This window comes from Spirosoma gilvum (assembly GCF_054776815.1).
This window is the reverse complement of sequence record NZ_BAAHBH010000013.1, coordinates 54,566-112,236: the sequence shown is the minus strand read 5'-3', so window position 1 is coordinate 112,236 and position 57,671 is coordinate 54,566. Positions and strand designations below refer to the sequence as shown.

Below are 57,671 nucleotides of genomic sequence, written 5' to 3'. Positions count from 1 at the left end.
TGAACGACTTAGTTTCAACTTAGATAGTGCATAATTTTCTGGATACATCGGCGTATCGGGCGTGACCCTCAGGAAAGCGAAGTTGTGTTCATCCCCCGACAGGAAGGCCAGAAACTTTTTGCTCTTATTGACGCACAGATCCAGCAGCTGATCCCGGCGTTCCAGAATACCCGTTTTAACCGGCGTTCCGGCTACGTTGGGTCGTTCGTCGTTTTTGCCTTCGTACCACATGGCTCCATTGGCATGGTCGCCGTTGGGAAATACCGCACTGTGGACATTGACAAAAATGTGATCGATCGCAGGGTCTTTTTCCAGTTTCTGCATGGTTTCGGTTAACCACTTGAACTGCTGGTCCATGATGTAGCCTTCCGGCGATCCGTCGACACCTGGATAATGCGATTTCCAGTACTCGGTGTTCAGCACGATCATCCCCACATTATCGTAGGTGTAGTAATACACATTTTCCTGATAGGTTGGGAAGTCAACCTGCTTGCTGTCCGGGTCATAACTCGCCCCGTCTTCACTGGCAGGCCCGTTGAACGGATGCACAAAGGCCCGGGCAAACGAAGCCTCTCCGGATTCGGTTTGATATGGGTACCGGTCGATCTTGGGATTTTTCTTCGTCGCTGGATCCGGTGAAAACGTCAGGTAATTCACCTCGTGATCACCCATGCCGGTGTAGACGGGGATTTTGTGCCAGAAGGGTTCCAGCGCCCGTTTCCAGTTCGTGTACTCCATTAGGTGACCCTCTTCACTTGGATTACCGCCGGTCGTCAGATCGCCCGTGGCTTGCATAAAGGCGGCCCCATTCAATACAGCGGCTGCCATGATCGCCCGCGACGACTGGTAATTCGTGCCACCAAAATCACGCTCTCCCCCACCCGATGTCGCCCGGTTAGCGCAGGCAAACGCAAACGTAAAGGGCTTACGACTGCCTGGCGCCGGTGCTGTCTGGAAACGATGCTGCTCGGTTCGGGCTTCTAACGTAATCCTATATACGTATTCCGTTCCAGCTTGAAGACCATTGACAGCAAGCTCGTGGTGAGTGGTCGCCTGTGAGTCGCTAATGAGCTGATTACCGACAGACAGTCTCGTCTTTACTGGCACTTGTGTTTCGTACGAAATGACACAGCCAGTCGAGGTTAAGTTGTTTATAAATGGCCCTTCAATGACTGTCGGTACGACCGAGTAAGGGCCCTTCCCGGTGAATGCAACCCGGCCTTCGTAGATGATTCGTCCTGTATTATCAAGCACCCGGTAACCAAGAATACCCTCCCCTTTATCGCTTAGCTTAAAGAAATCGTTGACGGCTTTAACCGAATTTTTGATGTCCAACAAGGCTTTTCCGTCCTGAATGGGTACCGTACGGGGTAGAAATGCAATCGCGGGATAGTCCGCTTTGTCATTGTAGGGGCCATACGCCACCGTTCCCGAAAAACCTGGTTTATTGAAATCCAGTTGAATGCCGGTTTCATTACCAACTGGATTACCTACCATCTGCGTCAATGTATAGGTATCTTTTTTGTCCAGGTCAGCCAGTTTCTGACCATTTCGGGTCAGCACCAACTGGCCCGTTTCGCTATAGCTGAGTCCCGATAAAACACGAGGAATCGTTGACTTGACCGACTGAGCCTGAATAAGTAATGGGCAAAGCGTGGCCAGACAAGCCCTAAACAAGGCTTTATAGGTAAAAGACAACATGAGACGTTAGGAAATGGATGAGTCGACTACTTACTGCTTCGTACTGGGGCCATAAACATATACGCCGAAGGTACCTGGTGCGGGTGTTTTTCCATCCGCCTGATAATCGGCTCCACTTAGGTATATCCGGTGCGTCGTTCCCCGGTGTACCATTGTCTTAAGGCCGGGTTTTGTTGTTAGCGTCTGTACAACAGAATATTTATCTGGTGAATCCTGATGGATAATCGTTACGTTACCTTCTCCATTTGAGGTCATGATAAGTTTCAAATCCTTCTCGTAAACGACCGCATCCACACCACCACCAATGGGTAAAGACTGAACGATTTTACCGCTCGACGCATCCATCACCACCAGGGACTGCGGCTTACGGCAAACCGAAAACAAGCGGTTTGTACTGGCATCATAGGCAATCCCGGTCGGTACACCACCATTAGGCGCAACAGCGTACTTATTTTTTACTTTGAGCGACTTGGCATCAATTTCAAAAATCTCGTTAGTGTCTTCATTGTTATTAAAAATACTTCCTTTCTCATTGGCCACTGCAAATTCCGGCGCACCTCCCATAGTTACGGTTCCAACCACTTTGTCGGTTAGCGCATCGATGGCAACGGCATCCCCACTGCCATTGTTAAAGACAAAAATCCGTTTGGTACCCTTATCATACATGACGGCATCAGCTTTCTTGCCCGTAACGGTTATGGTTTGCAGGACTTTAAAGGTATTATAATCGAAAACCGTGATGGTATTATCGGTACCGTTCGTGATATAACCTTTCGCCAGGTCTTTCGCCAGGCCGATACCATGAACGCCTTTCAAGCCCGTGATCTCACCAATCTGTTTGTTCGTATTTAAATCGATAACGTGTACCCGGTCGAAGTGGGAAACAAATAGTCGTTCCCGTTCGCCATCCATCTTGAGGTAATCCCATTTGCCATCGCCCGTAGGTAGACTGATTTTCTCAATAAAGGCATACGTAGGCGTAGCTTGTGCATTCACCTGTACCTGAGTAGTGCCTACAAGACAGGCCGCAATCGTAATTATTTTGATTAAAGAAACCATAGGTTGTCGAATGAAAAGGGAACAGTTTTCGATCCTTTTCGCTGGCAAACTTATAGCCTATTTCTAAGATATCGCGACTCAATATTTTAAATTAATTATTTGATAATAAGATCTTTACAAATTATTAATATTAGTTTTTAGTATAACAAAAACCATAACCGGTCGGCTGCTTTTGAGCAAACCTAGCGGTCATGGCTACGATATGATGGGATTGACTAGTTGCTAAAGTCCACGTCGGGACGCTCCATTTTTCGTTGATTCCGTTTAATCGTATCACTACCCAGTGGTAATTGAATAGACAGTTTATAAAACCGGACTTCCCGGCGATTCATTGATACCTGATACGCCCCTGGCTGATCATAGATGTTGACAAAGCGACGCGAATTGAACATATCGTTGATGGTAAAGGTCACACTGGCCCGGTTTTGCCAGAAGCCTTTTCGAAGGGCAAAATCAACTCCCCGGACGGCCTCCCGATAGCCCTGTAAGGACGGTGCTTTCCCATCGTTCGTTCCTGTCAATTGCGCTGAAATAGCCGCCGGGAACCGGTACGTTAAGTTTAGTTTAGCATTATAGGAAACGAGTTGGTTTCGCAAATCGACCGATTGCAGAATCACGTTGAACACATTCAGGTTGGCCACTGCGCTCAGGTTCGGGCCGATGTTGACTTTCAGGGTGTTATCGAACCCATAGCGGATATCGGCTTTCACGTTAATAAAGGTCGTCACCAGCACCGACGAATCAGTGGCTAAAGGCTGGGTGAATGGTTTGATTGTGTGATCTTCGTAGATATAATAGGCAGTAGCCAGCCAGTCAACAGCCCCCCAGGTTTTGGTGTAATTAACCTCAGCGGTATTGACAAACTCGGGCCGCACAGCCGGATTACCAATCGTAATATTCTGACGATCATTGGCCTGAATGCCAATAAACAAATGACGGAAATTAGGCCGGGCTATCTTACGGCTCAGGCTCAGACCAATCTCCGACGTTTCGTTCAGCTTTTTAGAGAGCGCAAAGGATGGGAAGAAGGACTGAAACCAGTTCTGCCCTGTTTTAGATGGGTAATCATAGCCAAAGGTCGTTGTATCGAGCCGGGATTTACCGTGTAGACTGGATTGCTCCAATCGCAAGCCTGCTTGTAGGTTAATATTCCGGCGAAACTGACGGGTATAAAGTACATAGATGGCATTGGTGGCTTCGGCAATTCGGGCGTCCTGTGAATAGCTGGGTATTAACTGATAGAGTTGTGTATCGTTGGCTAGCTTATTGAAGAAATACTGCTGATCTCGGATGTAGCTATAGCTCCGAACACCCATTTCCAGCTTGGCTGAATCGCCCAGCGGGTGGGTATAGTCCAACTGAGCGATGAGTTGATACCCGTTGGTACGCCCTGTGATTTTATCGGTTTCGGGAAAGTCCGTTTGGGAGGTTCCGTTAGCGTTTAAGGACGTAGTATACCAGTCAGCCGCGTTGGACAGGTGATTCCGGCTGTAGGACGTAACCAGACTCAATTCCTGGCCTTTTCGGGCAAACTGATGCTTCCAGTCAAACTCCACCCCTAGATTTCTAAAGCCATTCTGAGGTACAGTCAACCGATTCCCTGAACTGGTAACCTGCTGATTTAGGTCCCGGTAATCATAGGGTTGCGAGCTAACCGTGTTGAAAGCTCCCCCAACGAGTGTTGCAGCTAGTGAGACCGTGTTCTGTTTGTTCGGGGTATAATCGGCAGCAATTCGGCCACTTTGGAACGTATTGTTGAGGCTGATGTTGGTATTCTGATTAAAATAATTGGCTGGACTACCATCCGCTTTTCGATTCGTTCGGTAGACATACCCCGTCACTGGATTCTTGGTTGCGTTGATCGAATAAAAACTGGTCAGATTCCACTTGCCTCGGCGCCAGTCCAGATTCAGCGTACCATCGAATCGTGAGTTATTGCCAATGCCTGCACTAATCAGTCCGTTATAACCCGGCAACCGATTTTTCTTTAGCACCAGATTAACAATACCGCCCGTAGTAGAGGCATCGTAGCGGGCTGAGGGATTCGAAATGACTTCGACCGATTCAATCTGATTGGCCGGAATCTGGGCTAGCGTCAACTGTGTTGGCTTCCCATTGACGTAAATGGTGGTCGCCATGTTCCGCAGGCTAGGATTACCACTCTCGTCGAGCGTAATGGAGGGTACGTTTTTCAGTACGTTTTCAGCCGTTCCACCAATGGTTGTCAGGTTTTTAGCCACGTTAAACGTCCGCTTTTCCATCGTCATGTTCACGGCGCTTTTCTCCCCGGTTACCTTTACCTCGTTAAGCGTACTAGCATCGGGTTTCAAGGCGAGGGTACCCATATCCGTCTGAACCTGCGTAATTCGAATCGCCTGATCCAGCGTCTGATAGCCTACAAACGTAACCCGCGCGCTGAAGGCCCCCATGGGTATGTTGGTAATGGTAAATACGCCTTGTTCGTCGGTTTGGCTCCCCGTCAGTAGGCTGTCTTTTCCATTTAGTTGTTTGAAAATTGCAACCGAAGCAAAGGGTAAAGCCTTATTGGTTGTAGCGTCCAGAACTTTACCTGTCAGACGGTTACTTGGGTTTGGCGTTGCCTGTTGAGCAAGGATTGGCGTAGCCCAGACGAGCAACGTAGAGAAGTAAATAAGGCGGACTACTGGCTTCATAATGACCCTAAAAGTCCTGGTCAATCTTGAAGCAAATCTGAAGTTTTCACAGAATTGAAACCGTTCCTGACTCCGTTCAACTTCTCCTTCTATTAATTACATTAAAATGTTTTAATCTGCGATCATGCCTTTTAAGAAGCTGTTTGCGTAATTCCCTGCCCCGCAAAACGCCCGATCTGCCTCACAAAATCAGGCATTCAGGAGGTTTCATTTTCAGTCGCTGATTTTGCCGAACAATTTTGGCTTGTCGTAAAAATAATCCGCTACGACAGAAAAGGCTATGAAAACTACACTCCTTATACTTCTAGTTCTAATTACCAGTACGACTTTTGCTCAATTTGGTCCGGGTGGACCGGGCGGTAGACCCGGTGGGCCGGGTGGACAGGATGGTTTCGGTCAGAAAAAAGAGACAACGTTTATTCCAGGCACCGATACCGACGATAAGCCTAAAGGGAACGGCAAAATTGCTGGTATCCTCATGGACTCGACAACCAATAAACCGGTCGAATACGCAACTATTGCGCTGATTAACACCCAGACCAACAAGCCCATTGATGGCACCACAGCCGACGATAAAGGTCGTTTCTCGCTCACGAAACTGGCACCCGGCACTTACAAACTTCAGTACTCCTTCATCGGCTACAAAACCCGTACCTCAGCCCCCATCACCATTGTGAAAGGCTCTGATAGTAACGTGGGGGTTATCAATCTACCACCAGACGTCAAAACGCTGGCCGAAGCAACAGTAACCGGTCAGGCGGCTATGTATGAAGAAAAGGTCGATCGTCTGGTCTACAATGCTGAAAAAGATCTGACGACCAAAGGGGGCGATGCCGCCGATGTGATGCGAAAAGTACCGATGCTCACCGTTGACCTGGACGGTAATCTAACTCTACGAGGGAGCAGTAACATTCAGGTGCTGATCAATAACAAACCGAGTACCATTGTGGCGGCCAGCATAGCCGATGCGTTGAAACAGATTCCAGCAGATATGATCAAGAGTGTGGAAGTGATTACCAGTCCCTCAGCCAAATATGATGCCGAAGGGTCGGGCGGAATTATCAACATCGTGACTAAGAAGACGACCTTACAGGGCCTGACGCTTGACGTAAACAGCGGGATCGGTAACCGGGGATCGAACCTCGGCCTGAATGCTAACTACCGTACGGGTAAAATGGGTTTTTCACTCAGTGGTTTTGGCCGGGCCGAATACAACGTGAAGGGTGAATTTGAAAATACTCAGACAACGAAAACAGCTAGTGGCAATCAGGTCACTATTCAGGATGCGCAAACGCTCAGTCAGCGTCTGTTTGGTAATTACCAGTTGGGCTGGGATTACGATATCGATAAAAATACATCGCTAACGGCCAGCGTGCGGTACGGAGCTCGAAATGGAAATGTGACCCAAAATGGACTTTTGACAACCACCTATCTTCCCGGAGTCAGTACTCCACTCCTGAATGCCCGTGATGTGACGACAAAAGATATTAACGGTACGATAGATGCTAACGTAACGTATACCAAAACATACAAACCCCAACAGGAGCTGAGCATTCTTGGGCTGTATAGCCGCAACGACCGGCAAAATAATTTTACGGCTGACCTACTCAGTTCAACGGACTTACAAACCATCCTTTCCCGGCAACGCAACGATAACCCAAGCAATAATCAGGAGTCTACGCTACAGATTGATTATCAGACGCCTATCGGGCAGAAACAACTGCTGGAGTTCGGGGGGAAAGGAATCATCCGTCAGGTAAATAGCGATTACACGTACTACGTCGCCCAAGGCGCAACGGGCGATTACACAGTAGACAATACCCGATTGAACAACTCGCTGTTTTATCAACAGGACATTCTGGGCATGTATGCTTCGTTTACAGCGGCTCTACCCAAAAAATACACGCTCAAAGCAGGAGCCCGCTATGAATATACGATGCTTAACGCCCGGTTCGGGTCGGCGGAGACAGGTACGCCCATTTCGCTCTCCAACTATGGCAATCTGGTGCCCAGTATCAATATCTCGAAAGCGTTGGCAGGCAACAAAATGCTGAAACTGGCCTATAACCGCCGGATTCAACGCCCAGGTATCCAGTTTCTCAACCCCAATCTCAACACGTCCAACCCTACCAACATTAGTCAGGGTAACCCGTATCTATCGCCTGAGTTGACGGATAACGTTGAATTGAGTCTATCGATGCCGATTAAATCGGTTTATCTGACCGCAGCCCTGTTTGCCCGTCGTACGGCCAACGAAATCACCAGCATACGCGATACGGCCACGGTAGTCGTTAACAATGTCGCCCAAACGGCTATTCGTACCACTTTTCAGAATGTAGGCTATGAGGATACCTATGGGCTAAACTTGTTTGGCAACATCAACCTGTCGACTAAATTACAGCTTAACGGAGGCTTCGATCTGATGCATGTGAACTTGACCAACAACAACGCCAACCCCATTTATTCGGCGTCAAATTCCGGCTGGGTGTTGGGCGGTCGACTGTTTGGTACCTACACGATGGGGAATGGCTGGGGGCTTCAGGGTGGCGGTGGCATGATGGGTCGACGCATTCAATTACAGGGCTATCAAGGTTCGTTCGCCTTCTATAATATCGGCTTCAAAAAAGACATCGCTCAGAAAAAAGGTAGCATTGGCCTGGTCGCCGAGAACTTTCTGAATCACCCCTTTGTGGTTCGCTCTGAATCGAATTCGTCCATCCTGAGCCAGTCGAGTGTCAATAGCTTTTACAATGCCGGTGTTCGGTTGACCTTCACCTATAAACTTGGTAAAATGAAGTTTGTCGACTCCAAAAAGAAGAAGTCTATCGAGAACGACGACGTGAAAGGGGGCGAAGGGGGCGGTGGCGACAACCAACAACAGTCAGCTTCAGGTGGTCGGCCTCGGTCATAACTCTAGGTCAATACCCTGACTAATAAGTCGGTGACCGCGCATTAGCCATCGACTTATTAGTTACGACAACTTGCTTACTTTCAGGCATTAGTATGACTTTTTCATCGCATATGGATTCGTCTAATCCCGGATTTCTATCACTCAATCAAAAAATTCGACTGGCCCTCAGTGTCTTTGCTATTTACTGGCCTATCCGCCTATACGTGAGCATTGACTATTTCGATTGGGGTATTATTCAGAAGAGTTGGCTCATCTGGCTAATCGAGCTGGTGATTACCGTCCTTTGTTTTACCTTTTGGCTGAGCGTAACCGAATGGATCGAACAGCGGTTTGTGGGGCAATTGCGAACTGGTTTTTTAGTCGAATTCAAGCTGCCCGCCCAAATCGCAACATTGGTAGTGGCCGGGTTGCTGGCTGTCGTTTTCAACATTGGGTTTGGTGCGCTCTGGCGAACGCTGGATCATGCCCTGAATCGTGACGATGCGGAACTGGTTGGCCCACCTGCTAAGCCCCCGACCCGGGAACATCCAGAGTTTAGACGAGCGGGATTCCGGCGGGGTGGAGACCGACAACGACGGGACAAAGTGAATAATGGCTTGGTGGTGATTACCTTACTGTCGGCGTTTTATCTGGCCGCTAACCGGAGAGGTTATCAGCAACTTCAGGAGTTGCGGGTGAACAGCGAACAACTTAAACGCGAAGCCGCCCAGGCGCAGATGTTAGCGCTCAAAAATCAGGTTAATCCACACTTCCTTTTCAATAGTCTCAATATTTTATCGTCGCTGGTGGAGATTGACCAAAAGTTATCCGTCCAGTTCATCGCCCGGTTATCCAAAGCCTTCCGATACGTATTGGAACACCCCGAAACCGAGAAGGTGCTCCTGAAGACAGAACTGGAGTTTCTGGAAGCGTATACCTTTCTGTTGAATATTCGCTTCGACGAAAAACTCCAGGTGATTCAGTCAGTGACGGCTGACCAGGCCAATGAACACTCGATTGCCCCGTTAACGCTCCAGATTCTGCTGGAAAATGTGGTGAAGCATAATCAGATGTCTTCGGAGCGTCCACTAACAGTTTCGATTTATGTCGACGGAGATTATCTGATTGTCTCGAATCCCATTCAACTGCGTCCCTCTCCCCAAACATCGACAGGGCTAGGGCTACAAAACATTAAAAATCGATACAAGTTGTTGACTGACAAACCCGTTGAAGCTACGGAACAGGATGGTCATTTTGTCGTTAAAATCCCGCTACTCTCATGAACGTTGTCCTAATAGAAGATGAATCGCTCAGCGTTCGGCGGCTGGAAAAAATGCTGGCCGAGTATGATCCGTCCATTCAGGTCATCGCCCGAATTCCGTCGGTGACCAAATCCATTCAGTGGTTTAACGAGCATCAAGGCAATAGTCAGCCTGATTTAGTGTTCATGGATATTCACCTGGAAGATGATAATGCGTTTCGGATTATTGAAGAAACTCAGTTGGCGCTTCCCATTATTTTTACGACCGCCTACGATCAATACACCCTCCAGGCGTTCAAAGCCAACAGCATCGACTATTTGCTCAAGCCCATCGACGCCGATGAATTGGTCGCTGCGTTGACTAAATTTAAACGGATTAACCAAGCGGATCGATCGACCGCTTCGGCCAATGTCGATGCGCTGGTTCAGTTATTGCGAAAGCCGACAACAACATATAAAGACCGATTCATGGTAACGATCGGTACTCGGATTCAGAGTATTACAACCGATCAGATTGCCTATTTTATGTACGATGAAAAGGCGACCTGGTTGCAAACGCACAAAGGCCGGCCCATTTCGATTGAATACAGTCTGGAAAAACTGGCCACACTGGTCGATCCGCAACGCTTTTTTCGGGTCAACAGGGCATTTCTCGTTGCACACGATGCCATTCAGGGCATTCATACCTACTCTGGCAGCAAACTGAAACTGGATTTACAACCCACTTCCCGGCAGGACGTATTCGTTAGTGGTGACCGAATCACTGACTTTAAGGTTTGGCTAGGAAAATAAAAACGATCAAGACGAAAGCTATGAAATATTCATCCTTAATATATGGTTTCGGATTGTGTCTGCTATCGGCCATACTAGTCATTGACCATCAGGTAACTACATCTCTGGTAAGCCATCCAGTCAATTCATTATCCGTTCGCAGAATCACCGACTGTTCCTCCGAAAAAGGGCTGGCTAAATTAATCTGTCTGGCCGATGCCTTTAAGGCTACACTCTCCGCCGAGCAACTCACTGTTCTACAGCGACCTTACTCAAAAGCTGAGGCTGTCAAATGGTCGAATTTTCCCGAATTTGCTGAACGCCCACGACGAGTAGGTATCCGACTCGGTTCGCTCAATGCCAACCAGCTTAAGGCCGCTAAAGCCCTGATGGCTGCGGCTATGGCTCAGGACATCCCCAATGAGGGATTCAACGAACTGGAAGGCAACTTAGCCGCTGACGAGTATTTGGGTAATCTGATTGGCAAGACCAGTACCTTTAACGCAGGTAATTACTACCTGGCCTTTTTGGGCACACCCAGTACTACAGGCTTGTGGGAGTTGCAGTTCGGCGGTCACCACTTTGCGTTTGCCAACACCTATAGCGGAGGTAAGCCAACGGGCTTGACGCCTTCCTTCCGGGGTGTCGAACCCATTGCTCCCGTCACCATCAATGGCCACACCTACCAGCCGATGGAACAGGAGCGTCAGGCTTTTGCTGACTTGTTGAGTGGTCTGAGCAGTTCTCAACAAGCGACGGCTAAGTTGTCAGGTATGTTCCGGGACATCCTGCTAGGCCCTGATCGGGATGGGCAATTTCCCGCAACCAAGCAGGGGCTGAAGGTGAGCGAGTTGAATACTACTCAGAAAAAACGGGTTCTGGCTGCCATTGCCTTATACGTAAACGATCTGGACAGCCAAACAGCCGCTCCGGTACTGGCCAGATACACCGCCGAATTAGATAACACGTACATTGCTTATTCGGGCAGCGGCACCATGAACCAGGCAGGTGATTACGTACGCATCGACGGGCCGGGTGTCTGGATTGAGTATTCGGGACAAGGCAGTCGCGATATTCCCGGTACAGTACATCCGCACTCCGTCTGGCGCGACCATACCTGCGATTACGGCGGTAATTAATAGCCTGACCAATCCGGCTTCAAAGTTTCTTCAGAATGATGTCGTTAGTTTGTCGTCATAGTAGCTCACTCAGCGGCTAATCGATTCTATGACGACTCAACGACTCCAGCATCTCATCCATCAGCGGTTTAGCCGATTAAGCACGCAGTATCCAACCTTGGTTCGCTGGCTAGCCGAACGTTTGTCAACGGATCACTTTCGGGGCTTACCGCTCACGGTACTCATTGGGTTGCTGCTCGTCAACGTTATGGTTCTCTCTGAGATCGCCGAAAATCTGGTCAACTCTGAGCCGATGGTTCAGGTTGATCATGGATTCACGCAGTGGCTCTTTCAGGAGCGGAGTAAGCCAATCAGTCAATTGTTTTATGCATTGACCTGGTTGGGTTCCCCTTACGTAACGATTAGTCTAACACTCCTCGGGTCATTCGTTTTATATCGCCAGAAAAAAAGTCGTAACATTCTCATCCTTTGGGTCTTGATGGTATGCGTTAGCTTGTTTGTACAAGTTGGGAAGCGAACTTTCATTCGGGAGCGCCCCGTTGAAGTTGGCTATTATACTGAAACAGGTTATTCTTTCCCCAGTGGGCATTCTGCCACGGCCATGACGCTCTATGGATTACTAGGCTACTGGCTGGTTCGGGGCCGTAAGCGAATTCGGAACCGTTGGCTGGTGGGATTCAGTGCGGTTAGTCTGATTTTGGTGGTTGGCTTCAGCCGAATTTATCTGGGTGTTCATTATTTGAGCGATGTACTGGGCGGTTATCTGCTGGGCGCCTGCTGGCTCATTGTCGGCATTGTGCTAACCGAATGGCAACGAACTCCTACTACCCACGTAACTAGTCATCCAGAACATTGATCACGAATTAAGTAGTTGTGTTATGGTTTTCTCTGGATTGCTTTTGTTTAGTTGTGCGCTTCTAGCGTTCTCTCTCAGTGCCGTTTGCGGGGGTGGGGCTGGTCTTTTATTACTACCTGTATTGGGTTCTCTATTGCCAAGTGCTCAAGTTCCGGCTGCGCTTTCCATCGGTACTGTTTCCAGTTCGGTTTCCAGAATCATCGCCTTCTGGATGCGTATTCGCTGGGATGTGGTTATCTGGTTTGTCCCTCCTGCCCTACCCGCCGTCTGGATTGGTGCCAAGTTGCTTACCTACATTAATCCCCTCTACTTGGAGTTGTTGATGGGCTTATTTTTGATGGCCAATCTCCCCTTAATTTTTCGGTCGACTAAAGAACTGGAGGAAGTTCACCCCTTACCCAAAGGATACCTTGCCCTGATTGGCTTAGCCGCGGGTTTTGTTTCCGGGCTGACGGGTGCCGTCGGTTTGTTGTTCAATCGGTTTTATTTACGCTATGGCATGGCCAAAGAAGAAATTGTGGCCACTCGAGCGGCTAATGAAGTTATGCTGCACCTGGTTAAACTTGCCTTATACGCTTCATTTGGGTTATTAACGAGGCAGTCCCTCATGCTGGGAGCCATCATTGCCCTGGCTGCCATGCTTTCTTCGTACGGCATGAAATGGCTACTGCCCCGTCTGAGTGAAGGACTCTTCCGCCGGGTTGGCTATGCTGCTATGGTGGTTTCTGGTTTAAGTTTATTTACAGAGGCCGCTGGACAGGTCGTCACAAAAACGCCAATAGCTGTCGATTATTCTCCTTTATCCAGTGGTATGAGCACACAGCTCCAATGGCGGAATAGATTGTTTTCACTCGAGTTTGAGTATGACGAAGGCTTTGAGTTCGAGCACAGTATTCCGTTCGATGAGCTCCCCGTTGAAAAGCAGCATAAAGCCAAAGAACTCAGTCAGGGAGCGGATAAAGTTATTTTGGAAGAAGTATTTGGAATCGACACTCATTCCTACGAAGTCTATGTCTACCGAAAGGGAAAGCTGGAAAAGTTTGACATCTAGCCTTCCTAATCAATAGTTAATCTACGTATCCACTAGCCATTTCTACACCAAACGATTTACAAGCCGGGTTAATTGATCAAGCGTGTGAGGTTTTGTCAGGAAATCATTCGCCCCTAATTGATAAGCTCGCTCTCGATCGGTTTCTGTATCTGACGTGGTTAATAGGACAATCGGTATGTGGCAGAAGGTGGGATGCATTCGAAGCCGTTTAAGTACCCCAAAGCCATCGATTAAAGGCATATTCAGATCGAGTACTAACAAAGCGGGTAAAGTTAACGATTCATCCAGCAGTTGAAAGAGGTCTTCCGCATTCCCAAAGGACTGAAGTAAGTAATTTGCGCTATGTGCCTGGAACGCCCTTTGGAATAAAAATCGGTCATCATCGTCGTCATCAAGGTTAATGACCCACTGCTTTTGATCGTCATTCATAGTACTAAATGAAACTTCCATAGTTGAGGAATTGAATGTAAACAACGTATCAGGGCAGACCGTGTTATTTCTGTCCTGATCCGTTGATCTACTTCTGTAGCACTTCCCTACAATGGTAAAATCATAAAAAACGCGCATAAAGATTAAGCTCTATGCGCATCTAGGTCATAGCGTGAATTTTAATGCCAGATTCACAATCCTCCCTTCCAAGGGTGCCCAAACCGGTCGGAAGGTGGGTTGCACTGTCGGATTGGTGCCTAGTACTACCGTTTCGTAATTGGCCTGTTTTACGTTGAAGATATTCTCTCCATTGAGGACCAGCCGCCAGTGATCATTGTAGTGGTATTCAGCCGCTGCCGCAAAGAACCAGTAATTCGCTACTTTCTGGTTGTCGTATAGGTATTGCGTCCCAACATAACTGCTCTCAATACCAAACCGAAAGTGTTCATTTTCCCAGGCCAGCGTAGTGGAAAACTTGTCCTGTGGAGCCAGCGGCAAGTACGTATTATCGGTTGGGCCATCGCGCCGGGCGAGCGTATGGTTATAGCCGAAATAAAGTTCGTAGTCTTTGTATTCCAGCCGAACGTAGGTATCCGTCCCTAGACTGTACAGGTTGTAAGGCGCATTAATCAGTTGGGTATAGGCGCCCAGGTTACTCGACAAACTGGAAAAAGCTGACACCACGGGTGAATTCACGTAGGTGTAATAAAGGGCTTGATCGACCTGCACCGAAAATCCACTTTCAAAGGTTTTCGAGTAGGCAATGTCGATGTTAGTCCCTACCGATCGTTCTGCTTTGACGGTCGTTACATCAATCGGCAGCAGTCGCGGGAAGATCAAACTGACGTTTAACGCTCCAGGAGTCTGGTTGACGAACAGATTGGGGGTTTTATAGCCGGTTCCCACACTTAGCCGTACCGTCCAGGGATCGGATGGTTTGAGCTTTACCGATAGTCGAGGCAGCAAAAAACTGCCGAACGTATTGTGGTGATCAAAACGAAGCCCAGCCTGCAGGGCGACTTTCTCACCGACCTGCCAGTCGTCCTGCACAAAGCCACCGATTGTATTATAGGTATAGTCGACAAGCCGGGTGCTATCCGGATTTTTTCGAAACGCTTCCACAATTAGGTTAGCTCCTACGATCAGTTGGTGTTTCCCAAAGCGGGCTAAATCATTGGCTTCCAGATAAACCGACGATTGCCGACCATCGGACAGTTTCTGATAATCCGTATTCTGCCGATGGAAGGTACTGACTGCCCCTTTGAACGTGAGTGCATTGGTCTCTGATGTGTTGTGGCTGGCGTTGAAATCGACCGTGTGACGCTGTAGATCGGTTACGTTTTTATAGGCATTGGGCTGAGTACCTTCCAGAGCGGGTAGATAACCACCTGTCCGGTTTTCGGTGGTAAACGCGTATCCAATATCCAGCTTCGTATGGTCGGTAGGATTCCAGAAAAACTTGGGGTGAAAATTAAATTGCTTAATTCCAGGGCTATCCGTAAACCCATCATTCGTCACATCGACAGCTTGTTGATTAGTATAGCCGGTAAAGAGCGTCAAGCCGGTTTTGCCATAGCGTTGGGAATAGTAAGCATTTAGGTTTGTTTCTTTCAGATTGGATCGGTTTAGCAAGGCCGTAAATTCAGGCGTTTCCGAGGTAGGTGATTTTGAGACGATATTAATCATGCCCCCAATCGCACCTCCTCCATAAAGCGTAGACACAGAACCCTTTACGACCTCAATTTGCTTTAAATCCAGCGGTGGAATCTGCAGAACACCCAAGTTGCCCGAAAATCCTTCGTAAAGTGGTAATCCGTCCCGCAAAATCTGGGTGTATTTTGGATCAAGTCCCTGCATGCGAATGGCCTGGTTCCCATTAACGGCCGAGGTGCGCTGCACATGGATAATGGAAATATCGCCTAAAATACTGCTGACATTACCCGGCACGACGGCACTCTCTTCGTCCATATCCTCCTGTCCCAGTACCTCTACCTTAATGGGTAAATCCTCAATACGGGAGTTGGTTCGGGTCGAGGTAACGGTCACTTCCTCCAGTGATTCATCCTGGCTATGAAGGTAAAAAACCAGTGTGTCACTACCTGAGTTGAGCGGGAATGACTCCGTTTCATAGCCAACGGCGCTCACAGTCAGCGCTGTAACACTAGCGGGAGTACTGGGCATGGTGGCTATGCCTTTCGCATCGGTGACGGTACCTACGAGTGGTTTTACATTGGATGGCGTGCGAATGGTTGCGCCAATAATGGGTTCACGAGTGGTACTATCCTGCACCCTTACGATTCGGGCAGATTGGCCAAAGACCGTGGCTGCCGTTACCAGCAACCAGCCTAAAAGAATAAGTTGTTTCATCAGCGACTTGATTTACGGGCAAGTATCGGAATGAATTATGAAGCAAATTTGAAGTTATCGGCTGATGTTTTGGGAAATTCAATCTGGAAGGAATGCTCCTTCTCAGCTAAGTCATACTGATAGGTTAAGGGTAAGTTATATCGATCACAAATCTGCTTGACTAGGGCTAGACCCAGCCCTATTGAATCAGGACGGGCCGGATCTTTCACAAACCGGCTGAACAACTGACTTTCTGCAAACGGAAGCGGATTACCCGAATTACGAATCGAAAGCGAACGGGCTGTTAGCGAAATTGAGACACGCCCCCCCGACTGACTATGACGAGTTGTATTTTTCAGGAGGTTGGTCAGAAGAACACCAATAAGTTGCCGATTCACCCGGATTCGAACATCTGGTTGGATATCTCGCGTTAAGGCCAACTTTTTGTGCTCGAAAAACGGGTCAAAATCATGCGTATACTGCATTAGGAGCTCACTTAAATTAACTACTTCATCGGTCGAAAATTGGTCATTTTCAACCTGGGTAAGGAGCAAAAGAGAGCGATTTAGCTGACTGAGTCGACTAAGGGCATCGGTCGCCCGTTGGAGATGATTATGATCATCTTCGGTCAGGTGTCGCGATTGGAGTAGGAAATCCAGCTCGGCTGACGCGATGGCTAAGGGGGTTTGCAGTTCGTGGGAAGCATTTTCCGTAAACTGCTTTTGCAAAGAAAATTGCTGCCGTAATTTCCGGGTTAACTCCCCCAGCGACCGGCTCAGTAAATCGAACTCCCGAACCTGAGCCTCTGGGAATTGAGGTCTAACCGGCTGGTCCAGTCTAAACTGGCCAAGCTCTGCGATCGTTGCGTAAAAAGGCCGCCATAACCGGCTTGATAAACCAAGCCCAACTAGAACGGATAAGGTCATTAACGCCAAAAAGCCGATGATGACCCAGATCGATAGGTCCCGGGCTAATTCATTGAATTCATCATAGGGTTGACGAACCCTTATTAAATACTGTTGTCCCCGAACGGCAACGGATGTTTGGTACTGCCGTACGGGAATCTGACCTTTTTGGTCTATGGAATCCAGCGTCGTCACATCGCTAAACTGAGACCGGATCGGCTGGTTAATGGCTTCAATGTGCGGATTATCGTCGCCATCGGTAAGCCCTACAGAAGACTGATGCTGAAGTCGGTTTTTGGCCTGTTCAACCTGGCTAAATAAGATCTCATCTACCTCGTGGCGAATTTTTCGGTGAATGAGTGTATAAAACCCCACCGACCCAATCAAGGCGATGACTAGAGCCGTCAGCAAAAGATAACGGGCCGTTTTATTAAATAAGCTCATACCGTTTATACGGAAAACAGGTAGCCGACTCCGTAACGCGTCTGAATGTAATCGGGGCAGCCAGCGGCAACCATCTTCCGGCGAAGGTTTTTTACATGCGTGTAGAGAAACTCATGCGAGTCAGCGGCATCCATGGCATCGCCCCAGACATGTTCAGCAATGGCCGATTTAGACAGTAGTCGATTAGCGTTGGTGACCATAAATAAGAGCAGTTCATACTCTTTCGTCGTCAGTTTAAGGTCTATGTCATGAATGTACGCTCGTTGTTGGGTTAGTTGAAGGTTCAGTTCCCCAATCGTTAGCTGATCGTGCCCCCCAAACAGCCGCCGGCGTAGCACCGAACGGATTCGGGCGTTGAGTTCAGGGAGATGAAAAGGCTTGGTCAGGTAATCATCGGCTCCAATCTCCAGTCCAGTGAGTTTATCCGTTAAGGCATCCTTAGCGGTAACGACAATAATCCCCGCTGCGGATTGACGCCGTTTTAAAGCGCGTACCAGATCAAACCCATGCCCTCCTGGCAACATTAAATCGACGACGACACAATCGTAATCATAATCATGTGCTTTTTGCGCAGCCTCGGGATACGTATCGGCGGTAGTCACTGTAAATCCCTCCCCTTCCAGATAAATGCTCACGGCTTGTAATAAAACGGGCTCATCTTCAACTAATAATATCTTCATAAACTACTGGCTTAAGTTCGATATTCGATTTTCTCCTAAGCCAATGTGAAGATAGGTGATCCTACTAAAGATAGCCCAACAGAACAAACGTTTAACGTACATTCCTTTTGCCTGTCAAATCATAGTAAACGCAATCCTATTTTCTGAATTTCATTATCAAGTAATAAAATGTATTTATTGGTATTACTTTCAATAGCAAAAAGGCGACTGTAAATACGTTTCAGCAACTGGTATAAATCTTTCTCATCGTTTAGTAAAACGTTTACCATAGTCCTAATCCAGCATTACTTACGATCTGATTCTATTTATAATCTTTTGACCTCATATAGAAATCGGAGACTTTAGAATCAAATACCCGCACAACCGACTGATTTCAGAGCTAGTTAATGCAACAATCGTCCAGTAAAAGGTATGGGCACAGTCTAAAGCTTCACATAAAACCTTAATTATAAACAGTTTATAGAGTATGCCGTTCATTTGAAATCGTCCACGAAAACCTCCGATTTCACTCAGGACAATACAATTGTGTATCGTCCGGAAAATAGTTCTCAGCTAAAATAGTATCCATCGCTGCCCTTAAAGTATAACCACGAAATGTTTAATAATCTGGTTACACTTGGATTTAGGAATTTATAGCGCATGATAAAGTACCCGTCCCAGAAATACGGCTGCGGCTTCGTTATCTGAGCGAGACGAGCGGTACGAAGGCTGAGCATTTACCTTCCATGAACCTTCACTTGCACCAGCTATCAGGCTCCGGTTTTCCCAATTGACAGAACCAGGTACCCAGTTCACTTTCAGCGACTTACCAGGTTCAATGAATTTGTAGCCAGGAAATGGCCTGTACTGGTCTTTTTCAGTTAGTGATATTACTTTCAGATCATCGTACCGTTTGCCTGGATCCCAAACAGAATCAACAAACGTACCACCCTCGTACACAAACCGATAACCAGTTACAGGTATCCACATACCCTCAACATCGTCAGACCAGGCCATATAATCGGGATGCAGCAAACTTGCCTGCCACTTGGTTTCCAAACTCGTAGCCTTATCCACGAACGTATAACCAGGCATCAGATTCCAGTGACCTTCCGTTTCACTTGTTTCCACAGCAAATTCGGGGTGTTTTACTCCAGTCTCCCACTTCACACTTATGTTTTGCCAGAAGAATCGGGGGTCGGTGTTGGCAGCATCCTCCCACACATAACCGGGGTCGGATGGTTTTGTTAGAAACAAACCAGCTAATTTGATTCGATGTGTCATACCTACCAGAATGTGCCAGAAAACGGCCAGCGACAGAACGCCAATTATTATTTTTTTAGAAAGTGTCATGATCGATCAGGACCAAGTCCCATGTTTTTGTGCTTAAAACTTAATGGCCAGTCCAACCCGCGAGGAAGAGAGTCCCGCATAACCCAGTTCCACAAATGCGCCAACCTGTTTGCTGAAGTAGTATTTACCACCGATGTAATAGTTCAGCGCTAAACCACTGCTATAGTCATAGTCATAACCGTATCCATAATTGGAGTCTCTCCAACGGAAACTTCGATAACCTAAACCAAGACCAGCATAGAGGTCTACCTTGTCGGTATTAAGCTTCAGGAGTCGATTGACGTGATAAGAGCCGCGTACACCAAAATAGGTGGCCGTATACCGCCATCGGGAGTTATTGTAATAGTAGTTACCATAATTTCCAGCATTATAATCCAGCTGAACCCCTACACTGATGTCTTTATCGACACCCGCTTCATAAGAAGCACCAATCGGGTTACCATAATAGTACGATGATAAGCCAACCCCGATATTCAAAAGGTTATCTCCACGACGATAGGCTCCATAACTTACAGGCCTATTAACTGGCGGTTTGGGGGGGACAGTATGATAAACAGGCTTGTGAGGGGGTTCTGGTGCAGGTTTGATCGGCGCAGGTTTGTTGGGAAGTTTTTCCTGATTTGATCGTCCTATTGTCGATCCACCGCTATTGGTTTGTCCAGCGGTGTTATTCTTAATAGTCGTACTCTGCTTTTTATTGGGGATTCGTGCCGGGGTCGCCTGACCACAAACTTCCATGGATAAACCAGCGACTAATAGCATAAACAGGATTGATGTTTTCATTGATGTTATTCGTTTTGAGTGAGTGATAAAATCTAGTTCTTCTTTAAGTTGGCGTACACTTTCTGCCGAAGTCAGCTCTCAGTAATTATCGTCTCGAATTCGAAGCTGAATAGTATTTCATGGCTTCAGGCATTTCATTTTGCAAATCCCGAATCCGACGTTCATTAGATGGGTGCGTAGATTTAAATTCAGGGGTACTTTGACCGGCGCTCGCTCTGGCCATTCGTTGCCAGAACAGGACAGACTGTTCTGGATTGTAGCCCGCCATCGCCATGAATATCAGACCGAGGTGATCGGCTTCGGATTCATGCACCCGACTATGAGGAAGCGCCATGCCGTACTGGTACGCTATTCCGGCGGCCTGTAAGAACAGTAGATTCGCTTGTCGCTTCTGTGGGGGCGACAAATCGTTAATGAGTATCTGACCACTTTGCAACAGTCCACTAGCAATCAGCCCTTCACTCAATCGCTCGGCGCCATGAGCGGCAATAGCATGGGCAATTTCATGGCCCATTACAGTCGCCACCCCCGATTCATTCTGGGTATAGGGTAGAATTCCTGTATAAAACACGACCTTACCACCGGGCATACACGTCGCGTTTACTACCTCTGCGTTTTTAATCAGGTTAAACTCCCATTGAAAACCCTTGATTCGGTTACCGAAATTGTTGCTATTGAGATAGTTTTCCATTGCCACCCGCAATCGATTGCCCACTCGCTGAATCATCTGGTAATTGGCACCAGTACGAATCACCTGGCTAGCATCTATTACTTTCTTGTATTCGACCGCACTCAAGGAATTTAGCTGATCAGTACCAATCACGATAAACTGCTTGCGGCCTGTCAACGGTACTTTCTGGCAAGCAACTACCAACCCAATCGCCAGCATCAGCAACAGAGATTTTTTCATGGCTATTTATGGAGGTTAATGAGTTTGAGTGTATAGCTCTAAATCTTCTTGAAGTTGCTATATCTCCCGACTACATTGAGCGTATAAGTGCCCGCTTTACCACTGACTCGTCCAGGGTATACCTTAACTAAGTACGTATTTTTAGCCAGATTTTTGCCGAGCAGATAATTACTATTACTCGCGAGTACCGTGTAGGTAAGGGTAGTGCTTGAGGTATTTTGCAGATCAATTTGGCATACCGTTTCTGGCGAAGTCAGCTCTATGTCTAAAGGCGATGTGTTGGGTGTCAGCTCAACCGAATAAACATCAGCAGAGGTTTTGCTATCCCATGTGCCTTTGACTGTAGTTAATTGTGATTCGACTCGCTGGAGATTCTGAGCCTTACCAACAAGACGTAAATTATAGTTACCAACACTTCCCCGTATGACAGTAGCAGCCATCACACTATACGTACCCTTGTTTAACTTGAGTATGACGTACTTAGAACGATCCCCAAAATAAGAGGTGTTTAATGCCTGGCCCAACTGGTCATATACATATAAGGCAACATCCGTATCTGGCGACTCTATCTCAACATCAATGCTAAAATTATCTTCGGTTACCTCAAAAGTGTAAAAGTGGTTTTTGTAGGTTACGTCTTTTCCACCACCACCCAAAGTGCCCCAGTTCTGTGTATTCGATTGGAGTAAATTCGACGGGATAATAGTCCCCCCTGCTTTAGTACCCATCAGGCTAAGCGAAAACTTGCCAACGGCCTGCCGATCAGCCATAACCACAATCCGGTATTTACCGGCGTTGAGCGTATAGTTAGAGGCCCCCACGTTCCGCCCTCTACCTTGTACGTCGATTTGCTGACCCAGTGGATTAAATAAGGCATACTGCACATCTATGACATCGGATGTTAACTGTATAGCCACTGGCTGATTATTGCCTTCTATTTCGAAGTTATACTGAAAGTTCTTAAACGAATCGACGTTTGTAAAACCACCTGCTCCCCCTTTTGCCTGCGTCCATTCGCCAGTGATAGGCGCAGTTGGATCAACTACCTGCGGAACGGTAGGGCCAGGATTAGACGTCGTTTGTGGTTGAACAGATTCCTGTTTTACTGTACATCCGGCTAGAATAGATATCCAGACCATTAAACCTATTTGTATGATTTTCATAACCTTATGTGTTTAGAAGCGATTAATGAGAAAATCCCAATCCAAGCCTAACGCCCACAAATTGCATGGGATCAACGACGTACGACTTTTTCAGGGTTGTTGACGCAATAGCAGCCTGATAAAACAAGCCAGCATCCAGGTTAATAGTACGGCCGATGGGAATCAGGTAGCCCAGTGTACCCCCGTAGTTCGTTTGGGTGCCACTAAAACCGAAACCATTTTCGGGAGCGTCGATGGTAACATTAAGTTGACTAATCCCACCCTGCGGCATGAGGTACGCATGGTTCCCCAACTTAACCCGTACATGGCCCATCAGAAAGGCCTGATTAGCTTTGGTATAGTAGGTATAATACGGTGGATCACCCCGCTTTTCGACCAGATCGACCTGCGTGCTCCACGCCAGATACCCAAGCTCGGCCCCAACACTTATTTTCCTCGACAGCCAATAATCGAATTGCAACGAACCTCCACCGCCTATTGTATGCCCATAGCCTTCCGATAGAGATGTCCAGACCTCAGTTCCCAGCATATACGTGGGGAAGCCGTTCAGTTGAATCGTAAACTTCTTGGCAGATACGGGTGGAGGTGGTACATCTTCTCTTCGACCAAGCAACTCTGTTGAGCCAACAAGCCGACGACTTCCATCTGGGTATTCGATAAATTCGACGCTGTCGACTGAGACTCTAACTAAGGGTGCGTTAGCGTTCTCCCGATAGCTAACAGTCTTGTTATCTACACTCGATACCACAAACGTGACCGGAATACGACGACCATTTTTGAGCTGAATTGTATAAACCTCACTACTCAACCCCAGTAATCTCAACTCAACCCGTCTATTGAGCGCACGGCCCAACTCCGTATTATTCGTAGCGAGGGGTGCAGTCTGCCCATAACCCATCGCCTGTATACGGTTTCCCGCTATTTTCTTTGTACCGACTAAATACGCCCTGACTGCGTTGGCCCGGCTTTGTGAAAGTTGAGAATTTGTAGAAACGCTTCCGGTATTGTCGGTATAACCGCTTATTTCAACCGTCACGGTAGGGATTTTCACTAGAAAAAGCGCGATCGAATCCAGATAAGCAAACGATTGGGGATCTACCTTTTTCGAACCCGTGTCAAACAAAATCGTGTGTAGCCGTACTTTCCGATCTTTAATCGATTTGTCTTTTTCGATGTCCTGAATAATCTCATCCAATTCCGATTCTCGTTTCGGTTTCGGCTCAGGTTTGTTCGTTGGCTCGACGTTTGCTATTGATTCATGCTCGTTATCGATGGGCTTATGTTCTTCTATGGGTGGTTTTATACTAACCACCTTCCCATTGGCGTAAACGATTCGATTCACCAGGGTTTTATTGATACGCAGGATGGTCGTTCCGCTCAGTCTCCTATACCGAATGACAGATTCATCTACAGCGATAATTCGGCACTGAATTCTGACATTGTCGGTTTTGACAATCACGTCGGGCTTTCTGGTTTGTGCGAAGCCGATCGGCGCAGTAATCCATAATAGCAATACAAGTAAACTGACTATTTTCATGGGGTATTGAGTATTTAGTTACTTCAGAGTTTTGTACTTGGTAAATTGCCGGTCAACGACGTGGAGTTAATTACCGGAATAGCCAGGGCTGTCTCACCCTTTTCATCTCCCAACATAAGCGCAGGAAGGAAGTAGAAAACGAATTGATTTTTCATGGTTGAGTGATTGATTACAACCATATATTCCCTGTTAGCAGGAGAAAGTAACAGGCCATAGAGAAATATTTATGACTACTTTCTAGCTATGCTTAAGCACAGGTCTAGAATAGACCTTTGGATTCCCATAGACTCTATTTGATTGACAGTCAAACCAATATAACCTATAAGAATCCAAAGAATTGCACTAATTTGTTGCCATGGCGTATCGGTTATAGACATTTCCTCGGTTCTTCACCCGGATAATGAACGTGCCTGTGTAGCGGGGAGTCCAACTGACAGCGCAGTAGTCAGAACTATCATCGTCCGATGCTATTAGATTGCCATTACTGTCATAGATATACAGGTCCAGATCGGTATCGCCATCCCCCCGAACCACTACAGCGGCAGGCTCCTGGCCATAGAATGCAATTCGAAATACATCCACAGATCCAGCCTCTACCCGTGTACGTGTTACCCTTTGTCCACCAACGGGTCCACGTGTGAGGACGGGCCGTACTTTGTTCGCCAAGGCAAGCAGGTTGGCATCCCCTTTGGCCATTTGCTTGGCATCGGCCAGTAGTCGGGCTGGATCTGTCGGATTAGGCTTTTCAGTTTTGGTAACGGTTGGTGTTCCTGCTGCCGGGTTGGCTTTTGCTTCGGCATTTAAGGGTGTCACACCTAATTTGTAAATCATATCGGCAGCTGTAATCAGACAGAGGGCGCAGTTGTTAGCGTAGCCATAGCGAGCCAGATTAATTGCGCTACCATAATCCGCTACTTTCTGGGTCTTTGGCGTAACCGGAGTCGATTCTTTGGTTTCTTCTTCCCGTTTTGTGTCGGGTTCTTTTTGCGCAAACAAAGGGCTTCCAAGCGCAGTAAACAATAGGGCGAAAATGAGTTGTTTTTTCATGGTACTTGACAAGATGTTTGGTTGTTACAAAAGGATATTCCGGTCGGAGAGCAGAAAGTAACAGCCTGACCAAAAAAAATTTGTAACACCGCCAAGCGAGGGAAAGTAATCAAGTATTGCTATAGAATTGTCAAACGTAGTCAGGCGGCAGCCAGGAATACCAAAAGACTGATAAACAACCTCTTGACCACTCCTAACTACCATCTGACTATACTCGACAATCTACTTACGGCTTCACCAGTCCCTGCGCTTTTGTCAATACCAACTGCACCAGATCGAGCAGTTTGCTCTTTGTACCCGTCACCACAAAATCCCCCACCGGCACCGAGGACCGAAATACTTTGCATAAGACCGACACCTTCTCGCCCTTTAGCGTGTAACGTCCACTGAGCGTGTAAGCACCCGGATAAGCTTTGGCGTCCATTGTTAATACAGGCGCATCGGCCCCACGCGTGGCGATGAGATCATTTAACGCACTTTCAACCTTGTTCTTCAACTCCAGCACATCATCGAGCTGACTATCTTCCTGAAAACTTTTGACCAGCAAAACGGGCTTGGGCTCGGCGATATGAATCTTCGCTTTCACCCCCTCCGTCACCCGGCCCACATCGAAACTGCGCTGATTCTGAGTCCCCCGGTAAAATGGTTGCTGAATACCACCAATGCCTTTCGCCAGCACTGGTACCTGTTCCACGGCGTATCCCAGCCACTTCTCTACATCTACAAACTCGTCGGTTCCTTCCCGACGCAGCGCTGCTCCTCTCATTCCTTGCAAGAGGGCATACGTCAGTAACCCTTGCCCATATACGTTAGCTTCGTAGCTCGATGCATCAGCCGCAGAACCAGCCAGTACGTAAAAGCCGGTACGTCCCTGCAACCGGTCTAATGCCCGGATTTGACTAGCGGGTACGTCACGGGCAGCCAGCAGTAATTTTTCAGCCCCTTTACCCGCCGAGCACACATCCAGAATCAGCACTTTTTTACGGGCCGGAATCAGGTTGAGGTAGCGGGTAAGTTCCTGACTCGATAACGCATACGTCTGTCGAACGGCTGGGTCGTTGAGGTAGCTGGCATCGGTTGAGGTGGCCCCAGCGGTGAGGTAATACAAATCACCGTCCTGTCCACCGTAGTTAATGGCGTGACCCGACAGATGCAGGATGAAAATATCTTCCGGACGAGTCTGTTGAGCCGCTACCAGGGCTTTTATAATCTCGGCTTTAGTGGTTTGAGCAACTCCACCCGGCTTGGAAACAAGCAGTTGAACCGCTACGTTAGCTGGGCTGAATAACTCGATGGCAGCCAATTGCAGACCACTAGCAATCTGTTGGGCATCCGTATGGGCAAAGCGCAGACCAACATTGGATGTGCCTACGACCAAAGCCCGCAATCGGACTGTTTTCCGAACAGCTACTAATGGTGATTTCTCAGGCTCCCCACCCCGTCCCCGTGTACGAACGACAGGGCGATAGTATATTTCGGTGGGTCTGCTACTAAGCCAGCCCTCGCCATTGACCGATACCACCCGAATGGTGTTGAGCGTATCGTATCGGTTGGCAAATCGGGCAAGTGGCAGAGCAAGGGTAAGCGTATTCTGACTAACGTCTCGCTTGGGGTTCGTTCGTAAATCGTTAACCACTTCGGCACCGTTAATGAAGACAGAAACCGGCCCAATGCCACCCTTACGGTTGTTGAGCTTGACTGTGAGTTCATCGCCTTTTAGAGAAAGCTGAATACTAGGAGGCAGATTAACCCCTTCAAAGGTAGGCACCTGGCGGAGTGGTTCGTTTTTGTAACCCATAAGGATGGGAAGCAGACCAGGTTGATAGTAGCGCTGTTTAAGTTGATCCAACTCGATCACTTTCCACGGCTCATCGTTATCAGTAGGGTCATTGACCACATAGTGCATGAGTTTCATAGCGCCGGGCGACGCATCGAACAGGCCAGAGGGCGTAGTCACAGCCCAGTCGGTAGAATCAATGGCCATTAATGTTGCAATCTCTTTGCCAGTACTTGCATTCCAGATTTTTGTCGTGTTGTCTTGTGAACAGGAAAAAAGAAAATCCTTATTAGCCAATAAAACATCATTAACTTTCGCTTTATGTCCCTCGAAGCGTTTTAATTCCTTACCTGTGTTCAAATTCCAAAGAGTAAGTTGCTTACTAGAATCATTAAAATAATCTACATATTCTCCGGCAGAAAATGCAGAACTCTCATCCTTAGAGAATCTAATCGGATAATATCCATGATTACTCATCGTAAATTTTCGCAACACATTTCCAGAATTGATATCCCATTCTATAAATAACTTATCATAACTCCAGGATAATATAGAATTATTGTTAGCAGAAAAGGCAACACGAGGAATAGAATGGGTATGCCCGATAAACTGCCTGATTTGTTTTTTTGTATCAAAGTCCAAGAGAACAAGTTTTTTATTACACCCTGCTACAATAAAACGGCCATTAAGTGATACGGCTATTGAAATTATTCCATTCAAGTCAGTAAATTGATGAATTAATTTACCTGAACTTATCTCCCATATATAGAGCTTGCTTCCTCGCCCCGCTAAAGCAAAACGATTATCAGGCGATAAAGCAATTGCATCTACCCTATTATTAATAGTAAAATGCTTTAGTTGTTTTCCTGTACTTGCCTCCCAGAAAATAATCCGGTTATTCTGATCAGAAGACAGAATAAATCGACCATCAGCAGAAAATTCTATAGCATCGATCCAACCATCATGCCCCTTAAACTTCCTTACTAACCTTCCTTTATTAAGTTGCCATAAATTAACCACACCATCACTTTGCCCTGTCAGGACGTAATTACCATCGGGAGAAAAGGTCATACGGGCAATTATAGTTGTATGACTAATAAATTGCTTAACTGGTTTCCCTGAAGTAATATTCCAAAGAATAAGACTTCGGTGATTAGAACCGGATAAGGCATAGCGGCCATCAGGCGAAAAGGCGACTTCGTTAATACTATTCTTATAATCTTCAAATCCTCTGATATGACCTTCAAAATGTCGTACTATCATTCCAGATCTGATATCCCAAAGAATAAGTGTTCCATTCCAATCGCTCGACAATGCATACCGTCCATCTGGAGAGAATTTTATAGCCTGAATCCAGATATTGTGGCCTATCAATCGTTTTATTATCTTTCCAGATTGAACATCAAAAAGATTTATATCCATACGATTATCTGACTCATATAAAACGTACCGACCATCTGGTGAAAAAGCAGCATCAAGGATTCCTGACCGAGGATGATTACCATCCAAACGATGCAGTATTTTCCATGAATTGGTGTCCCAAATAATAATAGTATCGTCAAGAGAGCTAGACATAGCTAAGCGACCATCTGCAGAAAAAGCTACCGAAGTAACATAATCAGTATGCTCTTTTAATCGGCGAATCAACTTACCAGTTTTAGTCTCCCAAACGACTACTTCACCCATTCCAGTTGCAGATAGTATCAATTGACCATTGGGTGAAAAAGCAACCGAGTACACGCAACCTGAACCACTATCCAATCTTTTAATTATCTTTCCAGTACTAACCTTCCATAAAATAAGAGTGCCATCATAAGAACCTGATATTGCCAAGGCACCATCAGGTGAGAATGCAACAGAAGTAACGACCCAATTATGACCCTCAAAGGTTCGCAATAGCTTTCCACTACTAATTTCCCAAAGTTTCACTGTCTCGTCTTGAGAGCCAGACAATGCGTATTTACCATTGGGGGAAATTGCCACAGATTCTACATAACTAGTATGTCCAATCGGCACCACCAACTCCGGCTTTTGGGCGCTGCTATAAAAGCTTACTAGTAAAAAGTAAAATAGGCCAATTAAGATAAACCGGTTCATATGGATCAGTTCTTAGAGTGTAGATTGAGAGGTTAATTTATTCAAATAGCCAGACGATAGACATGGTATTTATGGCTTCACTAGTCCCTGTGCTTTAGTCAACACTGCCTGCACCAGATCGGGCAGCTTGCTTTTAGTGCCTGTTACGATAAAATCTCCTACTAGCACCGAAGTCCGAAATACGGTACACGAGACCGATAACTCTTCGCCTTGTAGCCTGTAACGACCATTCAAGGTATAGGCTCCCGGATAAGCTTTGACGTCCATTGTCAGTATTGGCGCATCACTTCCCCATGCGGCTATGAGGTCATTTAACGCACTTTCAACCTTGCTTTTTAGATCAAGTACATCTTCGAATTGGGTATCTTCCTGAAAATTTTTGACCAGCAGTATCAGCTTGGGATTGGCGATATGAATCTTGGCTTTTACGGATTCGGTGACTTTCCCAATGGAGAAACTACCTTCCGTGGCTTGACCCGGAACAGAGTCTCCCAAATGGCTGCCCTTTTTATGATAAGGTTTTTGAATGCCACCAACGTCTTTAGCCAGGATAGGAACCCGATTTTCCACATGAGTAAACCATTTTTCTACATCTAAAAATTCATCCTCGCCTTCATGCCGTAGGGCTGCACCCCTCATTCCTTCCAGCAGCGCATACGTAACTAACCCTTGTCCATATACGTTAGCCTCGTAACTAACAGCATCCGCAGCCGAACCGGCCAATACGTATAGGCCCATCCGTTCTTGTAACTCGTTCAACGCCCGTATTTGACTGCCAGGTACGTCGCGGGCAGCCAGAATTTTTTCGGCACCTTTACCCGCCGAACACACATCCAGAATCAACACTTTTTTCTTGGCAGGTATTTTTTTGAGGTACTCAATAAGTTCCTGAGTCGACAGGGCATATTGCTGACGAATGGCGGAGTCGTTGAGGTAGCTCACATCGGCTGAGGTGGCTAAAGCCGTGAGAAAATATAAATCCCCATCCTGTCCACCAAAATTGACGGCATGGCCAGAAATGTGTAATACAAAAATATCTTCAGCCTTTGTCTGCTGGGCGGCTTCCAGTGCCTTCACAATCTCGGCTTTGGTGGTTTGCGCAACCCCACCCGGCTTAGTAACAAGCAGTTGAACTGACACGTTAGCCGGGCTGAATAACGCTGTGGCGGCCAGCTCTAGGCCGTTGGCAATTTGCTCGGCATCGGAATGGGCAAAACGAAGCCCAATGTTAGACGTTCCGACCACCACTGCCCGAAAGCGTACTGTTTTGAGAGTGGTAGAAGACGGGGTTTTCTCAGGCTCACCACCACGAGCAATTATGGATGGCTTATAATCAATTTCTACAGGGCGACTCCGAAGCCAGCCTTCACCATTCTTCGCCACTACTCGAATACTATTTGGCGCATTGGCATAAAAATGACTTGGGAAGGAAACCAGTGGCAACTCAAGCGAGAGCGTTTCCTGGTTGCTATCTTCCTTGGGATTCTTACGTAAATCCTTGACTATCTCTGCTCCGTTAATGAAAACGGAGACAGAACCGATGCCCCCTTTTTGGTTGTTGAGCTGAACGACCAGTTTATCGTTCTGAATAGAAAGTTTGATATCAGGCGGTAAGGTGGCGTTATCAAATGGAGGCACCTGACGGAGCCGTTCGTTTTTATAGCCTATCAGAATGGGCAGCAGACCGGGCTGATGATAGCGTTGTATAAGCTGATCCAGGTTAATAACTTTCCAGGGTTCATCGTGGTCGGTGGAGTCGTTGACAACGTAGTGCATGAGTTTCATGGCTCCGGGCGAAGCATCGAATAAACCAGTGGGAGTTGTCACAACCCAATCAGTATAGTCAACTGCGATCAGAGTAGCTATTTCGTTGCCAGTGCCGATGTCCCAAAGCTTGGTCGTGGTGTCCCATGACCCAGAGGTTACAAAACGACTATCGGGTGAGAAAGCGACTGATTCGACCTCATCTGCATGCCCTCTGAAAGTACGAAGCAGCTGCCTGGTCTGCATATCCCACAGCTTGAGCGTTTTATCTGCTGCCCCTGATAGGACATAACGATTGTCGGGCGAGAAGGTGACCGATTTGATCATACCTGTATGCCCTTTAAAGGTGTGAACTTGCTGGCCCGACTGCACATCCCAGAGCTTGAGTGTATAGTCCGCTGACCCCGACAGCGCATACTTACCATCAGGTGAAAAGGCGACCGCAATAACCATATCTGTATGCCCTTTAAAGGTATGAACCTGCTGTCCCGACTGTACATCCCAGAGCTTAAGCGTCTTATCATGTGACCCCGACAGCGCATAGCGGCCATCGGGTGAGAAGGCCACTGATCTGACACCACTCGTGTGCCCGATAAGGGAGCGAAGTTGTAGACCTGTTTGTATATCCCAGATTTTAAGCGAGTCGTCCGATGACCCTGACAGGGCATACTTACCATTGGGTGAAATGGCCACTGAATAGACTTGCTCCTTATGTCCTCTGAAGCTGCGAACTTCCTGGCCCGTTAGTATACTCCATAGCTTGAGGGTGTTGTCATATGATCCAGATAGAGCATAGTGACCATCGGGCGTGATGGCTACAGAATGAACGGCATCCGTATGACCGATGAAGGTGCGAAGAAACTGACCTGTCTGAAAATCCCAGAGTTTGAGTGTGTTGCCCCTCTCATTTAACCGGTGGCTGTAGACTCCACCCTTAGCCTCACCTAGTAACGCATAACGACCATCGGGCGAGAAGGCCACCGATTCGACTAAACTCGTATGCCCGGTGTAGGTGCGAATTCGTTGCCCCGTCTGCACATCCCATAACTTTAGCGTGTTGTCATGTGACCCTGACAGTGCATAGCGACTATCGGACGAAAAGGCCACCGATTCGACCGACTCCGTATGCCCGGTGTAGGTGTGAAGTTGTTGCCCCGACGCAACATCCCAGAGTTTGAGTGTGTTGTCCCATGACCCTGACAGCGCATAGTGACCATCGGGAGAGAAAGCCACTGAACTGACAAAACTCGTATGACCCCAGAGTGTGCGAAGTTGCTGCCCCGACGCAACATCCCAGAGCTTAAGCGTCTTATCATGTGACCCCGACAGCGCATAGTGGCCATCGGGAGAAAAGGTCACTGATTCGACCGACTCCGTATGCCCAGTAAATGTACGAACTTCCCGACCCGTCTCTATATTCCATAACTTTAGGGTTTTGTCCCTTGACCCTGATAACACATGCTTGCCATCGGAGGAGAATGTCACCGAGTAGATTTGATCCGTATGTCCTTTGAAGGTGTGGACTTTTCGACCCGACTTCACATCCCAGAGCTTAAGTGTCTTATCCATTGACCCTGACAGAACATAGTGACCATCGGGAGAGAAGGCCACCGATCTGATAATACCCTCGTGCCCGGTGAAAGTGCGAACTTCCTGGCCACTGGTTATATCCCATAGTTTTAAAGATTTGTCCCACGATCCCGATAACGCATAGCGACTATTGGGCGAGATGGCCACCGAGACAACCTGGCTCGTATGCCCGGTGAAAGTGCGAATTTCCCGACCCGTTTTCACTTCCCATAACTTTAGACTTTTGTCATAAGAACCCGACAGTGCATAGCGGCCGTCGGGTGAGAAGGCTACCGAGAAGACATGATTCGTATGCCCAATCGGCACCACCAACTCTGGCTTCTGTGCGCGACCGTAAAAGCTTACTAGTAAAAAGTAAAATAGGGCAATTGAGGTAAACCGGTTCATAACGATCAATTTGTGGATGTATATTCCTGAGTGCTGTTCAATAACATGGGCAACAGGCCGGGTCGATAGTCGTTTTGTTTGTATTGCTCCCGTTCAATTGCCTTCCAGGGCTCATCGGGGTTAGCAGGGTTGTTTACTACATAGTACAACAAATCTATAGCATCTGGCGATGCATCGAATAACCCATCGGGCGTAGTAACGACCCACTCGCCATCATCAAGCATGGTCAGTGTGGCGGCTTCGATTCGGGTATTGACGTTCCAGATTTTGACCATACTACAGCTGGCACTTAGGCCAAAGCGACCGTCGGGCGAGAAGGCAACCGAATAAACCGAATCGATATGCCCTTCCAACCGACTGAGCAAATTACTTGTGCTGACGTCCCAGAGAATAACCGTTTTGTCATCGGAGCCGGAGAGTACATATTGACTATCGGGCGAGAAGGCAAGGCAGGTAACCTTATCGGTGTGGTATTCAAGTCGCCTGAGCAATTTGCCGGTACTCGCTTTCCGAAGAATCAGTGTCTTATCATCAGATCCCGACAAGAGATAACGACCATCGGGCGAGAAAGCGATGCAGGTAATCGAGTCGGTATGGCCTCTCATTCGCTTTAGTAGTTTACCCGTACTGACCTCCCACCAAATTAGTTTGTTCCAAAATCCACCCAAGGCGTAACAACCATCAGACGAAAAGGTAAAGTAGCGACACCAGAAGTCGTTTTTTCGACCTTCCAGGTGTTGGGATTCCCCTGTACTGACGTTCCAGAGTATTAATTCTTCAGAAAAGTTCTTCGACAAGAGATAGCAGCCATCGGGCGAGAAGGTCATGGATTCAACAGAGTATTTATGACATTCTAAGTGTCTTAGGCGCTTCCCCATAGTAATGTCAAAAAGGATTAGCTTATTACAGTACTTCACCCAGGATCCCACCAGGGCATAGCGACCATCGGGGGAGAAGATCATCGCCTTTGGCTCGCCAATATGATAGTCATCTTCTTCTAACTCCAATTCTAAGCGCCTTATTAGCTTTCCCGTACTAATTTCCCAAAGGATAGGATTCTGAAAATCTGCTCCTGACAAAAGATAACGGCCATCGGGCGAGAAAGCAACAGACTTAATAGGATCTCTATACCGCTTTCCATACTCTTCCCGATATCCTTCCGAATGGCCTTCCAACCGCTGCAGTTTCCCTGTATTAATATCCCCTACAATAAGTGTATCTGGGTCCCCTTCCGATAGGGCAAAATGACCATTAGGCGAAAAGATTGTAGACCAAGTGTTGCCGTATTTGAACTGCCTTAGCAATTCCCCCGTACTAACATCCCAGAGTTTGAGAGTATGATCTTCTGAACAAGACACAGCAAAACGGCTATCTGGGGAAAAGGCAACAGACCGAGTCTCATGCTCATGGCCTTCCAGTCTCCTTATTAACTCTCCCGTATTGACATCAATAAGATCAACGTAGCGATAGTTACCTGCCAAAACATAGCGACTATCGGGAGAGAAGGCAAAGAATATAGAAAACTCCCAATAAGTCTTCAATTCTCGCACCATCTTACCCGTATTCATATCGCAGAGAATGAGCGTGAAGTAATCTTTATCCCTCATAGCATACGTACCAATTGGGGCAGCATGACCATCGGGAGTAAATAAGGCCGGAACGCGAGATTCAACCACAGAAAGTGCAGCAAATGCCACAAACCGGCCATCGGGCGAGAAAGCCACAGGGCCAACACCGTCCTCATGGCGTCCTACTATCCTGCCTGTAACAGCCTCCCAAAGAAGAACTGTCTTGTCCCAAGAACCCGACAAAACGTAACAGCCATCGGGTGAGAAGGCCACAGAACTAACCCTGTGTGTATGACTTTCTAGTCGGCGCACTACTGTGCCTGCGCTAATATCCCAAAGGAGAACGGTCTTGTCCCAGGAACCTGACACAGCATAACCACCATCTGGGGAAAAGGCTACAGAATTGACTCTGTCCGTATGGCCTTCCAATCGACGTACCACTGTACCTGTGCTAACCTCCCAAAGAATAAGCGTGTTGTCCCAAGAACCTGACAAAATGTAACGACCATCGGGCGAAAAGACTACCTCTGTAACCACATCGGAGTGACCTTCCATCCGCCACAGTACCCTTCCTGTAGTTAATTCCCAGATAATAAGCACATTATCCCAAGCCCCCGACAAAACATACTTCCCATTGGGCGAAATAGCGACTGTAGTAACTGACCCAAAATGCCCAGTTGGTACAACTAATTTCGGTTTTTGTGTTTGGTAAGACTGTTTCATAACGATTAGTTTACTGAGTGCAGATTAGCCATCAAGCTGGTATCGGTGTAATTGGCTAGTAGCTTATTGGAAAACGCTTCGGCATAGCTGGCGGCATCGGGGTCGTTGCGATGGCGCTGCTGGTAACGATCCTGAATCGATTCCTGCAAGCGTGTTAGGGCGTATTCGGCCAGTGCCTGCTCGTCGGACTTAGTCACTAAAAATAGAAGCGGGCTGTCTACTTGCCGAACCTGATGCCGGAACCGCCGGGCCAATGATTGCGTATAGTTGCTGATGTTCATCTTACACTGCCGTAGCTGATCGGCAAGCACACGGGTACGCTGATCGAGTTGGGTCTCTTTATCGCTTAGTGCCATTTTTTTCAACGGAATGTCAATGATATCCAGCAGACTAAAGTCGGCTCCATCTTCCTGAATCTCTTGCGCATCCGCTATTGCCTGACTCACATCGGCTGTTAGTTGTTGGGTCTGGCGGCACACAAACAGCATTTCCTGCTTTATCGACTGGGTAGTACCATCATAGGCTTCGACTGCCAGAATGTGCTCATCAAGCTGTCTCAACTGGCTGATAAGCGCAGCAATCTGCTCAGGGTGATCTTTGCTGGGTAGGATAAGCTGATTTTCTAACGAGGCAAAGGGAACCAACGAACCAACAAAAGCGATATCATTGTCGAACTGATTGATGGTTAAGTCGATGTGATTTTTCAGTGAATCGGTTGGGCTCAGGTAGTGGCAACTGGTCATTGAAAAGAACAACACAAGTACGATCAATGAGTAGAGAAATCGGAAACGGTTCATGGCTAAAGTTAAGCGATATAATTAGTTGAAAATCACGACAAGTCGTTTAAAATACCTGACTCCACAGTTACGTAGAGTCAGGTACAAATTGGATAGGTGTGGATGAAACCGGAAAGCTTTTGTGGCTTGGGGTGTTACATTTGGTTATTCCGGCGGAATAGAGAAATGTAACAGGTTCACCGAAAAATTTTTGATATTTTATGATGAGGCCGCTCTTATTGGTGCATATCGTTCTGACGATTAGCCTACTTTCTCCCGAATCACCAGCCCCTAAGCCCGCCGACAAGACGGTTGCAGTACGACGAGTATATGCGCGTTTGCTTCAAACGATTGGAAACCCTGCCGATGCTCCCACGCTACAGGTACTGGCCCGCGCGGTCGGTAAACCAACGGGACAGTTGGTATATTCGGCCGATCCGGCCCGGATTGATATCGGAGAGGATGTACTGGACCTCTGTGCCACCTTTGGCGATAGTACCGATGCAGCCCTCGCTTGTTTGCTTGGGCACGAACTAGCTCATTTCCAATATCGTCATGGAAGCAAACAGGGTTTCTTTTCACCCATTATTGGCAAAAATGACTCGGCCTATTCCTCCGAAAATCTGGAAGCTACCGCCGACCGATCGGGCGTATTTACGGCCTATCTGGCAGGTTACAATGCCTTTGGCGTGGCCCCGGTGATTTATCGGGCCTTCTACGATACGTTTAAGAAACCTGACCAGTTGCCAGGCTATCCCGCCAAAAGTCAGCGACTACAGATGGTAACCGATACCACTACCCGTGTGCAGGAGTTGGCTCAGTTGTTCGAAATCGGTGAAATTCGTTACCTGCTGCATGATTTCGATGGGGCCAGCCGCGATTTTGATGCATTAACCAGTCGATACCCAAGTTCTACTACGGTCAATAATCTGGGCGCTATCAAACTCAATCAGGCATTGGGACGCATGGAGTTAGCCCGAAATAATCCTAAGCTGCGGTTTCTGTTTCCGGTTGAGTTCGATAGCGATAACCGATTGCTCACCTCAACTCTTCGAGACAACTCGTCGTATCAGCAGCTATTGACCGAGGCTAAAAAACTGTTTACCAATGCTCTGACTAAACAACCTACACATCAGGCGGCTGCGCTCAATCTGGCGATTGCAACCTATTTACTTGGCGATTCGGAGCAGGCCCGTCAAACATTACTTCGGTATATCTCTCCCCTATCAGCTAATGCACAGTTAATGATGGGCATTGTTCAGGCCGATCTTGGCCAGATCGATGCAGCCCGAAAATCATTCAAACTGGCAGTAGAGAAAAAGGCGTTCCGGGCTGTCGATAACCAAAAATACTTCGAAGAAGGTCAGAAACCCGGCTGGCAACAGTGGTTTAATCAGGCAATGGCTAAATATCAGGTGAAAGAAACAGCCCCAACTCCCCTGCCTGCCTGGCCCGACAAGATGATACTGGCGAAATATCCTCCTGTGATAGTGTTACCTGGTGACGTGAAAATCGCTCGTACTGGCTCACTTACGAGCTATCAACTGCGCATCACCAGTGAGCCAGTTACGAACGAAACAAAAAATGTACGGTACCGAGTGTTAAAAAGCAGCCAAGTACCGTTGAAAGGCTTGGATATTCATAAAGCACCCAACCAGCATGGAACTCCGGCTACAATCATAGCCGGAGCACGAGCTACGGTTTTCTATGGATATCGAAAAGCCAAACAATGGCTGTTTCTTGAATACCGCGATAATCAATTAATAAGCTGGATAGCCGCCGAACCTATTTAACCGGCACTAATGGTTTACGCACGCCATAAGTATCGGGCTCCAGACGGTAGATTTGCCCCTGCGGTGTTTTAAGCAGTTTGCTCCCCAGTTTCCGATCGTCGCTTAAAGACCATTTTTTGGCATCTTCTGGCAGATCAGGCAGGTAAATATGCAGGCTATCGTCGCTACTTAGATACTCACCCCCGGCTGGTCCTCGGCTGCTGAATTCGACCGGGAATGTTGTCTGTTTACTCGAACTATCTCCCGCCATACCGAAACCTCGCAGGTCGTAGGTTATCGTCACAGCCATCGTTTTGGGTTGCAGATAATTGTTTATACCCAGCCACCCCAGGCCTGCAACGACTACAATAACCGCTGCTGCTCGCACCCAGGTCTGCTGCCAAAAAGGAGCAACCCGACCAGGTTTCGGTTCGATTACATGCAGATTAGCCGCAGGTTCTAACACATGATTTGCCATAAACTGAGCAATAAGCTCATTGTCTTCAGCTTGTTGTTGCTGGTTAATCTGACTATTAAGCGCTTTTTGAACCAATACCTCGGTCCGAAAATCAGGATCATCATCCATCTTTTGGCGTACGAGTTCTAATGTTGACTCATCAAGTTTTCCGGCCAGATATGCCTCAATAAAAATCCATTTGTTATCGTCCGTGATCATCTGGCTAAAGGGTTGGTGTTAAGTTTTTTGTCCAGGCACATACGTAGCATTTTATTCGTTTCCGTTAACCGCACACTAGCAGTATGCGCATCCTTGTAGCCAGCCAACCCCGCAATTTGTGCCATGGTTAGTTTGTCGTAACTGCTCAGAATTTGCTCCTCATTCAGCGGCCCCTCCTCATACCCTTTCCAGAACGCGTTTACTAATCGCACCAGTAACTGTCTGGACTGTTGTAGCTGCGCCAGGCATTCAGCAATGCTACGTTTTGCCTTCTCGAAATCAACCTGTTTGGGGACACGAAGCTCAGGATACTCTGGTAGTAATGGCAGATTCACTTCAACTGTTTCAGGCTCTTCTTCCTCATCAGCAGCGATCGGAAAATCGAATGTACCGATATCATCATCCCCTGCCGATACATATACTGTTTCGAGCCACTGCCATGACTGTCTTTGGCTTTTTTCTAATTGCTTCAACGCTTTTTTTCTAGCAATCCCTTTCACTACCGTTGAGATCAGGGCAAGCACGGGTTTCCCCTTTTCGATCATCTCAAAAAATGTACTGAAACTCTCATTCAGCACATCGTCGGTCATATCGGTTGTCCGAAAAGTAAACGATTTCAAGAAATGGCGAACCGTATCCTGATTTTCAGCCAGAATATCGCTCATCGCTTTGGCCTGTTGAGTGGGCGTACCATTCACCGCCAACCAGATTTGCATCTGCTCTCGGGTTAAACTCAGGACGAAGGCCGTCTGTTTCAGTCGCTGTTTCGTAGCGACACGCCGAATATTCAGCGCAGCCGCCAGCGTCCGACTTGTGATCTCATCAATATCCTTTTTCGACAGCTTGTCAAGCTCCTTATTCTTGGACAAGGCATCAACAATAATAGGGTGTATCTGAGATACATACTGGTTGAGTTCCTCAGTAGTGGGGATAGCCATTAGAGCAGGATCGGGTAAGCCACAAAGTAACGGAAAAAGTCGCCACGCTACACTCCCGTAACGCGACGACTTGTTTTCCGCTACTCTCCTTCCCCTGGAGGGCGGGTTGGCTTCTGCGGTGGGTCATCGGCGGAAGTAACGCGGACATTGGGCTGCGTTGTAGTAGGCACGGGTTCAACCGAAACCGACTCGCAGGCACTCGTCGCCAGCATCATCACCAATCCGAACATGCCCAGCCTGCCCATAGCCATCGCTCTGGTCTGCTTTTGCATATTGTTCACCCTCTTACGGGTTATTTATGGTTGATGAAAACCGGCTCCGGGACGTCCGCATCAAAGCTTTCGAAGCAGGGTTTCAGGAGTGTATGCCCTGCCCCGGAAAAAAAATCACAGGCTGCTTAAAAAAAATGTTACTTTCTTTGGCTATTGCGGAATATGAGTGTGAAAACCTGATCCGCTCCCGCATGACGAGCCAAGACCTGACTTTGTACGAAGACCTCTGTTCGGAGGAACCACGCCGACTCGAAGCCGCTACCCGCCAGCTAACTCGTCGGGCAAAGGCTATTGCTTTACGAATCGTGCTGGGCAATAGTGGAGCCCGGTCCGATATCGATGATCTCGTTCAGGACTCGGTATTGGCTGTCTGGCAGCAGATGAAGTCAGGGCGTTTTGAAGCGCGGCCCGATAAGCCTTTAGATGCCTATCTGACGTCTGTTGTGCGGAATAAATGGCTAAAAGCGTTACAAAAACGCTCTACGACCGCCTTAACTGATCTCGACGAATCGTTAACCGACGAGGTGTCAGCCGAACACCCCCAACTCCACATTCTGGAAGAAAATTTCGCCCGGTTGGGCAAAGACTGTCAGGATTTACTACGGCTATTTTACTGGGATGAATATACTCTGGAGAAAATTGCCAGTCGGTTAAAGGCTACGGTAGATGTTGTCAAAATGCGAAAGTTTCGCTGCATGCTGCGACTGGGAAAATTACTAAGACCTAAAAAACAATAACCTGTTATGCGACCAACAGATCAATTAGAACAATGGGAATGGATTGAAGCCTATTACCAGAACAGATTACCATCGGATGAGCGACTTGAGTTTGAGAAGGAATTGGATGCCGACGAAGAGTTCCGCGAGACGGCCCTCCAGCTCCAGGCTGCCGAGCAGGCCTTACGGAGTCTGAGTTTGGACTATACTGTTCGGAAATCCATTCGGAAGGAACTGGCTCAGGGAAGATTATTCCGTCGATTACGCCTGGGAATGAGCCGTGCTGTGGCCGGAAGCCTGGTCCTGATTGGATTGGGCATAACCTACCTGACTTTCGATAGGGTTGACCTACAACCCTATCGAAATGATGTAGCGCTAACCCAACGTTACCGCGATTTAGATGATGATGAGCAGGAAACAGCTCTGACACCTCGACAACGAACTTTTTATCGGGACTTTTTTGATGCCCAGGCATTTTTAGCCAATGGCCAACCCGGAATAGCAATTACTAATCTGGAGAAACTGGCACGGGTCGATAGCTTGCGCCCTTATTTTCGGCAGGCAGTACAGTGGCATCTTCTGAACGCTTATTTGCTCAACAATCAGCCCGATAATGCCGATGCAACGTATCGTTTGCTCGACCAGTCGGGGCTACCGGTATATCCAGTTCATCAAACCGATCGCTGGAAAGTATGGTGGCAAATCCGCTGGCAGAAACTGACTCGTTAATAAAGCCTTTTCTGACGGTATTGCCTATACGTAAACCCAATCAGGAACACGGCGACAACACCAACCACCCAACCCCAGGACCAGTTTGTAGCTTCTGGGTAAACGGGTTGGTGGTCGCCCATCAGAACCAAATGAGCCCAGAAATGTGGGGGGCTATATACCCCTCCACCTGTTTGGGTAGCCAGAAACTGAAGTTTAGCCTGCTGAAGAGCTATATCGGTTGGTTTTCCCAGCCGGAGTTCTTCATAGAACAATCTCGTTAGCGTAGCGGTGGTACCATCGTGCGCATTCCAGAGCGAGGTTATAACCTGCGGGCAACCGGCAGATACAAAAGCCCGACTAAGACTTAATAGGCCTTCGCCCTCGTGGAGTTGTCCGCTTCCAGTACGACAGGCGCTGAGTACCGCTAAACGGATGTGTCGTAAATCGAACATATCCAACTCATGGGCATAAAGCCGATGCGACGATTCATCGGGAAAAAAGGCAATGAATGAATTACCAGGATCTGTATCATTAGCTTCGGCATGGGTTGCCAGATGCAGTAATTGATGCTGCGGCACTAAGGTCAGGAATGTACGCTTACTGGCATTTTCTGCTGTTGAGTGTGTACCAGGCAACACCGAGGCCTCTATTTCTGACCTCGGCAACGGATCATAACTCACCTGAGAGTCGACAGTCTGCGTGACTTTCGTCACCGCAAAAGGGGCCATACTTAGTACCGACGGCTTATTGGTTGGTGGTACTAAATGGCTATCGACCACGCTATACATCGAGTATGCATAAGTGATAGCTGCGTATCGCAACAGGTAATCATTGGCATGACGACCCGTTTCCAAGACCTCGAATGGTACGTAATGCAACGGGCCATCACGAATGATGACCAATCGATTTATACCTTTCAATTCACTCCAAATGGGACCAATCAACCGATTAAAGAGCGCTCGTGCTGGTGCCCGACCTGTGTATTGAAATGGGTCGGGATTCCGGTATGCTTCATGCCGTAGTGTTGTACTCAACTGGTTCAACTCCTCCCAACTGATAGGCAACATTAGCACGCGCACCTTGTTGGCTTTCACTACTGTCAATAACACAGAGTCGGTAGTACGACTGTATTGTAACAAGGCCGTTTTTGCATCTAAATGACGTTGTAGCTTCTCAACTTCATCTGTATTTACTTCCTTATTCCAGCGGTACGGCACTAATTGCTGATAGGCTCGATTCCAGGCTAATTCGGCATTGATCAGTTCGGCATTACGTGCTTCATTTTCGCTTGCTGGATCGCGTTCAATCCAGCTTGTTTTGGCTTCCGACAAGCGACTTTTGGCCAGTTGCAGTTGGTCGATTAGTTGTACTGGCGCGTTTAGATACGGACTTTGTAAAGTTCGTCGCATTTCACGCAATACCGACGCATTCCCCTGCTCCTGCCGATGCAATAAGGTTGCCAGAGTCGCCGGGCCAGGTTGTTGCCGATAGCAGGCAAACGCAACGCCCATCGCTTCACGATAGGCAGGTCGGAGTTTTTCCTGCACAACTAATTTGGTCAGTTCGGTGCTATATGATTCCTGCAACAAATCACTTAGTGAAAAGGCCAGCTCATACGTTTGATTGGCAAGTAGTAGGTAATTAGGTACCTCCTTCGACGACTGTAGCAGATGAGCTTTCCAGCACAGCGACTCAAACAGGTCTGGCCCATTCAGGAAATCAATAGGGTCTGGATTCTGGCTTAGATCGGTACTCCGAAATCGAATACTGGCCTGTTGAATGGCGCGTTGAGCAAAAGTCAATGCACTAGAGCGATCGTTCTGTTGTTGAGCAATCCGACTCATTGCCATCATCCCCCGCCATACTAACCGGTTCGCTTGTCCCAGGCCTTGCCCTGTTACAAGCGATCTGGCCACAAAGCGCTTTGCCACATTGAATTGTTTCTTTCGCTCCCAATAATTACCCAATGATTGATCGAGATAAGCCGCCAGTTCAATACCATCCGTTTCTTTCTTAGGTATACAATGTCTGGCCTCCTGGACCAATTGCCGAACCGAATCGATTCGATTTTGATATAATCGACACTCAATAAGACCTAGTAATAAACCACCCCGTATGAGATCGGCCTTGGTATAGTGCAGTAGGGACGCTCGGTAAAGGGAATCGGCACGAGTGAGTTGGCCAATCTGCCGATAGAAAAGCGCGAACTGATTCTCAGCGATGACAAGGCTGACAAGATCGTTCGAACTACCCAACAGCAATAGTCGTTTCTGATGGCATCGTTCTGCCTGCCGATAGTCACCCTGCTCAATGTATGTAGCGACCCGATTTCCCCAGAAAGCCGCCACGTAAGCGCGGGCTTCGCGTTCGATGGCGGGGTGAGTTGTGAGTAGCGTTTCGGCACGCTGCCAGAACCAGCCCAGCGAATCGGGCCGATCTCGCCGATGGTACATTTCACCTAAACTAGCCCAAAGCTTAAATCGGGTATTGTTGGTCAGCGGGCTTAGTTGAAACCCAGATCGACAGATTGTAGTGGCCCGTCGGTAATCGTCTTTTACGTAATAAACTGTGGCCTCATCCACACGAATATTGGCAGCCAGATCAGCTTGTCCACGTTGCAGCGCCAGCTGTTGCGCCTGCTCGAAAAGTTTGAGTGCCTCGGCTGGTCTCTCTAAGTAGATTTTATTCCCCTCCTTCTGAAGCTCCTCTGCCGACTGTGCCCATGCACTCAATGCACTCGGCAGCATGAGCCAAAACAGGAGCCAGGTCTGGATGTGCCGATAGGATTGTGAGCGGATCAAAAAAATAATGGCGTTGGTGTTACTTTTCAGCGAAGTTGACGAATATAGATGAAATTACACCACTGTATGCCAACACTTTATTTACCACGCCCCCTCTGCTTGCTCTTTTTGTTAATGCCTTTGCTAGCTCAGGCGCAGATTGACCCACGTTTGTTAACGGCCATCCGCCAGAATAATCCTGCGGGAGTACAAGCCGCCCTTAAAGCGGGAGCCAACCCCAACGCCACCGACTCCTTAGGAGCCACTCCCCTCATGTGGGCCTGCTACAAAGCCGACACGACTGTGGTAAAACTGCTGGTACAACGCGGAGCCAAAACCGAGTGCAGGGGTGTAATCCGCGCTGATACCAGCACCTACTACGGCAACCTAACTGGTCTGGCTGCTGGACTAAATAAACTTCCCTTACTTCGGTATCTGCTGGAAACGCTGAAACTACCGGTCAATGAGCCGGAATATAACCCCGAAAGTAAGAAGAATGACGGCTGGACACCGGTGGAGTGGGCGGCTTTTAATGGAAATTTGGCCGTATTGACTTATTTGGCTGGCCGGGGAGGTGATTTGAATGTGGCGAAAGGAAATTCAATGGCATTGGCAGTGCAGCGGGAAAGAAAAGAGATTGTAAAATTTTTATTGGAACAGGGCCTGACTTTGACGAAGGATAACGCAGCCTATTTGCGAGCGCTGCTAGCTTATTTTAAGTTGTTAACCGATTTAGTTGCTGATTATGAAAAGCAACAGCGATATACTCAGGTAGTAGGATTGTACGAACAGCTTCGTACAATCTATATTGAAAATATAGGAAAAAAAGATGCCGTTTATGCGAAATTCATTAACAATCTGGCAGTCGCTTATAGTTCTTTAACCCAGTATGAGAAAGCTCTACCCTTATATGAGGAGTGTTTAAGTATCCGGGAGCAGGTTTTAGGGAAGACTCACACTACGTACCTCCAAAGTCTGAACAATTTAGTCTCGCTGTACAAAAAAGTGGGCAAGTCTGAAAAGGCTATACCATTGGCTGAATATTACAGAAGTGTTCAGGAAAAGGCTCTGGGCAAACTGCATCCCGACTATGCAACTGTTCTCAACGGGCTGGCTATTTTGTATCAGGGAGCCGGGAAATACGAGAAAGCGCTACCCTTATATGAGGAGTGTTTAAGCATCCGGGAGCAGGCTCTAGGAAAGACTCATCCCAACTATGCCATTACGCTTTACAATTTGGCCGTATTGAGCAAAAAAATGGAGCAACCCGAAAAAGCCATAGCCTTATATAACGAATGTTTATGCATTCAGGAAAAGAGTTTAGGAAAGCTCCATGCCGACTATATCACCACGCTGGATGACCTAACTGTCTTGTATCATGATACGAAACAGTATGATAAAGCCCTGCCGTTGTACGAGGAAGGCCGGGCAATTCAGGAAAAAAAACGAGGTAAACTTCACCCCGATTATGCTACGGCACTCAACGATCTGGCTGTTTTACTTTATGATATGAAGCAGTACGAAAAAGCACTGCTTTTGTATGAAGAGAGCCGGGTAATTCGGGAAAAAGTTCTTGGCAAATCTCATTCTCAATATGCCGCTACGCTCAAAAACATGGCTCTGGCATACGAGTCATGGGGGCAACTTGAGAAGGCACTACCATTATACGAAGAAAATCGGACGATCCAGGAAACTAATAAGGGTAAACTTCACGCCGGTTATGCAGATATCTTGAGTGATCTGGCCAGAGCATACAGAAAGCTGGGACAGCGCGATAAATCCTTATCCATGTATAAAGAGAGTCAACTGATTCTGGAAAAAGTTCATGGTAAACTTCATATCGACTACGCTACGTCCCTCAACGATATGGCCGTATTCTATCATGATATAGGACAGCATGAAAATGCTCTGCCTTTATACACGGAATGCTTAACTATTGAGGAAAAATTAGTTGGTAAACTCAATCCTGCATATGTCTCTATTCTTAGCAATCTGGCTACGCTGTATTCAGATATGAGTCAATATGAAAAAGCGCTGGCGCTGTATGAAGAGTGTCGGGCGACTCGGGAAAAGATCGTCGGTAAAAACCATCCAGACTATGCCACCAGTCTGGATAATCTGTCAATTCCCTACAAAAACCTAATTCAGTATGAGAAGGCGTTGGCATTGGTTGAAGAAAGTCGGGCAATTCGGAAAAAGCTTCAGGGCAGGCAGCATCCCGACTATGCTAACACACTTAGCAACTTGGGAACGCTGTATACAGTTACAGGTCAGTACGAAAAAGCATTGCCGGTGTTCGAGGAGTGTTTGCAAATTCAGGAAAAGGCTTTGGGTAAGCTTAGCCCTGCCTATGCGACTACCCTAAAAAATCTGGCCTCTCTCTATAAAGACATGGGGCAGTATAAAAAAGCGCTGCTCTTCTACGAAGAATGTCGGGCGATTCGGACGAAAATCTACGACAACCTTCATCCTGCTAATGGCCAGCTCCTTAATAATATAGCTTTATTATATCAGTCTATGGGACAATATGAAAAAGCGTTGCCTTTATATAAAGAGGCCCTAACAATTCAGGAAAAAAGCAAAAGTAAATTCCATTATGACTATGCTGCTACTGTGGGTAATCTGGGCGGCTATTATCAGACCATAGGTCAATATGACAAGGCCCTATCATTGTACGAAGAGAGTCGGGCAATTCTTGAAAAAATATTTGGCAACAACCATCCTATCTATGCCACTGCGCTCAATAATATGACTAGCTTATACAAACTAATGGGCCAATATGACAAAGCACTGGTTTTGAACAAGGAGAGTCTGACAATTCGGGAAAAGATGCTAGGTAAACTCCACCCACATTATGCCACCGCGCTCGTTGCGCTTGCCAGTTTATACCAGATTATGGGGCAGCATGAGAATGCACTGCATACCTATGAGGCAAGCCGCTCGATTCAGGAAAAGATCTTGGGTAAGCTTCATCCCGACTATGCCAACACGCTTAGCAATATAGCGCTGTTTTATCAGCAAATGGCCCAATATGAGAAAGCATTACCATTATTTGAAGAAAGCCGAACGATTCAGGAAAAAACGCTGGATAAATTCCACCCTCATTATGCAACCACGCTGAACAATCTGGCTGGGCTGTATGAAACGATGGGGCAATATGAAAAAGCCCTGCCGTTATATGAAGAAAGTCAAAAAATACTGGAAACGGTTTTTGGAAAAAACAATCCTGATCATGCCAGTAGCTTGGGTAATATAGCAGGACTGTATTTGTCGATGGGTCAATACGAGAAGGCTCTGCCGTTGTATGAACAGTGTCGAGCGATTCGGGAAAAAGCTTTGGGCAAGCTTCATCCCGACTATGCGAATGCACTTAGCGCTCTAGCTTCGTTGTATCGGGTTATGGGGCAATATGCAAACGCGCTGGTTTTATATGAAGAGAGCCGAATAATTATGAAAAAAAAATTTGGCAACCTTCATCCCAGCTATGGCTATACACTTAATGATTTAGCCATGTTGTATGAGTTAATGGGGCAATATGAAAAGTCATTACCACTCTATGAAGAAAATCGAGCTATTAATGAAAAGGTTTTCGGTAAACTTCATCCTGATTATGCCGCTACGATCGGTAATCTGGCTAGGCTGTACCAAATGATGGGGCAGTATAGCAAAGCCTTGCAGTTGTATGAAGAAAGTAGGGACAGTAAGGAAAAAAACTTCGGCAAAATGCACCCTTATTACTCAATTATACTTAATAACATGGCTTCATTGTATAATAGAATGGGGCAATATGAGAAAGCATTGCCATTATACCGAGAAAGTTTGGCTATTACTGAAAAAGTCCACAGTAAATTCCATCCCGAATACACAAAGACGCTAAATAATCTGGCAGTGTTGTACTATAATATGAACCTGTATCAAAAGGCGGATACACTGTTTCGTCAGGTCAGAGAGCAATATCGTAGTCAACTCTTAAACCAGATCGCAGTGCTTAATGAGGGCACTTTACAGGAATATCAAACGACTTTTGATCGGCAATACCAAGCATACTCATTTGAATATACTGCCCATAGTCAGGTATTAGCAAGCTATAACTACAACGATGCTCTTCTTACTAAAGGGGTGGGGCTGATGGCAGCTCAACTCCTAAACACACTGTTGTCGCAAACGAAGGACAGTGTGGCCATCCATACTGGTGCCCAGCTGAGGGATACTAAATTAACGCTGAACCACCAGCTTACGCTGCCCCCAACCAAACCACAGCAAAGAGACTCTCTCCAGCGCAAAGTCAATGCACTTGAACAGCAACTAATTCAGCTTTTACCCGAATATAAGCAGGCTTTCACAGCCCTGCGAATAGAATGGCTACAAGTACAACAGTCTCTCAGATCCAACGAAGCCACTATTGAGTTCGTTACTTTCCAGTATGACCATAAAAAATTAACTGACAGCACACTTTATGCGGCTTTAGTATTACGACCCGGCTACACCCAACCCAAATTGGTTTTTCTAGGCGAACAACGACAGTTGGATACCCTACTCATCGCTGGAGCCGCCTCACCTGCCCAAATCAACGGACTCTACCGGGGTGGGGAAGCCGAAGGAAACAATAGACAGCTGGCGCGTGGATTGGCTCTGTCCAAATTCATCTGGCAACCCCTCGATTCGCTCTTGCAAGGTGTCAAAACTGTGTACGTCTCTCCGGCAGGAAGGCTGCACCAGATTGCACTGGCAGCCCTACCTAACCCCGCCGATACCAGCCAACGAATGGCCGACCGATTTCAAATTCGGCAGGTGGGCAGCACCCGAGTCGTAGCCCTCCGTACTGCAAAATCGGAACAACCCTTACCCAAAAACACCCTCACGGCCAGCCTCTACGGAGGCATTACCTATGAGGCCGATAGCCTGGGACTGGTCAGCCAGAAACGACTCAAAGAGATTCAACAACGACTGGCCTTACGCGAAGCCACGCGCTCGGGCACCTGGGATTACCTGCCTGGAACCCAGGCCGAGGTCGATAATTTAAGAAAGATACTTCCTCAAACAACTACAACCATCCTGACAAACAAAGTCGCCACCGAAAGTAGTGTCAAAGCCTTATCTGGACACTCGCCAAAGATTTTACACATCGCCACCCACGGCTTTTTCTTCCCCGATCTGCCTAAGCCTAAAACCGATGGGTTAGCCGTTGTCAATGACGAGCGTAATCGCTTTCAGGCTTCGGAGAATCCACTACTACGGTCAGGCTTGGTGATGGCGGGAGCCAACTATGTCTGGAAAGGAGGCACACCCATCGAGGGCGTTGACGATGGAATTTTGACTGCTTATGAACTATCTAATCTGAACCTGAGTGGCACTGAACTAGTGGTGCTGAGTGCCTGCGAAACGGGCCTTGGTCAGGTAAAGGGTAGTGAGGGAGTGTATGGTCTACAAAGAGCCGTGAAGATGGCTGGGGCTCGTTATCTACTGATGAGCCTATGGCGGGTATCGGACAACGAAACGGCCGAGTACATGACTCTGCTTTACAATCGGTTACTAGCCAAAGGTTCGGTGACGGATGCGTATGCCTACGCCCAAAGCCAGATGCGGCTGAAGTACCCCAAGGAGCCTTTCAAATGGGCCGCTTTTGTACTGGTCGAGTAACATTTCTGATTACACGCGAAAATTAGTTTGTACCTGCTGTTACTTTCTAGGGCATTAATCGAATAACTGAGAAAACCTGCATTCTGTGCTATGCTGACTCGCTTCTATCTACTCATACAAACCTTCCTTGTTGCACTCTTTACAACCACTGCTTTTGCCCAACTACCTGTCGATGGACGGGGAGGCAAGGCCGAAGCTGCTTCAACGGCTTCGGGGAAGGGTACGGCCTATGGTGTCGTGGTGGGGATTTCGGCCTACCAGTTCCTCCCTGCGCTTCGGTTTGCCGATCGGGATGCACTCGTTTTTGCAGACTATCTCGTTCGTGCTGGGGGCGTACCGAAGTCTCAGATCGAGACGCTTATCAACAAACAGGCTACACTCATCAATCTGACCGACGCGCTGACAACAGTCAAAAAAAAGATAACTCCCGGCGATCGAGTCTATGTTTACTTTGCTGGTCATGGCGACATCGAAACCAAGAATGACAGTACAGAAAACGCCATGCTGATGCTCTACGGAGCCTCACGCCAGGATTACAATGCGACTTTCGACAAGTGTTACCTACGGGATATGAAACGCTGGCTCGACTCACTCACGCAGGCCGGGGCCGAGGTCGTGTTTGTGGCCGATGCCTGCCGGTCGGGTGCATTTGCGTTGATGGGAGGCCAGATAGGACAGAGCCGAACGATGCTGGGATTAGGCAAAGAATGGACTGGACAGGTCAAGATTCTATCCTGCGAACCGGGCGAATTAGCGATTGAAGGGGTTGAATTTGGTAATGGTCGAGGGTTGTTTTCGTACTGTCTGGTCGATGGGTTGATGGGCATGGCCGACAGCGACAAGGATCATGTGGTCACCAAGTCGGAACTGGAAGTCTACCTGAAAACAACGGTCCCCAAAACGGCCAAACCGCATATCCAGCACCCGGAACTGCTGGGTGGCGAGGGCGACATGCCCATCGGAACAGTCAATGCGGATTCGCTTCGAAGGTACCAGCAACGTAAAACCCGCGATTACTCCCTGCTGACAGCTACCCAAACCAAAGGCTTTGAAGATGATCTGCTCCGGGGGCAGGATTCAACAACTCGGCGCATATTTAAACTTTTCGAACAAGCTCTCGAATCCCGAAAACTGCTGTATCCCGCTGGACAATCAGCATTGGATTATCTACGACAAATTCCCGCTCGCAACAATGCAAAACTACTGGGCTTAATGAAGCGGAATCTGGTAGCTGCTCTGCAAGTCCGTACTGAAGGGTTGTTACGGCCACTGCTCCAGGAAATTAAGGAAAATGAACCCTCCATGCCAATCGCGCAACTCGACTCCGCCATTGCTGAGATGGACACATCCATTTTATTGCTGGGTAAGGGGCACAACTTAATACAGAACCTTACCGCCCGGCGACTATTCCTGGAAGGAAAACGACTGCTAACCACGAAACGAGATCGGATTGAATTGAACGACAGCCTGAGCCTAATGGCCATGACCCGCTTTCGAGAATCGGCCAGATTAGAACCGAACATGCCCTACACCTATTGGGAAATGAGTTCGGCCAGTTTTCAATTGATGGAGCTTGATTCATCAATGGTATACATGGAAAAATGCCGAAAATTAGTGCCGAATAGTGTAGCTGTACTGATCTACATCGGCGAACAATATTTCACAAGAGATCGTCCTCAAAAGGCAAAAGAGTATTATGAACTAGGCCTAAAACTTGATCCTTCCAGTCCATTTATGCATACTGGATTAGCTAGATTTTATCATACCACTAAAAATGAAAAACTGGTAGAATTTCATCGACAAAAAGCGATCGAAGGTTATGAAAGGCAGTATAAAGGCAAGCCTGACAAAAAATCCTCACTACTAATAGACAAGATTAATCTATACCGAAATGTTGGGCAATATGACAAAGCAATCAGTATGGGTCGCGAACTGTTCAAAATGGACTCAACTTATGCATTTGCATTGGCAGAAATTGGCTTATCCTTCTCCTTGCAGGAAAAATGGGATGAGTGTATTGCCGCTTTGGAGCATTATTTTCGACTCAACTCATCAGATGGAATTTCTCATGCTACATTGGCTAGAGCTTATCTAAAACGTTATGGTAAGACTAAACAGCCTACTGACTGGCAAGGGGCTATCAAACATTCGGAGGAAAGTTTACGCTTAAATCCCAAAAATATTATGGGATTAATAACTCGTTTCGAAATTGAATTCAAAAATAAAAATTACTCTTCCGCTCTGCTCTTTGCTAAACAGGCTGTCTCTAGTACGCCATCAGTTTCCACTACTCACTTTTTGTTGGGCCAAGTTTATTTAGCTCTGAATGACACCTTAAAAGCCAAGAGTTGCTTTGAAATAGTTGACTCACTCAGTGCTGATAACGCCGAAGAGTCCGTTGTAATGGGAAAATTCTACTTTTCCCTTAGAAACTATGCATCTGCTGAACGCGCCTATCGCCGGGCTGTTACCCTAATGCCCGATCAAACGGAAAGTCTGCTTCAGCTTGCTTTTACATTGGCGATGGATGGGCAACATGATGATGAAGTCCTGACGCTTTGTCAACGAGTTCAGAAACTTACCCCCAAGGATGACACTCAGTGGTTTTTAAAAGGGGGAATTTTGGCTAGACAAAATAAATATCCTGAGGCTGTTGCCGCATTTACGGAGACCATTCGATTGAATCCTAAGAATGTTCAAGCATTGGATTTTATGGGAAAGGTCCATAAGCTTGCCGAACACTATCAACTAGCTGCTGATGCCTACTGTCAAGCTGCTAATGTGGATAGTACCAATGCTACATATCCTATTGAAGCGGCTTGGTTATACTACAACAAGCTTAGTCAGAATGATTTGTCTTTTGAGATGTGTAAGCGTGTATTGGCTATTGATACAGTCGCTTATCCAATAGTTACACAACGAAGCCAGAAAGTAAATGATCGCTTAGCAGTGGCCTATGCTATTATGGGCCACATTTCTATTGATCGCAAACAGTATCAACAAATGATTTATTGTTATACCAAAGCAATAGCCACTCAGCCCCAAGGGGCTGATAACGACAAGTATCAACTCCAGATTGGGTTAGCTTATATCAATTTGGGGCAACCCGCAAAAGCTATCTCTCCTTTTCGGGAAGCGGTTCAGTTAAAACCAAATAATGTTAATTATCATACGGAGCTAGCAGTTGCTTTAGTCAAGTCCGGTGATGTACTAGCCGGAGAAGCTGAAGCAAAAACAATATTGCGCTTAGATTCGACCAATGTGCCGGGTACGCAAATGTTAGCCGTTTCCCTTATCAGACAAGGACGTTATCCTGAAGCTTGGCAAATTGGGAAACGGCTTGAAAAAATAACTTCACCTACTTCTTGGGAAGCTCCTTATTTCTATGCTCGCTGGTTTGCCCGGCAGGGTAATCTAAAAGAAGCGCTTCCTCAATTAGAGAAAGCCTATAAACAAGGTTTCAGTACAGATGCTAGCTTGATTTTAACCAATCCCGATTTTGCCCCAATCAAACAGGACCCAGGATTTATGAGCTTGATTCGTACATATTGCCCCGATAAGAAGTAAAGGTGTGAATTTCAGCTAATTTTTATCCCCCACCTTGTTACATTTTACCCCTCTTCTGGAATAACCAACCAGATACTCATTCAACCTTAGTCCTAGTTGCTTTATGTCTACTCTCCGTCAGTGCATTCGTTCATTCGTTGGGGGCGTTTTTGCGGCCTTGTTGCTAATAATTGGCCCTGTTTGTGCCCAAACTAAACGTGCGCTCATTGTTGCAATTGGAGATTACCCCAATGGAACAAACAAAAATCGGGGTGCAACCGAATGGTCAGATATTAGCTCGGCCAACGATGTGCCGCTTATACGGGAGGCTCTACGCAAGCAGAACTTTACCGATATCATGGTCCTGCGCGATGCAAAAGCCACGAAAAGTGGGATCAGGGCAGCTCTGGATACATTGATTTCGCGCTGTAAAAAAGGCGACATTGTTGTTATCCATTTTTCGAGTCACGGCCAGCAGATCGATGATGACAATAATGACGAACTGGATTCCTATGACGAAGCCATTGTGTGCTATGGGGCACCAGTCGAAGCTTCCGGTAGCTTTAAAAACTATACCGGTAGTCAGCACCTGCGCGATGATGAGTTGGGTATATGCATCAACCGACTTCGCACGCAACTGGGTGCCGATGGCGATGTTTTACTAATTGCAGATGCCTGTCATTCGGGTACAATAACCAGAGGGAACCTAGGTACTTCACTGGTCCGAGGCACCGATAAACCCATGCATCTGGCAGGTTACCAAAAACGAACAGCAAAACGGACCTCAAAAAGATCACGTCCATTTTTAGCCGAAACAGTCTCCTTAACAGCTAGTCAGACCGGAATGGCTCCTTATGTTGTGATATCGGCATCCAGAGCCGATGAAGCGAACCAGGAATGCACAACTCCGTCAAACTTGCCTGCCGGATCACTTTCCTACGCGTTTTCGCGATCAATGGTCAATCTACGTTCGGGCGAAACCTATCGATTATTATTCAACCGGATTGTAACGGAGCTACAGCGAATGGGCAAGAGCCAACACCCGGAAATTGACGGTATGGCAGACCGGCAGTTATTTGGAGGTCAGGTAGTAGCACAATTGCCTTATTATTCCATTAGTGAGCTAACTGAAACTCGACGACAACTGACGATTCCAGCTGGCCAATTAGAAATGATTTATCCCGGAACAATCGTCAGTATTTGTCCGGCAGGAACCACCAGCCCAGCTACTGCAACAAAGGCCGTTTCCGGGACCGTAACGGCCAGCACATTGTTTTCCAGCACAATTAACCTGGCGAAACCCCTAGCCAAGGGCCTCGATAGTGAATACTGGGTATTTATTCAGGAACGGGCGTTTGGCGACCTCAGCGTTCGGGTTAGCCTCGACAGTTTGCAAAAACCATCCTTACGCCAACAAGTGCAGGACACATTAAAGAAATTAGCGTTGGTAAAATTTGACCAGAAGACGCCTGATCTAATAATCTGCCAGCGTGATTCAGCAGGAATGACTAGGGTTGTAGTTAGGCTTACATCTGATGGGGCAGTTTTTGGCAATTCAATCTGGTTGAATAAGCCAACAGATTCAAAGGAAATTAGCAACCGGATACAAGATTATGTACAGGCAAAATTCCTGCAAAATTTTAACCCCTCCTATCCCGGCATCGATCTTCGGTTGGAATTACTCCCCAACACGAGCCAGAGTCAGAATGCCCATGACACTGCCAGCCGGGAGCCGTTTCTCCAGAATGGCCTTCTTGCCTTACCACCAGGCTGGGTTTCGGTACGTGTTATTAATGCAGGAGCTCTACCTGTTTATTTTTCCATTATAGACATCCAGCCCGACGGTATTGTGTCTGTTATGTTTCCCCGTCCCAAATCGCCCGACAAAGCGGAGGACTACCGGATGGAGCCAGGGAAAAGTCTGATCATTCCGCTCCGGGTGAAAATTTCTCCACCTTACGGAAGCGAAACCTTTAAACTGTTTGCTTCTCTCGAAAAATTTGATCTGCGTAATGTTATTAAAATGCGGGAACAAGGTGGTGATTTGCGGTCACGGGGCATAACGCATGTGCTGGAAAAGGTATTTGGTGGTTCTCAGATATTAGCTCGGGGCGGAATTGGTGAAGATAGTTTCCCAGAAACAACTATCGGTTCGTTTAGCTACCCGTTCCTAATTGTTCCAGTAAAAAAATAAAAACCGTCTTTTAGTGCCTACTTTTAGTATGTACTTGATTCCGACTAACGTAATGGCTTTCAGAATGGCCCCCAACGAATGCTACGAATTAGAGTTAACAGTTATTAAAAACGTTAAATTATGTCTTGTCCTGATATAGGTTGTCAATTTTCACCAAAAATTGACAACTATGGAAGACCACATTCGCGACCTGCTGAGTCGCTTTCAGTACAGCGAACAACTCCGGGAGACTGCCGTGTTTCGCATCCTCTTTGGCGGTGAAGAAGTTAGCCAGGTGATGGAAGATTTAGGCATTCACAGTGGCTATACGATTCGTAGTTGGGTACAACTCTATCGTCAGAAGATGAAGACGGGCCTGTTAACTTTACCCGCCATGAAGAAAGCACAAAAACGCGACATGGCAGCTCTCAAACAGCGCAACGAGGAGCTGGAACAGACTCTGCAGCAGGCCAATCTGTTGATCCTGGCTCTTAACACGATGTTTGAGACCGCTGAAAAAGAACTAAATGTGCCGATCAGAAAAAAGTCTGGCCGCATCGGCGGTCCGAACCAAACGGTCTTAAACCTTCGTGAGAACGAGATAGCAAAGGTGAGTCGGTCCGCCGATGCGGTCGGAAGCCTTTGCCGACTGTTTGGTGTGAGCCGACAAGCTTTTCATGCCAGAAAACAACGCTCCCAACGATCAGTGAGCCATGCGATGTTAGTACTGGACTTGGTGACAGCGCTCAGACGAGATGTACCGGGCTTAGGAACCCGGAAATTACATCTTCTGCTGGCAGAACCCTTAGCCAAAAGTGGCATCAATCGGAGCGCCGAAGCGATTAGGACGTGACAAGTTGCATAAAATCTTGTAAAATCATGCTATGGTTATCCGTCAGGGTCGACAGGCTCCCCAGACAACTGATTCTAATCACCGTTTACAACGATACCCTAACTTACTTATTGACAGGACAATAACAGCTCCCAGACAGGTTTGGCCGGGCCGCCGGTGCGGTTAGTGATATCACGTACTTGTATATCGGGTTGGGCTTTGGTTACCTATCGTTAATAACGGACGCTTATTCAAAGCTGATTGTAGGTTATTGTCTTCATCCATTCTTGACGGCGGAGGGCAGTCTAAAGGCCCTAGATATGGCTCTATCAACCCATTTGGAAAGGGAAGAAGAACTGATCCATCACCGCGCGGGCGGCCCCGTCCGATCGAGGCAGCCAATACTGTAGTTTTGACTATGTTCGTAAGTTAAAAGGGGCAAACATTTTGATTAGTATGACGCAGCAAGGCGACCCTTATGAAAACCGCACCGATTTCTATGGATTAAGCAAGGGCTGGCGCATAATTTTTGTCATATTTTTGGCCCCGTCGAACAACGGCGCAGACGCGGTGGATGAGCTTGTTGCGGACGGCGTTCAAAACCAGCATTGTGGGTTTTCCCTCGCCTAATTTGCGCTGGTAGTAATCCTGAAGGTCGCCCTTCACTTGAATGGCCGACATGGTACCCATGTGGATTAATGCTTTCAGCCGTTTTCGCGCTTGGTGACTCACTTTGGTCTTGCCTCGTACACTCGTTCCTGAACGGTACTCAAAGGGAGCTACCCCAGCATGACAAGCCAACTTTTTAGGGTCCTTGATGGTCTGCATTTCGTTAGTAGCCACAAGCAGTTCGGTCGCGATCACAGGCCCGATGCCTGGTACGGAGACCATCAAGTCGAACAATTCTTTTAGCCGAGCGTCGGCTTCGATGAGTTCTCGGATGGCTAACTCAACGGCTTTTTGTTCTTCTTTGAGGGCAATGAGTGATTTTTTGACATTGCCTTTGAGGTTTTTTTGGAGCGACTTGCTGATGAATGTCTCCTGCTCAGCCACGGGAACGGCCAATAAATTAAAAGCTTGATTAAGCCGTTGGCGGGTGGCGCTCAGAAAGGCTAGTTTCTGAATGACCTCGCGTGGTGGTTCCCAGAGACGTATTTGGTCGCGAAAGCGGTAGGCATATTGGGCGATCCGTTGGGCATCAACCTTATCGGTTTTGCCTCGTTGCATGCCCCCAGCCTGTTTAATCTGTAAAGACGATTCTAGCCAGATTGCCAGCTTCAACTCGTGCAAAACCTCCAATATGTGGGCATTGTAAATACCGGTGTGTTCTTGACAGAATACCGCCTGAGCGGGATTCCATTCCGGTAGGACTTTCAACTGGGCCAGTGCCGATTTGATGCCTTTAAGGGTATTGTCGGTCTGGATACTCAGGAGGATACCCTGCTGTTGGGTATAGACAGCCCAATCCAAGGTGTCTTTAGAAATGTCAATGCCCACGAAGTAGCAAAAGTCCATGTTGCTGTTTAGTTTTGAAGGTATAGTCAACTCCTCGCTTTTACTCAAACCCTTTTGTGGGCCGCGAACCCGATTTTCTATCCGAGCCAGAGTGGGGAAAAACAGAGAGGGGCCTGAATCGGCGCATAGGTCTTCTTCCTCGGCGGACCGGTAGGGTAGCCCTCTCTGGTTGACTACTGGCAAAAGACCAAATCTCGGAATATTACCAGCTCACAAACCTAAAGGGCGGACCGGCCATCGCTGAACGGGTGAATGGCATATTAAAGATGGATTTCCGGCTGAACCGAGTGTTCGTTACTTTCGAGGAGGCTGAGAAGGCGGTTGAAAAAAGTATCTATAATTACAACCATCTCCGTCCCCATATGAACGGTCCGCCGTAGCGGCTGTGGATACCTGACTCCAGTAATGGCTCATCAGAGCGAGCACCCGCTGAAAAAGCATT

The 57,671-nt window shown here is 47.4% G+C and carries 36 protein-coding genes and 1 pseudogene (1 of these 37 cut by a window edge); 14 read left to right on the top strand and 23 right to left on the bottom strand.

From position 1 onward, the window contains the following. The 3 genes from ACYVFD_RS28930 to ACYVFD_RS28920 form a co-directional block, all read right to left on the bottom strand. Positions 1-1,701 carry the 5' portion of a hypothetical protein gene (locus ACYVFD_RS28930; protein WP_461094003.1) on the bottom strand. 195 nt of this gene lie to the left of the window's left edge, so the window shows 1,701 of its 1,896 coding nt (coding positions 1-1,701); the start codon lies at positions 1,699-1,701; its stop codon lies off the left edge, out of view. Positions 1,702-1,731: 30 nt separating this feature from the next. Next, the gene (locus tag ACYVFD_RS28925) at positions 1,732-2,760 is read right to left on the bottom strand and encodes a YncE family protein (protein WP_461094002.1); all 1,029 of its coding nucleotides are present in this window, start codon (positions 2,758-2,760) and stop codon (positions 1,732-1,734) included. A gap of 215 nt (positions 2,761-2,975) precedes the next feature. After that, the gene (locus ACYVFD_RS28920) at positions 2,976-5,432 is read right to left on the bottom strand and encodes a TonB-dependent receptor (RefSeq protein ID WP_461094001.1); all 2,457 of its coding nucleotides are present in this window, start codon (positions 5,430-5,432) and stop codon (positions 2,976-2,978) included. A gap of 280 nt (positions 5,433-5,712) precedes the next feature. On the opposite strand from ACYVFD_RS28920, the gene ACYVFD_RS28915 reads away from it, so the two are divergent. The 6 genes from ACYVFD_RS28915 (at position 5,713) to ACYVFD_RS28890 (ending at position 13,400) form a co-directional block, all read left to right on the top strand. Then, on the top strand, positions 5,713-8,343 hold the full coding sequence (locus tag ACYVFD_RS28915) for a TonB-dependent receptor (RefSeq protein ID WP_461094000.1): 2,631 nt from the start codon (positions 5,713-5,715) through the stop codon (positions 8,341-8,343). A gap of 92 nt (positions 8,344-8,435) precedes the next feature. After that, on the top strand, positions 8,436-9,605 hold the full coding sequence (locus ACYVFD_RS28910) for a sensor histidine kinase (RefSeq protein WP_461093999.1): 1,170 nt from the start codon (positions 8,436-8,438) through the stop codon (positions 9,603-9,605). Further along, positions 9,602-10,375, top strand: coding sequence for a LytR/AlgR family response regulator transcription factor (locus ACYVFD_RS28905; protein WP_461093998.1), 774 nt, complete (start codon positions 9,602-9,604; stop codon positions 10,373-10,375). The genes ACYVFD_RS28910 and ACYVFD_RS28905 overlap by 4 nt, the downstream gene beginning before the upstream one ends. A 20-nt stretch (positions 10,376-10,395) precedes the next feature. Continuing rightward, on the top strand, positions 10,396-11,493 hold the full coding sequence (locus ACYVFD_RS28900; protein WP_461093997.1) for a DUF3500 domain-containing protein: 1,098 nt from the start codon (positions 10,396-10,398) through the stop codon (positions 11,491-11,493). An 88-nt stretch (positions 11,494-11,581) separates the two neighbouring features. After that, positions 11,582-12,349 carry a phosphatase PAP2 family protein gene (locus ACYVFD_RS28895; RefSeq protein WP_461093996.1) on the top strand — a complete coding sequence of 256 codons (768 nt, stop codon included), beginning with the start codon at positions 11,582-11,584 and terminating at the stop codon, positions 12,347-12,349. A 22-nt stretch (positions 12,350-12,371) separates the two neighbouring features. After that, a complete protein-coding gene (locus tag ACYVFD_RS28890; RefSeq protein ID WP_461093995.1) occupies positions 12,372-13,400 on the top strand; it encodes a sulfite exporter TauE/SafE family protein in 1,029 nt (342 codons plus the stop codon). 42 nt (positions 13,401-13,442) lie between these two features. Here the strand turns inward: ACYVFD_RS28890 and ACYVFD_RS28885 are convergent, their stop codons facing one another. The 15 genes and pseudogenes from ACYVFD_RS28885 to ACYVFD_RS28815 all read right to left on the bottom strand — a co-directional run bounded on the left by ACYVFD_RS28885 (position 13,443) and on the right by ACYVFD_RS28815 (position 35,679). Further along, a complete protein-coding gene (locus tag ACYVFD_RS28885) occupies positions 13,443-13,850 on the bottom strand; it encodes a response regulator (protein ID WP_461093994.1) in 408 nt (135 codons plus the stop codon). Positions 13,851-13,994: 144 nt separating this feature from the next. After that, positions 13,995-16,196, bottom strand: a complete 2,202-nt coding sequence (locus tag ACYVFD_RS28880; protein WP_461093993.1) for a TonB-dependent receptor — start codon at positions 16,194-16,196, stop codon at positions 13,995-13,997. Positions 16,197-16,231: 35 nt separating this feature from the next. Next, a complete protein-coding gene (locus ACYVFD_RS28875) occupies positions 16,232-17,524 on the bottom strand; it encodes a sensor histidine kinase (RefSeq protein ID WP_461093992.1) in 1,293 nt (430 codons plus the stop codon). A 5-nt stretch (positions 17,525-17,529) separates the two neighbouring features. Continuing rightward, a complete protein-coding gene (locus tag ACYVFD_RS28870; RefSeq protein ID WP_461093991.1) occupies positions 17,530-18,204 on the bottom strand; it encodes a response regulator transcription factor in 675 nt (224 codons plus the stop codon). A 630-nt stretch (positions 18,205-18,834) separates the two neighbouring features. Further along, positions 18,835-19,536 (bottom strand): hypothetical protein, encoded by a 702-nt coding sequence (locus tag ACYVFD_RS28865; RefSeq protein WP_461093990.1) that lies wholly within the window; start codon positions 19,534-19,536, stop codon positions 18,835-18,837. Positions 19,537-19,569: 33 nt separating this feature from the next. Next, positions 19,570-20,319, bottom strand: coding sequence for a hypothetical protein (locus ACYVFD_RS28860; RefSeq protein ID WP_461093989.1), 750 nt, complete (start codon positions 20,317-20,319; stop codon positions 19,570-19,572). Positions 20,320-20,404: 85 nt separating this feature from the next. Next, positions 20,405-21,229: a M48 family metallopeptidase gene (locus ACYVFD_RS28855; protein ID WP_461093988.1), complete on the bottom strand. Its 825-nt coding sequence runs from the start codon at positions 21,227-21,229 to the stop codon at positions 20,405-20,407. 38 nt (positions 21,230-21,267) lie between these two features. After that, positions 21,268-22,392 (bottom strand): hypothetical protein, encoded by a 1,125-nt coding sequence (locus ACYVFD_RS28850; RefSeq protein WP_461093987.1) that lies wholly within the window; start codon positions 22,390-22,392, stop codon positions 21,268-21,270. Between the two features lie 22 nt (positions 22,393-22,414). After that, on the bottom strand, positions 22,415-23,929 hold the full coding sequence (locus ACYVFD_RS28845; RefSeq protein WP_461093986.1) for an OmpA family protein: 1,515 nt from the start codon (positions 23,927-23,929) through the stop codon (positions 22,415-22,417). Positions 23,930-24,271: 342 nt separating this feature from the next. Then, positions 24,272-24,976, bottom strand: a complete 705-nt coding sequence (locus ACYVFD_RS28840) for a PPC domain-containing protein (protein ID WP_461093985.1) — start codon at positions 24,974-24,976, stop codon at positions 24,272-24,274. Between the two features lie 226 nt (positions 24,977-25,202). Next, positions 25,203-26,960 carry a caspase family protein gene (locus tag ACYVFD_RS28835; protein WP_461094112.1) on the bottom strand — a complete coding sequence of 586 codons (1,758 nt, stop codon included), beginning with the start codon at positions 26,958-26,960 and terminating at the stop codon, positions 25,203-25,205. 42 nt (positions 26,961-27,002) lie between these two features. Beyond that, positions 27,003-28,850, bottom strand: a pseudogene (locus tag ACYVFD_RS28830) (WD40 repeat domain-containing protein); the annotation flags it as partial. Positions 28,851-28,919: 69 nt separating this feature from the next. Beyond that, a complete protein-coding gene (locus ACYVFD_RS28825; RefSeq protein ID WP_461093984.1) occupies positions 28,920-32,591 on the bottom strand; it encodes a WD40 domain-containing protein in 3,672 nt (1,223 codons plus the stop codon). 5 nt (positions 32,592-32,596) lie between these two features. Continuing rightward, positions 32,597-34,882 carry a WD40 repeat domain-containing protein gene (locus ACYVFD_RS28820; RefSeq protein WP_461093983.1) on the bottom strand — a complete coding sequence of 762 codons (2,286 nt, stop codon included), beginning with the start codon at positions 34,880-34,882 and terminating at the stop codon, positions 32,597-32,599. Positions 34,883-34,887: 5 nt separating this feature from the next. Next, complete coding sequence (locus ACYVFD_RS28815; protein ID WP_461093981.1) at positions 34,888-35,679, bottom strand: hypothetical protein; 792 nt, start codon at positions 35,677-35,679, stop codon at positions 34,888-34,890. Positions 35,680-35,879: 200 nt separating this feature from the next. Between ACYVFD_RS28815 and ACYVFD_RS28810 the strand changes: the two genes are divergently transcribed. Continuing rightward, positions 35,880-37,451, top strand: coding sequence for a tetratricopeptide repeat protein (locus ACYVFD_RS28810; protein ID WP_461093980.1), 1,572 nt, complete (start codon positions 35,880-35,882; stop codon positions 37,449-37,451). On the opposite strand, the gene ACYVFD_RS28805 is transcribed toward ACYVFD_RS28810, so the two are convergent. The 3 genes from ACYVFD_RS28805 to ACYVFD_RS28795 all read right to left on the bottom strand — a co-directional run bounded on the left by ACYVFD_RS28805 (position 37,444) and on the right by ACYVFD_RS28795 (position 39,316). Then, positions 37,444-38,106 carry a hypothetical protein gene (locus ACYVFD_RS28805; protein ID WP_461093979.1) on the bottom strand — a complete coding sequence of 221 codons (663 nt, stop codon included), beginning with the start codon at positions 38,104-38,106 and terminating at the stop codon, positions 37,444-37,446. The two genes, ACYVFD_RS28810 and ACYVFD_RS28805, sit on opposite strands and share 8 nt — an antisense overlap. Beyond that, complete coding sequence (locus ACYVFD_RS28800) at positions 38,103-39,044, bottom strand: hypothetical protein (RefSeq protein WP_461093978.1); 942 nt, start codon at positions 39,042-39,044, stop codon at positions 38,103-38,105. Before ACYVFD_RS28800 ends, ACYVFD_RS28805 begins: the two co-directional genes overlap by 4 nt. Positions 39,045-39,124: 80 nt before the next feature. Next, complete coding sequence (locus ACYVFD_RS28795) at positions 39,125-39,316, bottom strand: hypothetical protein (protein WP_461093977.1); 192 nt, start codon at positions 39,314-39,316, stop codon at positions 39,125-39,127. Positions 39,317-39,450: 134 nt separating this feature from the next. Here ACYVFD_RS28795 and ACYVFD_RS28790 point away from each other — a divergent pair, with 134 nt between their 5' ends. Both ACYVFD_RS28790 and ACYVFD_RS28785 read left to right on the top strand, forming a co-directional pair. Next, positions 39,451-40,053 carry an RNA polymerase sigma factor gene (locus ACYVFD_RS28790; protein WP_461093976.1) on the top strand — a complete coding sequence of 201 codons (603 nt, stop codon included), beginning with the start codon at positions 39,451-39,453 and terminating at the stop codon, positions 40,051-40,053. A 6-nt stretch (positions 40,054-40,059) separates the two neighbouring features. Continuing rightward, positions 40,060-40,761, top strand: coding sequence for an anti-sigma factor (locus ACYVFD_RS28785; protein ID WP_461093975.1), 702 nt, complete (start codon positions 40,060-40,062; stop codon positions 40,759-40,761). Here ACYVFD_RS28785 and ACYVFD_RS28780 read toward each other — a convergent pair. Further along, positions 40,758-43,544 carry a CHAT domain-containing protein gene (locus ACYVFD_RS28780; protein ID WP_461093974.1) on the bottom strand — a complete coding sequence of 929 codons (2,787 nt, stop codon included), beginning with the start codon at positions 43,542-43,544 and terminating at the stop codon, positions 40,758-40,760. The genes ACYVFD_RS28785 and ACYVFD_RS28780 overlap by 4 nt on opposite strands. Positions 43,545-43,658: 114 nt before the next feature. Between ACYVFD_RS28780 and ACYVFD_RS28775 the strand changes: the two genes are divergently transcribed. From ACYVFD_RS28775 to ACYVFD_RS28760, 4 genes are all read left to right on the top strand, one after another. Beyond that, a complete protein-coding gene (locus ACYVFD_RS28775; RefSeq protein ID WP_461093973.1) occupies positions 43,659-49,163 on the top strand; it encodes a tetratricopeptide repeat protein in 5,505 nt (1,834 codons plus the stop codon). Between the two features lie 90 nt (positions 49,164-49,253). Beyond that, positions 49,254-52,730 (top strand): tetratricopeptide repeat protein, encoded by a 3,477-nt coding sequence (locus ACYVFD_RS28770; RefSeq protein WP_461093972.1) that lies wholly within the window; start codon positions 49,254-49,256, stop codon positions 52,728-52,730. Positions 52,731-52,833: 103 nt separating this feature from the next. Next, the gene (locus ACYVFD_RS28765; protein ID WP_461093971.1) at positions 52,834-54,903 is read left to right on the top strand and encodes a caspase family protein; all 2,070 of its coding nucleotides are present in this window, start codon (positions 52,834-52,836) and stop codon (positions 54,901-54,903) included. Positions 54,904-55,072: 169 nt separating this feature from the next. Then, the gene (locus tag ACYVFD_RS28760; protein ID WP_461094111.1) at positions 55,073-55,735 is read left to right on the top strand and encodes a transposase; all 663 of its coding nucleotides are present in this window, start codon (positions 55,073-55,075) and stop codon (positions 55,733-55,735) included. A 483-nt stretch (positions 55,736-56,218) separates the two neighbouring features. Here ACYVFD_RS28760 and ACYVFD_RS28755 read toward each other — a convergent pair whose 3' ends face one another. Next, the gene (locus tag ACYVFD_RS28755) at positions 56,219-57,229 is read right to left on the bottom strand and encodes an IS110 family RNA-guided transposase (RefSeq protein ID WP_461093970.1); all 1,011 of its coding nucleotides are present in this window, start codon (positions 57,227-57,229) and stop codon (positions 56,219-56,221) included. A gap of 176 nt (positions 57,230-57,405) precedes the next feature. On the opposite strand from ACYVFD_RS28755, the gene ACYVFD_RS28750 reads away from it, so the two are divergent. After that, positions 57,406-57,609 carry an integrase core domain-containing protein gene (locus ACYVFD_RS28750; RefSeq protein ID WP_461094110.1) on the top strand — a complete coding sequence of 68 codons (204 nt, stop codon included), beginning with the start codon at positions 57,406-57,408 and terminating at the stop codon, positions 57,607-57,609. The last annotated feature ends 62 nt before the right edge of the window (positions 57,610-57,671 follow it).

What these genes read in the sequence shown, in the direction of transcription:
- ACYVFD_RS28925 (WP_461094002.1), bottom strand. Translation starts at nt 2,760, where the DNA reads ATGGTTTCTTTAATCAAAATAATTACGATTGCGGCCTGTCTTGTAGGC.
- ACYVFD_RS28920 (WP_461094001.1), bottom strand. Translation starts at nt 5,432, where the DNA reads ATGAAGCCAGTAGTCCGCCTTATTTACTTCTCTACGTTGCTCGTCTGG.
- ACYVFD_RS28915 (WP_461094000.1), top strand. Translation starts at nt 5,713, where the DNA reads ATGAAAACTACACTCCTTATACTTCTAGTTCTAATTACCAGTACGACT.
- ACYVFD_RS28910 (WP_461093999.1), top strand. Translation starts at nt 8,436, where the DNA reads ATGACTTTTTCATCGCATATGGATTCGTCTAATCCCGGATTTCTATCA.
- ACYVFD_RS28905 (WP_461093998.1), top strand. Translation starts at nt 9,602, where the DNA reads ATGAACGTTGTCCTAATAGAAGATGAATCGCTCAGCGTTCGGCGGCTG.
- ACYVFD_RS28900 (WP_461093997.1), top strand. Translation starts at nt 10,396, where the DNA reads ATGAAATATTCATCCTTAATATATGGTTTCGGATTGTGTCTGCTATCG.
- ACYVFD_RS28895 (WP_461093996.1), top strand. Translation starts at nt 11,582, where the DNA reads ATGACGACTCAACGACTCCAGCATCTCATCCATCAGCGGTTTAGCCGA.
- ACYVFD_RS28890 (WP_461093995.1), top strand. Translation starts at nt 12,372, where the DNA reads ATGGTTTTCTCTGGATTGCTTTTGTTTAGTTGTGCGCTTCTAGCGTTC.
- ACYVFD_RS28885 (WP_461093994.1), bottom strand. Translation starts at nt 13,850, where the DNA reads ATGGAAGTTTCATTTAGTACTATGAATGACGATCAAAAGCAGTGGGTC.
- ACYVFD_RS28880 (WP_461093993.1), bottom strand. Translation starts at nt 16,196, where the DNA reads ATGAAACAACTTATTCTTTTAGGCTGGTTGCTGGTAACGGCAGCCACG.
- ACYVFD_RS28875 (WP_461093992.1), bottom strand. Translation starts at nt 17,524, where the DNA reads ATGAGCTTATTTAATAAAACGGCCCGTTATCTTTTGCTGACGGCTCTA.
- ACYVFD_RS28870 (WP_461093991.1), bottom strand. Translation starts at nt 18,204, where the DNA reads ATGAAGATATTATTAGTTGAAGATGAGCCCGTTTTATTACAAGCCGTG.
- ACYVFD_RS28865 (WP_461093990.1), bottom strand. Translation starts at nt 19,536, where the DNA reads ATGACACTTTCTAAAAAAATAATAATTGGCGTTCTGTCGCTGGCCGTT.
- ACYVFD_RS28860 (WP_461093989.1), bottom strand. Translation starts at nt 20,319, where the DNA reads ATGAAAACATCAATCCTGTTTATGCTATTAGTCGCTGGTTTATCCATG.
- ACYVFD_RS28855 (WP_461093988.1), bottom strand. Translation starts at nt 21,229, where the DNA reads ATGAAAAAATCTCTGTTGCTGATGCTGGCGATTGGGTTGGTAGTTGCT.
- ACYVFD_RS28850 (WP_461093987.1), bottom strand. Translation starts at nt 22,392, where the DNA reads ATGAAAATCATACAAATAGGTTTAATGGTCTGGATATCTATTCTAGCC.
- ACYVFD_RS28845 (WP_461093986.1), bottom strand. Translation starts at nt 23,929, where the DNA reads ATGAAAATAGTCAGTTTACTTGTATTGCTATTATGGATTACTGCGCCG.
- ACYVFD_RS28840 (WP_461093985.1), bottom strand. Translation starts at nt 24,976, where the DNA reads ATGAAAAAACAACTCATTTTCGCCCTATTGTTTACTGCGCTTGGAAGC.
- ACYVFD_RS28835 (WP_461094112.1), bottom strand. Translation starts at nt 26,960, where the DNA reads ATGGCCATTGATTCTACCGACTGGGCTGTGACTACGCCCTCTGGCCTG.
- ACYVFD_RS28825 (WP_461093984.1), bottom strand. Translation starts at nt 32,591, where the DNA reads ATGAACCGGTTTACCTCAATTGCCCTATTTTACTTTTTACTAGTAAGC.
- ACYVFD_RS28820 (WP_461093983.1), bottom strand. Translation starts at nt 34,882, where the DNA reads ATGAAACAGTCTTACCAAACACAAAAACCGAAATTAGTTGTACCAACT.
- ACYVFD_RS28815 (WP_461093981.1), bottom strand. Translation starts at nt 35,679, where the DNA reads ATGAACCGTTTCCGATTTCTCTACTCATTGATCGTACTTGTGTTGTTC.
- ACYVFD_RS28810 (WP_461093980.1), top strand. Translation starts at nt 35,880, where the DNA reads ATGATGAGGCCGCTCTTATTGGTGCATATCGTTCTGACGATTAGCCTA.
- ACYVFD_RS28805 (WP_461093979.1), bottom strand. Translation starts at nt 38,106, where the DNA reads ATGATCACGGACGATAACAAATGGATTTTTATTGAGGCATATCTGGCC.
- ACYVFD_RS28800 (WP_461093978.1), bottom strand. Translation starts at nt 39,044, where the DNA reads ATGGCTATCCCCACTACTGAGGAACTCAACCAGTATGTATCTCAGATA.
- ACYVFD_RS28795 (WP_461093977.1), bottom strand. Translation starts at nt 39,316, where the DNA reads ATGCAAAAGCAGACCAGAGCGATGGCTATGGGCAGGCTGGGCATGTTC.
- ACYVFD_RS28790 (WP_461093976.1), top strand. Translation starts at nt 39,451, where the DNA reads ATGTTACTTTCTTTGGCTATTGCGGAATATGAGTGTGAAAACCTGATC.
- ACYVFD_RS28785 (WP_461093975.1), top strand. Translation starts at nt 40,060, where the DNA reads ATGCGACCAACAGATCAATTAGAACAATGGGAATGGATTGAAGCCTAT.
- ACYVFD_RS28775 (WP_461093973.1), top strand. Translation starts at nt 43,659, where the DNA reads ATGCCTTTGCTAGCTCAGGCGCAGATTGACCCACGTTTGTTAACGGCC.
- ACYVFD_RS28770 (WP_461093972.1), top strand. Translation starts at nt 49,254, where the DNA reads ATGCTGACTCGCTTCTATCTACTCATACAAACCTTCCTTGTTGCACTC.
- ACYVFD_RS28765 (WP_461093971.1), top strand. Translation starts at nt 52,834, where the DNA reads ATGTCTACTCTCCGTCAGTGCATTCGTTCATTCGTTGGGGGCGTTTTT.
- ACYVFD_RS28760 (WP_461094111.1), top strand. Translation starts at nt 55,073, where the DNA reads ATGGAAGACCACATTCGCGACCTGCTGAGTCGCTTTCAGTACAGCGAA.
- ACYVFD_RS28755 (WP_461093970.1), bottom strand. Translation starts at nt 57,229, where the DNA reads ATGGACTTTTGCTACTTCGTGGGCATTGACATTTCTAAAGACACCTTG.